Genomic DNA, 57,671 nt, shown 5'->3' with positions numbered 1-57,671 from the left:
GCGTCACCATCGATCGCGGCCTCGGCCTCGGCGCGCTGCCGCTGGTGGCAGCCGTCATCACTGCAATCGGCCTGTTGCTTGCGCTGTGGAGCCTGCGCCTCGATCGGCCGATCGCGCTCGCCGCGCAGTGCCCGGCGGAATGAATCGGATCAAGGGAGCATGACCATGGAATACCGCAATCTCGGTGCATCCGGCCTGAAAGTCCCGGTGCTCAGCTTCGGCACCGGCACGTTCGGTGGCCAGGGGCCTCTGTTTTCCGCCTGGGGCCGCAGCGACGCCAGCGAGGCGCGACGGTTGATCGACATCTGTCTCGAGGTCGGCGTCAATTTGTTCGACACCGCCGATGTCTATTCGAACGGCGCGTCGGAGGAGATCCTCAGCGCCGCGATCAAGGGCCGCCGCGACAAGGTGTTGATCTCGACCAAGACCGGCCTGCCGATGGGCGACGACCCGCTCGATGCCGGTACGTCGCGATATCGCCTGGTCGCCGCGGTCGACGCCGCGCTGCGCCGGCTCAGCACCGACTATATCGACCTGCTGCAGCTTCATGCTTTCGATGCCTTCACGCCGGTCGATGAAGTGCTGTCGACGCTCGACGCGCTGGTGCGCGCCGGCAAGCTGCGCTATGTCGGCGCCTCGAATTTCTCCGGCTGGCATCTGATGAAATCGCTCGGTGTCGCCGAGCGGCATGGCTGGCCGCGCTATGTGGCGCATCAGGTCTATTATTCGCTGGTCGGCCGCGACTATGAATCCGAGCTGATGCCGCTCGCGCTCGACCAGGGCGTCGGCGCGCTGGTCTGGAGCCCGCTCGGCTGGGGCCGCCTCACCGGCAGGATCAGGCGCGGCCAGCCATTGCCCGCCAACAGCCGCCTGCATGAGACCGCGCAGTTCGGGCCGGCGGTCGACGACGAGAAGCTCTACACGATCGTCGACGCGCTGGACGCCGTTGCCACAGAGACCGGCCGCAGCGTGCCGCAGATCGCGATTGCCTGGCTGCTCACGCGTCCCAGTGTGTCGTCGGTCATCATCGGCGCGCGTAATGAGGCGCAGCTGCGCGACAATCTCGGCGCGGTCGGGTGGTCGCTCTCGGCGGACCAGATCGCGCGTCTCGACCGCGCGAGCGCGGTGATGCCGGCCTATCCGTACTATCCCTACCGCATCCAGGAAGGCTTCGCGCGCCTCAATCCGCCGCCGGTGTGAGTCCGTCGCAGACCCGGTTTCACGCCTGGACGGTGTGCTCGCAGACCTGCCGGCGATATTCCGCCGGCGTGACGTTCATGTGCTGCCGGAACACGCGATTGAGGTGGCTTTGATCGGCGAAGCCGGCGAGCAGCGCGATCTCCTTCAGCGCGACGCGATCCTTGCGCAGATGCTGGCACGCATGCTCGACCTTGCGCCGCAGGACATAGGCGTGCGGCCGCATGCCGTAGTGCACGCGGAACTTGCGGGCGAACTGGACCGGCGTGCAATTGCAGATGTTCGCCAATTCCTCCAGCGTGATGTTCCGGAAGATGTTCTGCTCGATATAGTCCTCGATCAGCCGGGCATGCGCCGGGCGAAAGCGTCCTTGCGCGCAGGGCATCTTGAACTCGATCGCCGCATATTTCCGCAGGATGTGCACGCTCGCCTGCAGCGCCAGCGCATCATAGCAGAGGCGTCCGCCCGGACCTCCTGAGGCAACCTCCTGAACCATCTGGTCGTTGATCCACGTCAGCATCGGATCTTCGGCCTTGAGCAGATCGTGCAGCTCGATCGCCTCGGCGTCGCGGTCGAAGGCATCGCTCGCCGTCTTCATCATGAGGGCGGGAGCGATATAGAAATGCGTGACCTCGATGTCATTCTTCCAGTGCCAGCTCGACGGCTCTGCGCGGGTCAGGAGTGACGTGACGCCGCGACCGACGTGATCCTGCTTCCATGCGCCGGTGACACGGCGGTTCATCGACGTCGTGCCGTCGCGATAGAGCACGAGGAGGAAGTTCTCCGACGGCGGGACCCAGATGTCGGACGGCGCATAGCGGAAGATGCGCAGCCGGAAATCGTTCCTCCCGACCGAGGCGCTATCCAGCTTCAGCTCACCGGGAGCGTAGCGCGGCAGCTCCTCGACCGTGATCAACTGGCCCATCGCGCGAGCCTCCTCCCTGGGATTGGTGGCGCGGTTGACCGCTTGTTCTTGGCCGGACGGCTGAGCGCAGAATAGGCCGCTTTCGCCGTTTGCCAAGGAGACCAATGGCCGGTCGGGCAATTGAACGGCGGCGTTCCAGAGATTGTCGGTTTCGTCCAAGCCGCGCGGCCGAACGGCCCGTAGCCTGCTCTGCGTTTCGGCGACAGCGCGAGCGGCCGAGACCAAATTGACGCAACGCACCATCATCCGGCGACACCGCGGGTGGGAAGGTGCGTGCGAGAAGCCAGACACAGGAGGAAATCATGACCGAGACCGTCACAAGGTCGAATGGAAGCAATGGTGCGCATGCAACGACCAAGCTCGACGCCGTGGTCGTCGGCGCCGGCGTCGCCGGTCTCTATCAATTGTTCCGCCTGCGTGAGCAGGGACTGAGTGTGAAGGCGATCGACGCCGGGTCTGGTGTCGGCGGCACCTGGTACTGGAACCGCTATCCCGGGGCGCGCTTCGATTCCGAAGGCCACACCTATCAGTACTTGTTCTCCGAGGAGCTCTACAAAGGCTGGAGCTGGAGCGAGCGATTCCCGGGCCAGCCGGAAATCGAGCGCTGGCTGAACTACGTCGCCGACCGCCTCGACCTCGGGAAAGACATCCAGTTCGGCACCACGGTGAAGAGCGCGCATTTCAACGAGGCGACGCAACGCTGGCTGGTCGCGACCGACCAGGGCGACGTGATCGATACCCAGTTCCTCGTCACCTGCTGCGGCATGCTCTCGGCCCCGCACGTGTCCTTCCCGGGACAGGAGACGTTCAAGGGCAAGCTGTTCCACACCGCGCGCTGGCCCAAGGGACCGATCGAGCTCGCCGGCAAGCGCGTCGGCGTGGTCGGCAACGGCGCGACCGGAATCCAGGTGATCCAGTCGATCGCCGGTGAGGTCGGCCATCTCAAGGTGTTCATCCGCACCCCGCAATACATCATCCCGATGAAGAACCCGAAATGGGACGCGGCGGACGCCGAGGCCTACAAGTCGAAGTTCAAATTCCTCACCGAACGGCTGCCGAAAACGTTCACCGGATTCGAATTCGACTTCGAGCACGCCTGGGCCGACCTGACGCCGCAGCAGCGCCGCCAGGTGATCGAGGACTGCTGGAACGACGGATCCCTGAAGCTGTGGGTCTCGTCCTTTGCCGAACTGTTCTTCGACGAAGCCGTCAACGCCGAGATCACCGAATTCGTGCGCGAGAAGATGCGCGAGCGGATCAAGGACCCCAAGCTGTGTGAGCTGCTGATTCCCGCCGATTACGGTTTTGGCACGCACCGGGTGCCGCTGGAAAGCAATTTCCTCGAGGCTTTCCACCGGCCCAATGTCGAGATCGTCAGCGTCAAGAACAATCCGATCGCCCGCATCACGCCTGAGGGCATCCAGACCGCCGACGGCACGGTGCATGAGTTCGACGTCATCATCCTGGCGACCGGCTTCGACGCCGGAACGGGGGCGTTGACGCGGATCGACATCCGCGGCCGCGACGGGCGATCGCTGAAGGACGATTGGGGCAGGGATATCCGCACCACGATGGGCCTGCAGGTCCATGGCTACCCGAACCTGTTCACCACAGCGGTGCCGCTCGCGCCCTCGGCCGCACTCTGCAACATGACCACATGCTTGCAGCAGCAGGTGGAGTGGATTGCCGATTGCATCAGATATCTGCGCGGCAAGAACCTGAACGTCATCGAGCCGACCAGGGATACCGAGGATCAATGGGTGGCGCATCACGACGAGACCGCCAACGCAACGCTGATCGCGAAGACCAACTCCTGGTACCTGGGCTCCAATGTCGAGGGCAAGCCGCGCCGGGTGCTGTCCTATTGCGGCGGCGTCGGCACCTACCGCCAGAAATGCGACGAGGTCGCCGCCAGCGGCTATCGCGGCTTCGCCACGCAGTAGGGCTAATTTCGTAGCCCGGATGGAGCGAAGCGCAATCCGGGACATATGTCGCAACGGTGACACTGGTCCCGGATTTCGCTTCGCTCCATCCGGGCTACGCGGGTCAACATCAAAAAACACAGGAGGAAGACAATGAGCACGAATTTCAGTGCAGCCGCGGATGCAATCCTCGACGGCGTCGTGACTTCAAACCCGCGCGTTCCCGGCGTCGTCGCGATGGTGACCGACCGGCATCGCAACATCTATGAAGGTGCCGCCGGCAAGCGCCGCCTCGACCAGCCGGCCGACATGACGACCGACAGCGTGTTCGCCATCTTCTCGACCACCAAGGCGATCACCGGGACGGCCGTCCTTCAGCTCGTCGAGGAAGGCAAGCTCGATCTCGACGCGCCCGCCAGGACCTACGCACCCGACATCGGCAAGCTCCAGGTGATCGAGGGTTTTGACGACAACGGCGAGCCGCGGCTGCGTCCGCCGAAGCGCGACATCACCACCCGCATGCTGATGGTCCATTCCGCGGGTCTGAGCTACGACTTCATCAATCACACCTATAACCGGCTGGCGCAGGAGAAGGGGCAGCCCAGCGTCATCACGGCGTCCAAGGCGTCGCTGATGACGCCGCTGCTGTTCGATCCGGGCGAGCGCTGGGAATACGGCACCAACATGGATTGGTGCGGCCAGATCGTCGAGGCCATCACCGGCAGGCGGCTCGGCGAAGTCTTCAAGGCACGAATCTTCGAGCCGCTCGGAATCATGGACACGACGTTCGAGCTCACCGACGCGATGCGCCGCAAGCTTGCCGGCATTCACGCCCGCAACGCCGACGGCTCGCTCACGCCGATGGATTTCGAATTGCCGGCCAAGCCCGAGATCCACATGGGCGGCCACGGGCTTTACGGGACCATCGGCGACTACATGCGCTTCATCCGGATGTGGCTGAATGACGGCGCCGGCGAGCACGGGCGGGTCCTCAAGGCGGAGACCGTGCGGATGGCGGAGAAGAACCATCTCGGCAACAACAAGGTCACCGCGATCACCGGCGTGATCACCTCGCTCGCCAACGATGCCGAGTTCTTCCCCGGTCAGTCGAAGTCCTGGGCGCTGAGCTTCATGATCAATGACGAGCAGGCTCCGACCGGCCGCCCCGCCGGCGCGCTCGGCTGGGCCGGTCTCGCCAATTTGTTCTACTGGATCGATCGGCAGAACGGTTTTGGCGGATATTGGGCGACGCAGATCCTGCCGTTTGGCGATCCGACGTCCTTTATCGGCTACATCAATTTCGAAACGGCGTTCTACGAATCCCTGAGGCTGCGCAAGGCGGGATAGAGCGTGCCAATCGGAGCGCGCTAAAGCTAGCTCGCTCCGAGCAGCTCCGTGATCAGTCCCGCCGCCTTGATCCCGGTGCCGCTGATGATGACGACGGTGCGCTCCGCCGGCCGGATCGCGCCGCGTGCCTTGAGGACGTCGAGCGCGGCGGCGGCCGAAGCCGAGGTCGGCTCGACGAACAGGCCGGTCTGCGCCAATCGCTTCAGCGCGGCGACGATGCCGTCTTCGGGAATTGCCACCGTGCGGCCGCCGCTCTCGTTCAGCGCCGCGATCATCTGCTTCAGCCGCAGCGGATGCTTGATCGCGGTGCCCTCGGCGATGGTCTTGCGGACCGCGCGCTCGACCGGCGTGTCGACGCCGGCGGCGAAGCTGGCATCGACCGGCGAGCAGTTGAGCGGCTGCGCTGCGAACAGGCGCGGCAGCCGCGTGATCTGCCCGGCCGCGAAGAGCTCCTTGAAGCCGATATAGCAGCCGAGCAGGCTGCTGCCGGCGCCGACCGGCATGATGACGTTGTCCGGCGCGGTGAAGCCGAAATCTTCCCAGATCTCATAGGCCAGCGACTTGGTGCCCTGCAGGAAGAACGGTTGCCAGTTGTGGCTGGAGTAGAAGATCTGCTTCGACTGGCGGATCGCCTCTACCTCGGATTCCTCGCGCGGGCCTTCGACCAGCTGCACCTCGGCGCCGAAGGCGTGCATCTGCGCCACCTTCATCGGCGACGTCGTCGCCGGCGCGAGGATCCTGACCCGCATCCCGCCCGCCGCGCCATAGGCTGAAACCGATGCGCCGCCATTGCCGGAAGAGTCCTCCAGCACCGCATCGACGCCGAGCTGGCGCAGGAAAGACAGCATCACCGTGGTGCCGCGATCCTTGAAGCTTGCGGTCGGATTGAACCATTCGAGCTTGAAATGCGGCCGCAGGTCATCCCACGCCTTCTCGACGGCAGGCGTGCAGCCTTCACCCATCGTGATCGGCTGCCTGATTTCGACCGGCAGCGCCGCGCGATAGCGCCACAGCGATCGCGTCGCGCGATCGATCTCGTCGCGGGAGATGCCCGGCAGCGGCGTTATCAGGAGCGGCTTGCCTTCGTCGGAGCACCAGCGCGGGATATCCAGCGGATACAGTTTTCCGTTGAGCGGGTCGATGTAACTGGGTGAAGGCATCGCTATTCAGTCCTCAAGGCACGGTCCGGCCGGACACATCGCGACCGAGCACGAAAGCCGGCAAGGTCGCAAGGTTGTCACGAACCATGATCGGGGCGGGCACCCCTTCCGGCAGGTTCATTGCGGCCCGATTATGCCACCAAGTTGGCAGATGCACACGTGCCGTGCCGAACAGATCATAGGCCGATCCTGCAACGAACAGGCATCGATTGGCCGGGACCGGCAGTTCGTCGAGCGCGAGCCGATAGGGTTGCGGCTGCGGCTTGTAATAGCCGGCGCGCTCGGCCGTCACGAACACGGTGAGGGGGACGCCGAGGCGATCGGCGGCGATGCGGCCGAGCCGCTCCGAGCAGTTCGTCACGGCGCCGAGCGCGACGCCGGCACCGTGCAGCGTTTGCAGGACATCGCGAACCTCGAGCCAGGGATCGAGCTCCGCATAGCGTGCGCCGAGCTCTGCGGCGCGTTCGAACGGCAGCCCAACGTTGCGCGCGGCCTCGCCCACCAGGTCTTCATAGGGCCGGTAGCGCCCGGTGGCATAGGTGTTCTTGAGATACTCGGCCCGCCAACGCAGCCCGGCTTCGTCGGAGCCCGCGACCTTGTTCCAGAGTGTCCAGCTGTCGAGCAGCGCCGTCAGCAGATCGAACAGAACGGCGTCATAGGCTCGGGTCATGGGCTGCGCTCCGCCTCCTACCATCCGCGAAACCGCTCCCATTGCCGGACCGCGCCGGAGCCGGCGGCGACGACATGATAGCGATCGTGCTGGGCCCCGGTCGCGCAGGCGTGGTTCGGCAGGATCCGCACCTTGGTGCCGACCGGCAGCGTCACCTGCGGCGCCGTGCTGCCAGAGCGGAGAGCGATGATGCCGTGCTCCTGATTGGTTTCGGTCACGATCAGGTCGCGATAAGGCCGTCCATCGATGTCGCAGACGATGCCATAGCCCTGGTCGACCGGCTGCTTCGCGGTGCCGCGATCGCGCGACAGCGCCATCCAGCCGGCGTCGATGAAGGTCCAGCCGCGGTCGGCGCGATGGCCGATCACCGTCGCGAGCACCGACAGCGCGATGTCCTCGACCGCGCAGACCTCGATCCCGGCCATCACAAGGTCGAACATCACGAAGACGCCGGCGCGCACCTCGGTGACACCATCGAGCCGGCGCGCGAAATGCGCTGTCGGCGTCGAGCCGACGCTGACCACGGGGCAGGGCAGTCCGGCCGCGCGCAGCGATTCGGCGCAGGCGACCGCCGCGGCGCGCTCCTGCTCGGCGGCCTGCTCGAGCCCCGCCACGCTGCGGCAGGAATAGGATTCGCCGGCATGCGCCATGACGCCGCGCAACTCGGCGCCGCCTTGATGCAGCGCGCGGCCGATCTCGACCAGCAGCGGGTCGTGTGCGCCGACGCCGGCCCGATGGCCGTCGCAGTCGATCTCGATCAGCACGGGAATGCGGTCGTTCGACATGCGGGCCATCGCGGTGACGGCGGCGGCCTGCTCGAGACTGTCGAGCACCACGGACAGGTCCACGCTCCGCCGCCGCAGCGCCGCGATGCGATCGAGCTTCTGCGGCGCGATGCCGACGGCATAGAGGATGTCTTTCACGCCTGCCGCGGCAAACATTTCGGCTTCTTGCAGCGTGGAGACCGCGGCCGGACCAGCCGGACTGTCCATCACGGCGCGCGCCGCCGGAATGGATTTCGCGGTCTTCAGATGCGGGCGGAGCGGCACGCCGAGTCGCGACAGCCGCGTCTTCAGGCGGGCGATGTTGTGCAGCATCCGGTCTTCGTCGAGCACGAGGCAGGGCGTCTCGATCCCGGCGAGCGGATGCGGTGCGTTCGAGGCAAGGGGTGATGACATGCGGCAAGACTAGCCGTTTCCATGCTAAGCACAATTTACCGAATGTCATTCTTATATTAAGCCTGAACTTAATGCTCTCGACCGACGATATCCGCTTTTTCCTGGCGATCGCTGCGGCACGGTCGCTCGCGGCCGCGGCGCGGGCGCTCGACGTCACGCCATCGGCGGTGTCGCAGCGGCTGCAGAGCCTCGAGCAGCGTTTGGGTGTTCAACTGGTCAGCCGCTCGGCCCGGCGGTTGACGCTGACGGACGAAGGCGAACTCCTGATGCGGCGCGGGGGCGCGCTGCTCGACGAGGCCATGGAGTTGACGGAGGCGCTGCGGGCGCGTCGCGGAACCATCGCCGGGCATCTGAAGATTCTCGCGCCGCTCGGCTTTGGGCGCCGCTACATCGCGCCGGTCGTTGCCAGCTTCCGATCCCGCCATCCAGACGTGTCGGTCGAGCTCGAGCTGTCCGATCGGCCGGGGCGTGCGGCTGCCGGCGCGTGGGACGTCATGATCCATATCGGTGCGCTGCAGGATTCCACGCTTCGCTTGCTGCGCCTTGCGCCCAATGAACGCCTGCTCTGCGCCTCGCCGGCCTATCTGAAGCGCCGCGGAACGCCGGCGAGCCCGCAGCAGCTGCGCGGACATGATTGCATCGCACTGCGCGAGAACGAGGAGGACGTGACGCTGTGGCGGTTCTCCCGCAGGCGTGGTGCGGCGGAGCCTGATGTCGTCAGGATCGAGCCGATGCTGTCGAGCAATGACGGCGAGGTCGTGAAGGCCTGGGCGCTCATGGATCACGGCCTGATCGTCAGGTCGGAGTGGGATGTCGCCGAGGACCTCGCCTCTGGCCGGCTGGTACGGGTTCTGCCGAACTTCCGCCTGCCGCCGGCCGACATCGTCGCGCTCCTCAATCCGGGCCGCGGCGGGCGGGCCCGGCGCACGCAGGCTTTCGTGGAGCATTTGCGCGCCGTCCTCGCGCCGCCGCCATGGCGCAGCAGGCCACGCTGACAGACGGCGATCGCTTACGCCGCGCCGGCCTGCCGGCTCAGATAGCCCTTGGCAAAATCGAGATACCAGTCGAGGCAGCCGGGATTGGCCATCGCATCGCGGTTGATGATCTTCTCGACGGGATGGCCGAGCAACAGCTTCTTGACCGGCAGCTCCTGCTTCTTGCCGGACAGCGTGCGCGGAATCTCCGCCACGACGAAGATGTCGTTGGGCAGGAAGCGGCGCGACAGGCCGGCCTCGACCGCCTTGTTGATCTTGCCTCTCATCGCGGCATCGAGCGCAATGCCCTCGCGCAGCACCACGAACAGCGGCATGTAGCTGTCGCGGCCGAGATATTCGAGGTCGACCACCATCGAATCCAGCACCTCCGGCAGCGCCTCGATCGCGGAATAGAGCTCGCTGGTGCCCATCCGCAAGCCATGGCGGTTGATGGTGGCGTCGCTGCGGCCATAGATCACGCAGGAGCCGTCGGGATTGATCTTGAGCCAGTCGCCATGTCGCCACACCGGGCCGCGGCCGGAGCCGTCGAAATTGTCGGGATAGGTCTCGAAATAGCTGGAAAGGTAGCGCGCGTTGCCGGGATCGTTCCAGAACCGCAGCGGCATCGAGGGCAGCGGCTCGGTGCAGACGAGCTCGCCGACCTCGTCGATCACCGCGCGGCCCTGCTCGTCGAACGCTTCCACCGCGCAGCCGAGCAGGCGGCATTGCATGATGCCCGGCGTCTGCGGCAATTCGCGATTGCCGCCGATGAAGGCGCCGGCGAAGTCGGTACCGCCCGAAATATTGGCCCACCACATATCGGCCTGCGCGGCGTTGCCGTTCTGCTTCGCAAGCGCGGCGAAGCGCTCGTTGAACCAGGCCTGGGTGTCGGCGCTGAGCGGCGAGCCGGTCGAGCCGAGCGTGCGCAGGCTCGAGAGGTCGCCGACGGCTGCGAGATCGATCTCCGCCTTGGTGCAATTGGCGAAGAACGCCGCGCCGGCGCCGAAGAAGGTGGCCTTGGCCTCGGCGACGAAGCGCCACAGCGTGGTCCAGTCCGGCTTGTCCTTGGTGCCGCCGGGGCTGCCGTCGAAAATGCAGCAGGTCGTGCCGTTGAGCAGGCCGTTGGCCTGGCAATTCCACATGATCCAGCCGGTCGAAGAGTACCAGTGAAAGCGTTCGCCGAACGAGTTTTGCTGATAGCTGCAGCCGATGTCGTTGTGCAGCGTCGAGAGCGGCAGCGCCACCACGATGATGCCGCCATGGCTGTGCAGGATCGGCTTCGGCAATCCGGTGGTGCCCGAGGAATAGACGATCCAGAGCGGATGATCGAACGGCAGCCATTCCGGCTCGAAGGTGTCGATCTCCGCGCTCTGACTCGCGAGAATTGATGACAATCGCGTCTCGGACGGTGCGGCGTCGCTGTGCAGAATGACATGCTGCACGGTCGGCAGCGCGCGCCGCAATTCCTCGATCACACCTTGCCGGTCGTGGCGTCGGCCGGCATAGGTCACGGCGTCGCAGGCGATCAGGACCTTCGGCTCGATCTGCTTGAAGCGATCGATCACCGCGGGCGCCGCCATGTCGGGCGCACAGACGCTCCAGACCGCGCCGAGGCTCGCGGTCGCGAGGAACGCGATGATCGTCTCGGGAATGTTCGGCAAGTAGGCGGCGACCCGGTCGCCGGCGCCGACGCCGTTGGCCTTCAGATGCAGCGCCAGCGCCGCCGATTTGCGCTGCAGTTCGGGCCAGCTCGTCTCCGAGAGCTTGCCGTCCTCGCCGCTCGAGATCAGGGCCGGCAATCCTGCGGCATGCGCCGGTGCGACATGGCGGAAGACCTGGCGCGCGTAGTTCACCGAAGCGCCGGGAAACCACACCGCGCCCGGCATCTTGCGCTCGGCCAGCACCGCCGAATGCGGCGTCGGCGAGCGCAGGTCGAAATAATCCCACACGCTCTGCCAGAAGCCGTCGATATCGGTGACCGACCAGCGCCGCAGCGCCTCGAAATCCGCAAATTCAAGGCCGCGCGTCTGCTTCAGCCATTGGCGGTAAAGGGCCATTTGCGGGACGTAAGCTGCTGTCATGGGCGTTTCCGAAAGTCCTTGTGTCGTGGCAGGCGATCGAGGCCCGCCGCGTGTCTTAACATAGTGATGCAAGCGCGGGGAACGCAGTCGAACCGCTGCCTGCGTCATATTCTTACCGCCGCCGCAGCGTGCTATTCCATCGGGCGCGGCTGATTCCATGCGGCAACCGAATCGAGCGGCCATGTCCATCGGCGAACTCTTCACCCTCGGCTTCTACGGCAAGGTCATTCCGCCCTGGCTGAAGGAATTTGCCGCGCAATTCGGGCTCGGCGGGGTGATCCTGTTCGACTATTCCTGCCAGACCCGGCAGTATGACAACAACATCGCCTCGCCCGCGCAGGTGCAGTCGCTCTGCGCCGAGATCGCGGCGCTGCCGTCACAGCCGCTGGTCTTCATCGACCAGGAGGGCGGCCTGGTGCGCCGGCTCAAGGACACCTGCGGTTTTCGGCCGCTGCCGAGCGCGAAGGAGTTCAATCTGCTCGCGCGTGTGGAAAAGCAGACGGTCCTGGCCGCAAGCTACGGCGAGCTGCGCCGGCTCGGCATCCGCTACAATTTCGCGCCTGTCATCGACGTCGACTACAATTCCGACAATCCCAACATCGGCAGGATCAAGCGGTCCTATTCGCCCGATATCGGTGAGGTCGAGGCCAATGCCCGGCTGGTCGACGCTGCGGCGCGGCAGGCGGGAGTAGGCCTTTGCCTGAAGCATTTTCCGGGCATCGGCGGGGCGAGCGTCGATTCGCACCTGGAGTTCATGGACATTTCCGATGCGCTGCGTCCAGAGCAGGAGGAACTGTTCTACGCGTTGGCGCCGCGCACCTATGGCGATGCGGTGCTGGTCAGCCACGCCATTGTCCGGCAGTGGGACGCGCAGCATCCGATGACACTGTCACCGACCGGGCTCGGCCGGCTTCGCCGCCGCCTGCCCGAGACGCTGCTGATCACCGACGACATGCAGATGCAGGGGCTGCAGAAGGCGCTCGGCACAAGCGCGGCCAGCCTGCAGTCGATCGCCGCCGGCATGGACATGATCTGCATCGGCAACAATTTGTTCGACCAGGAGCAGGAGATGGCCGGCATCGCCGCGGCGGTCGCGGGTGCGGTGCAAGACGGGGCGCTGGATCGCGCCGCGGTTCAGCGCTCCATTGCGCGGGTGCGAAAGCGCAAGGCGCTGCTCGCCTGACGGCATTGAACGAAATTCCGCGCCGGGTGACAACAAGAGGTGGAACCAAATTTCATTGCCGCGATTTAACAATGACGCTCATCGGGGCTGACAACCATGAAGATGCTCAAGCGTCTCTTCCGATTGACCTGGCTACGTCGGGCCGCACGCAAACCAGCCGATTTTCCGCCTGCCTCCATCGATCCTGACGAATTCAGCCGCCTGCTTTGCAGCGGGCGCGCCGAAGATTTGCGGACACTGGCAAAGAGATTGAGCCAGCGCTCGCGGGCCCACGCATAGGCGGTGGATCGGATCCGATCACGCGGCCGGTTCTCGGCTAAACCGGCAAGTCCGACGCGCGGCCGTGACTCCGGCGTCGGTCTCGATGCGATCAGCTACTGCTTTGCTTTTTCATGATTGCCGATCCCGACCGCCTTGTAGTCGTAGGTCGGGTAGAACTCGGTATGGTAGGCGCCCCAGGCACTGTTCTCGATGACGCGGTTGACCTCGCGCAGCCGCGATGCCGGCAGCCGCAGCGTCACCACCTGGCCGATTCCCATCATCACGTACCAGCTGACGACCTCGACCCCCTCGGGCGGAAACGCCTTGTAGAAGCCCTGTCGCTCAAGCTGGGCATTGAGCTCACCGAGCGGTCGTGACTGATCATGCTTGAAGAAGATGGTGAGCATGACCGCGTTGTCGGGCGTCGGCGTTGCATCGCCGGTCGGCGCGGTCTGGGCCCGCGCGCCTGCGCCAAGCAGCAGTGCCGCGGCGAGCGCCGCAATCGTCATCCAGGATATCCAGGATCCGTTCCGCCCTCGCTTCATGGCCGCGCCCTTATTGCTGATCGAGAGGCGGCGATCATCGCGACGCCTGTCGGGGCTGTAAATTGACATTCGCCTGATCCGATGCCTGCCCAATGCGCACCCGATGCTCGGTTGATGTGAACCGTCTCATAGGTGCGCGCGCCCGCGTGCGGTATGCCGAGGCCATCCCGATGCCGAGAGGGATGATCGATGACGACCCGGCGAATGGCGTATTGGTGGTTCAGGTTCGTTCTTTCGGGCCGGTTCCTGCAGAAATTCCTTCGGCTCCGGCGCCCCTGAGGCGATGCCAGGCCGCGAAGTCCGGCCTTTTCATCCGGAAGCAGGGGACGGCTGGCCGAACTGTTCAAGGTCGATGCCAGGCGGAGAATCCCGCCGGTGGCAGCCTCGGCCACCCGTCCCGTAAGAATACTGTAATTCGACTCAAATATGCGAGATTCGTTGCCAAATCAGCGGTAATCTGCGCCAGCTTGGCAGGTCGGGGCCCGAGGTCACAGTTGCGTCACCCGTAGTTTTACGGAGTCCCGTGTTAACGCGGCCACAAGTTCACCTTTGGTAAACCATACCTATGACGCAACATGACAATCGGGCCGAGGCGCGCCTTCCGGCATGGACGGGTGGAACCGCGACGCTCGAGCCGCAGCCGCTTGAGACTCAGGGAGCCGCTGCGCCGCGGCCGCAGGCGGACGCCGGTGCCGCGATCGTCCGGCAGTTCAATGGGCCGGTGACGGCGCTGCTGCTCTATATGAACGAGCTCAAACAGCACAGTCAGCAATTCGCACACGCGCCCGGCAATGGCGTCTATCTGCGGCAGGTGATCGAGAACGCGCTCGAGCAGACCGAGCGGGTGTCCGCGATGCTGAAGCAGATTTCCGACCTCTATCCCAATGCCGTCCCGGCCGCCGATCTCAAGCCGCCGGACGACGACAAGCCGGCAGGCTCCCGGTCGCTGGATGTCATGTTCGCGCCGGAAGCCGGCCGCAAACCGTTGACCAAGCGCGAGCGTGAAGTGCTCAGCCTGATCAGCGACGGCTATTCCAACAAGCAGGGCGCGCTGCGGATGAACATCAGCCCGCGCACGTTCGAGAGCCATCGCGCCGAGGCCATGCGCAAGCTCGGGGCGCGCAACACCGCCGATCTCGTCCGCAAGGCCTTGTTGCATTCCGCTTAGAGCGTTTTCAAGCGAAGTGGTTCGCGTCAAGAAGACGCGTCGAAACTGAAATCCGGAGCGCCGTTCCGATTCCATCGGAGCGGGGCTCTGAGCGTGTTCGGTTCGTTAGAGCCCTGTTCTCAGAAATCGTCTTCCGCAGCGAAGCACAGGCGCGGCGCGAGCCGCGCGGCCGGCGCGGCGGCCTTCGGTTCATCCGGAACGATCGTGACCACCCATGCCGCCGTCGCGCCAGACTTGCTTTCGACGATCGCGCGCACGCGTCCGGTGACGGTCGCGCCGGCCGACCGTACGGTGGCGGGCCGGCCGTTGAACTGGGCCATGCGGAAGCGCCGGGCTTCCTTCCGGTCGGTCGTCTGGTACGTGAACATCGGCTCCCCCGTGCGTCCACGCAACTGTGGGGATGCAGCGTTATCCGACGGTGAAAATCGCACGCCGTAGAAGTACGGCTTGCACGGCGGTCGGAGCGCTTTTGAGCGAAGCGGGTGCCGGCTCGCGCGAAGACAACGCGGCAAGATAACGAACTCTAGCGGCCGACTTCCTGACAATTCAGCAGTCCCGCATATTGCGCCTTGACCGCAGCGTAGCATTCGCACGCGGTCCTGATCAGCCCATCCGCGTTGGTGATCTCGATGTGCCCGCGGCTGTAGTGGATGAAATTGGCCTGTTGCAAGGTATGCGCGACCAGCGACACGCTGTTGCGGCGCGCACCGATCATCTGCGCCATCGCCTCTTGCGTCAGGACGATCTTGTTGCTGCCGGAGAGATCGCGGGTGTGCAGCAGGCATCGCGCCAGCCGTGACTCCACGGTGTGCGCGGCGTTGCATCCGGCCGTCTGCTGGATCTGGGCGTAGACGGCGAGCCCGTGCCGGATCAATCTCGCGCGAAGCGTCGGGCTCTGGCCGGCAGCCGCGCGCAACGGCTCGAGTTCCACGGTCGAGGCGACGCCGGGCACCAGCACCGTGGCGTTGTTCAGGACAGGCCCTTCGACGAGCGGGGCGAATGCGCCATAGATGCTGTCGCGGCCGACCATCGCGACCTGCACGCGCTCGCCTTTTGCGAGCCTGACCACCAGCGAGATCACGCCCTTGTGCGGCATGTATGTCCGCTTGAGCATCTCGTCGGTCTCGACCAGGACCGAATTGGCCGCGAGGTCGACCGTCCGCAGATGCGGCCGAATCAACTCGAAATCGCTTGCCGAGAGCGACGCCAGAAATCCGTTGGGTGATCGAGGAACCGTTTCCAAAGCAACCTCCAGCCTTCCGGCAAAGCTTGTCTCTGGGCCCCAGGGCTGACGTGCGGCTGGACGTCCTTGCAACCTATTCTGGCACGTCAGGGTTCCGATGGAAACATGTCTTGGTTCCGATAGGAATAGACCTATCGCCGCACGTCCGCGTCGTCTGGCCGGTCACAGTTGGGGCGGGGTGGCGCGCCGGTCAGTCTTCCGGCCCGATCAATTGTTCGGCGTGCGCCTTGACCGTCGTGTAGCATTCACACGCCGCCTTCCGCAGGCCGTCGATATCGGTGATCTCGATGTGACCGCGGCTGTAACGCAGGATGCCGGCCTGCTGAAACCCATGTGCGACAATCGAAACCGCATTGCGCCGGACGCCGATCATCTGCGCCAGCATCTCCTGGGTTAGCGGCAACGCCTCGCTCCCGCACAAATCGCGTGCGCGCAGCAGCCATCGCGACAGCCGTGCCTCCACCGGATGGGAAACATTGCAGGCGACGGATTGTTGCGTCTGCGCCATCAGCGCCTGCTCATAGAGCGCAACGAGGGTCCGGAAATCCGCGCTGCGATCTGCTGCCTCGCGGAAATCTTCCGCCCGCACCATCGAGGCCGAGCCCGGCACCACGACAATCGCGTCGGCAAGCAGCGGCCGCTCGTGCAGGGCGGCAGACGCGCCCACGACCCCATCGCGACCGATGGTTGCAATCTCGACAGATTGCCCGTCGGACAGATTGATCATCATCGAGACCACGCCGCTATGCGGAAAATAAACCCGCTGCACCGGCGCGCCGGCATCGGCGAGCGCCGTTTCCCTGGTCAGGTCGACGGTTTCCAGAAGGGGATGAAGTTGCGCGTACTCCGTGGAGGGAAGGGCTTGCAACAGACGATTGGGCGGACGCGATACCGCGGACATTGGTGCTCCTGCCGAGGGCGGGAGCACTGCGGTCTCGCATCACCTACTCTTGGCGTGTGGAATGATTGCGAACATAGCTTGCCTGTCCAATTGCACAAGGGTTGTGGTGTTGAAACTATACCCTCTAGAGGGCAGACGGCGTGGCCGCCGCCGGCACCGGTGATCGACGTCGATCCGCGCGGCGCGCGATACGAGCGCGACTTTGTCTCTCATTTATTGATTTCCATTAACTCTGTTCCTCGCCGGCCTTTGCATCGTCGCGACTTGCAACGCCGGCTATCGACGCGCCGGGGCGGCAGCGCCGGGATGCCGCAAGTCCTGCACATGCGCAGGAAATTCGCGGCCATGAAGTCGGTCCGGCGCCGAACGCGCGCTGCCGCGGTCAGCCATCGCGCTGGGCGCCCGTCGAATCACCGGCAAGGCCGTTCTGGGTATTTGTACGGATCAGCCCTTTAACGAACGGGTAGCGCGGACGGACCAGTGTGGCGTGGGTCGCCGTGCGAAATTTACGGCGTCGCGTCAATCGTGTTCATCCAGAAGGGTATCCAGTATGTCCGGCATCGTTCTTTCGGCATCGGTCCGTCAAAACCTGCTTTCGCTGCAGTCGACCGCTGACCTGCTCGCCACCACGCAGAACCGCTTGTCCACCGGCAAGAAGGTCAACACTGCTCTCGACAATCCGACCAACTTCTTCACGGCGCAGTCGCTCGACAACCGCGCCAGCGACATCAACAACCTGCTGGACGGCATCGGCAACGGCGTGCAGGTGCTGCAGGCCGCCAACACCGGCATCACCTCGCTGCAGAAGCTCGTCGACAGCGCCAAGTCGGTCGCCAACCAGGCCCTGCAGGCCGCCGTCGGCTATTCCGCGAAGTCGCAGGTGACGACCGCTGCGATCCCCGGCGCCACCGCTGACAACCTGCTCGGCACCGCGACCCCGACCAACGCAACCCTCACCAGCACCGCCGCCTATACCGGCATCGACCTCACCGCGGCCGGCGCGAACCTGACGTTCCAGATCAACAGCCAGACTGTGACCTTGAATTCGGGCACGAACTACTCCGCCACCCAGGTGCGCGACGCCATCAACACGCAGGTCGGCGCCAGCGCCAAGGTCGCCGCCTCGATCGACGGCACCGGCAAGCTGGTCCTGACCAGCACCAACACCGCCGGCGCCGCGGACTCGCTCACGGTCGGTACGTTCAGCTCGGGCGACGCGACGCAGCTCGGCCTCCCGGCCGGTGCGACGGCGACCGCAAACGGCACGGCCGGCGCGAGCCCGCTGGACACGCTCACGCTGACCATCGGCGCGACCGGCAACGGCACTGCGACCAACATCACCTTCGGCACCGGTGCCGGCAAGGTGAAGTCCCTCAACGACCTGAACGCGGCACTCGCGGCCAACAACCTGCAGGCCTCGCTCAGCGCGGCCGGTGCGCTCACCATCAGCACCACCAACGATGCCGCTTCGGCGACCATCGGCACGATTGGCGGCACGGCGGCCGGCGCCGGCAAGCTGTTCAACGGCCTCACGGGCAGCGCTCCGGTGCAGGACCCGACTGCGCTGGCGAACCGCGCCAACCTGGTCAACCAGTACAACAACATCCTGGACCAGATCACCACGACCGCCCAGGACGCGTCGTACAACGGCATCAACCTGCTCAACGGCGATCAGCTCAAGCTGACCTTCAACGAGACGGGCTCCTCGACGCTGAAGATTCAGGGCGTGACCTTCGACGCCACCGGCCTCAACCTCACCAAGCTGACCGCCGGCACGGACTTCGTGGACAACGCTTCGGCCAACGCCACCCTGAAGACGCTGAACAGCGCGAGCGGCCTGCTGCGCACCCAGGCTTCGACCCTCGGTTCGAACCTGTCGATCGTGCAGATCCGCCAGGACTTCTCGAAGAACCTGATCAACGTGCTGCAGACCGGCTCGTCCAACCTGACGCTGGCCGACACCAACGAGGAAGCGGCCAACAGCCAGGCGCTGTCGACCCGTCAGTCGATCGCGGTGTCCGCGCTGGCGCTGGCCAACCAGTCGCAGCAGAGCGTGCTGCAGCTGCTCCGCTAAGCGTAGCCGCGACAGACATCGACTATCGAGGCGGCGGAGGAGACTCCGCCGCCTTTTGCTTTGGTTGCGCTTGACCATCCCGCCGGCTTCAACCAATGGGCGATCGCGTTCCGATGCAGGCGGTCGGCATGTCGCGAACGTTTCGCACGACTTAGCGGTCCTCAATTCCAATTAGTTCAAATTGCGATGAGCGATGGAACGGCCTCTTTCCCGTTCGGGTGGTAAGGGCCTGTCCTTGTGAGACTGGCCGTGATGTCGTGATGCGTCGTCGAACTGCTGAAGGGCTTCATCGTCCGTATTTGCACGGACGGCAAAATTAACGTCGCCGTGAAACCGGCCAAGTTATCGATGCAAGGCGAGCGTTCCGTAGCACCTTGAGGGGACCTATCCATGGACGATCTGTTGCGCGAGTTCCTGACGGAGAGCAGCGAGAGCCTGGATACGGTCGACAACCAGCTGGTGCAGTTCGAGCAGGATCCGAACAACGCGAAGATCCTGGATAACATTTTCCGCCTGGTGCACACCATCAAGGGCACCTGCGGCTTCCTCGGGCTGCCGCGGCTCGAGGCGCTGGCGCATGCCGGCGAGACCTTGATGGGCAAATTCCGCGACGGCATGCCGGTGAAGGCGGAAGCCGTGACGCTGATCCTGTCCTCGATCGACCGCATCAAGGAGATCCTCGGCGGCCTCGAGGCGACCGAGGCCGAGCCTGAAGGCAACGACCGCGACCTGATCGATCAGCTCGAGGCCATGGTCGAGCACGGCATGGCGGCAATGGCTGCTGCCGAAGAAGATGTGCCGGTCGTTGAAGCCCCGTCGGTGCAGGCTGACATGACCGAGGGCACCCTGGTGGTGCAGACGCTGGAGCGTCCGCTGCGTCCCGGCGAGGTCTCGCTCGACGAGCTCGAGCGCGCCTTCCGCGAGACCGAGATTGAAGTCACAGCACCGGCGCCGGCCGCTAAGCCCGCTGTTGCTGCGGCTCCCGCCGCCGAGCCGGCTGAAGCCGCCAGGAAGCCGGCCCGCAAGGCGGCTGCCGAGGATGTCCAGGAAGGCGACAAGATCGCCAACCAGTCGATCCGGGTCAATGTCGACACCCTCGAACACCTGATGACCATGGTCTCCGAGCTGGTGCTGACCCGCAACCAGCTGCTCGAGATTAGCAGGCGCAACGAGGACACCGAGTTCAAGGTGCCGCTGCAGCGGCTCTCCAACGTCACCGCCGAGCTGCAGGAAGGCGTCATGAAGACGCGCATGCAGCCGATCGGCAATGCCTGGCAGAAGCTGCCGCGCATCGTCCGCGATCTCTCCGGCGAACTCGGCAAGCAGATCGAGCTCGAGATGCACGGCGCCGACACCGAGCTCGACCGCCAGGTGCTCGACCTGATCAAGGATCCGCTGACGCACATGGTGCGCAACTCCGCCGATCATGGGCTCGAGACCACCGCCGAGCGGGTCGCGGCCGGCAAGCCGGAGCAGGGCACCATCCGTCTTTCCGCCTATCACGAGGGCGGCCACATCATCATCTGCATCGCCGACAATGGCCGCGGGCTCAACACCGAGCGGATCAAGGCCAAGGCGCTCCAGAACGGTCTCGTCACCGAGGCCGAGCTCGAGAAGATGACCGAGGCCCAGATCCACAAGTTCATCTTCGCGCCGGGCTTCTCGACCGCCGCGCAGGTGACCTCGGTGTCCGGCCGCGGCGTCGGCATGGACGTGGTGCGCACCAATATCGACCAGATCGGCGGCACCATCGACATCAAGAGCGTGGCCGGCGAGGGCGCCTCGGTCACCATCAAGATCCCGCTGACCCTGGCGATCGTCTCCGCCCTGATCGTGGAAGCCGGCGGCGACCGTTTTGCGATTCCCCAATTGTCTGTGGTCGAATTGGTGCGGGCCCGCGCCAACTCCGAGCACCGCATCGAGCGGATCAAGGACACCGCGGTCTTGCGGCTGCGCAACAAGCTGTTGCCGCTGATCCACCTCAAGAAGCTCTTGAAGATCGACGACGGCGCGACCTCCACGGATGCCGAGAACGGCTTCATCGTGGTCACGCAAGTCGGCAGCCAGACCTTTGGCATCGTGGTCGACGGCGTGTTCCATACCGAGGAGATCGTGGTCAAGCCGATGTCGACCAAGCTGCGGCACATCGACATGTTCTCCGGCAACACCATTTTGGGCGATGGCGCCGTGATCATGATCATCGACCCCAACGGCATTGCGAAAGCCCTCGGCGCGTCCGGCTCCTCGGCCCATGACCTCGCCGACGACAATGCCGCGGCGCATGCCGCGAGCGGCGAGCAGCTGACCTCGCTGCTGGTGTTCCGCGCCGGCTCCTCGCAGCCCAAGGCGGTGCCGCTCGGCCTCGTCACCCGGCTGGAGGAGATCGCAACCGACAAGATCGAGCTCTCGAACGGCCGCTACATGGTGCAGTACCGCGAGCAGCTGATGCCGCTGGTGCAGATGGCCGGCGTCGAGGTGCAGAACCAGGGCTCGCAGCCGATCCTGGTGTTCGCCGACGACGGCCGCTCGATGGGGCTCGTGGTCGACGAGATCATCGACATCGTCGAGGAGCGGCTCAACATCGAGGTCGCGGGTTCGCAGGACGGCATCCTCGGCTCGGCGGTGATCAAGGGCCAGGCCACCGAGGTGATCGACGTCGGCCACTTCCTGCCGATGGCGTTCGCCGACTGGTTCTCGCGCAAGGAGATGCGCCCGTCGGCCTCGGCGCAGTCGGTGCTGCTGGTCGATGACTCGGCGTTCTTCCGCAACATGCTGGCGCCGGTCTTGAAGGCCGCCGGCTACAAGGTCAGGACCGCGGGCGGCGCGCAGGAAGGGCTCGCCGCGCTGCGTTCGGGACAAAGCTTCGACGTCGTGCTGACCGACATCGAGATGCCCGAGATGAACGGCTTCGAGTTCGCCGAGAACATCCGAAGCGACCACAACTTCAACCAGCTGCCGATCATCGCGCTGTCGGCGATGGTGTCGCCGGCGGCAATCGAGCGCGGCCGGCAGGCCGGCTTCCACGACTATGTCGCCAAGTTTGACCGTCCCGGGCTGATCGCCGCGCTGAAAGAGCAGACCGCCGAACTGCGCCGGGCGGCATGACCGGGCTTGAAGGGACAAAACGATGACCAGCAAGACCGAAACCAGCGAAGGCGCCATGGCCGAATACGTCACCGCCGTGATCGGCGGGCAGCTGTTCGGCCTGCCGATCTCGCGGGTGCAGGACGTGTTCATGCCGGAGCGGCTGACGCGGGTGCCGCTGGCCTCCAGCGAGATCGCCGGCGTGCTCAATCTGCGCGGCCGCATCGTCACCGTGGTCGACATGCGCGCCCGGCTCGGGCTGCCGAAGTCCGACGATGGCCAGCTGCCAATGGCGGTCGGCGTCGACCAGCGCGGCGAATCCTATGGCCTGCTGATCGACCAGATCGGCGAGGTGCTGCGGCTGCCCGACGACAGCCGCGAGGACAACCCCGTCAATCTCGATCCCCGCATGGCCAAGCTCGCCGGCGGCGTCCACCGCCTCGACGGCCAGCTCATGGTCGTCCTCGATGTCGATCGCGTGCTCGAACTGGTGCCCAAGACCGATCCAAGGACAGCTGCTGCAGCGTAACACTCCACCGCGGAGACGGTGGATTCCACAAGGAGGCCAACACATGAAGACATGTCTCGTCGTCGACGATTCCGGCGTGGTGCGAAAGATCGCGCGCCGCATCCTCGAAGGAATGGAGTTCACCGTCATCGAGGCCGAGGACGGCGCGGTCGCGCTCGAAGCCTGCAAGCGCGCGCTGCCGGATGCCGTGCTGCTCGACTGGAACATGCCGGTCATGGACGGATTCGAATTCCTCGTGCAGCTCCGCCGCATGCCCGGCGGCGATCAGCCCAAGGTCGTGTTCTGCACCACCGAGAACGGCATCGACCACATCTCGCGGGCGCTGCATGCCGGTGCCAACGAGTACATCATGAAGCCGTTCGACAAGGACATCGTGATCGCGAAATTCCAGGAAGTCGGCCTGCTGGCGCTCGACGCGTCGGCCGAAGCCTGACACCCAGTTTCACCATTCAGTCCCTTGTGAGGCTCCCGTGACGCCCCCCGACTACGAGTATCTGCGTAAGCTCCTGAAGGACCAGTCCGGTCTCGATCTGTCCGCGGACAAGCAATATCTGATCGAGAGCCGCCTGCTGCCACTGGCGCGCAAAAGCGGCCTGTCCGGCATCCCCGACCTGGTCGCCAAGATCAAGGCGGGCTCGTCCGCGCACACCGTCCAGGTGGTCGAGGCCATGACCACCAACGAGACGTTCTTCTTCCGCGACAAGGTGCCGTTCGAGCACTTCCGCGACACCATCATGCCGGAGGTGCTGAAGGCACGCGCCGCGCGCCGCAGCGTCCGGATCTGGTGCGCCGCCGGCTCGACCGGCCAGGAGCCCTATTCGCTGGCGATGTGCCTGAAGGAAATGGGCGCGGCGCTTGCCGGATGGCGCGTCGAGATCATCGCGACCGATCTGTCGCAGGAGGTGCTGGAGAAGTCGAAGGCCGGCATCTACAGCCAGTTCGAGGTGCAGCGCGGGCTGCCGATCCAGATGCTGGTCAAGTACTTCAAGCAGTCGGGTGAATTCTGGCAGGTCAATCCCGAATTGCGCGCGATGGTGCAGCACCGCCAGCTCAATTTGCTGCACGATTTCTCCCAGCTCGGCACGTTCGACGTGATCTTCTGCCGCAACGTGCTGATCTATTTCGATCAGGACACCAAGATCAACATCTTCAACCGTCTCGCCCGCTTGATGGAGGCCGACGGCTTCCTGGTGCTGGGTGCCGCCGAAACCGTGGTCGGCCTGACCGACACGTTCAAGCCGCTTCCCGAGCGGCGTGGCCTGTATCGGCCGAGCGGAGTGCGGGGCGGGCTCGCCATGCCTAGGCCTGCCATGGCGGTCGGATATTGAGCGATGACCGAGGACGGCAAATCCATTGAGCGGGTCACCTTCAGCCGGGGCGTCGATGTCTGCATCATGGCCATCGACGGCACCTGGCGGCGCGACTGCCAGCTCAATGCCATCTCCGACACCGATGCGTCGCTGACGGTCGAAGGTTCCATTCAGGGGCTCAACCTGAAGGAGTTTTTCCTCCTGCTGTCCTCGACCGGACTTGCCTATCGCCGTTGCGAATTGGTCCGCGTCAACGGCACCGAAATGGACATCAGCTTCCTCAAGGGCAAGCCGAGCAAGCGGCGGTCGTCCGCCGACGAAGAGCGGGCCAGGGCCTGACGTCAAGAAGACCTGATCCGGCCGGGCGGGCAAGGCCCGCGGCCAATCCGGACGATGCGTGGAACAGATTGCCGCCTGATGGGTTGGGCGTCGTCGGGACAATCGAGGTGATGGGCCGAACCCGTCGGTGGCGGCGGGTCAGTTCAGCAGACGCGCCGGTGCCCCGGAATCGCGCAGGCGGTCGAGCGCCGCGCCGAGGCCGGCATCGCATGCCTTCAGGGCGGTAGATGCTGTGAGATAGCGCGGGGTAACGTCGTCGCGAACGACGGTGTCGGCGTCGGCCTGCCGCGCGGCCAGCACGGCTTCGCGCGCAATCGCTGCTTCGATCAGCCGCAGGCTCGCCTGGACATGGCCAATCAGCGCGACCAGGTCCGTCACGATCAGACCGGTGGGATCACTGCCCTCGTCCAAGCGCGCTGCAACGCGGTCCGCCGCTGCATTTTCCATGCATGTTTCTCCACTGCCCCACTTTTAGGGAACGCGGTGCTACTTGTGCGTTAAGCGGACGTCCCGTACAAATACGGGTCCATTGATCGAGATGGTCTAGTTAGTTCTTGTGCGGTCAGGGCAGCACGCTTCACCACTGATGGACGATGCATATGGTTGAGAATGGCGCTCCGCGCGGGGAAATCTTTGTAGTCGACGACGATCCTGCCGTTCGCGAGACGCTTTCAGTGGTCCTGTCGACCGCTGGTTACAAGGTGATCTGCTTCGCGGACGGCGCGGCGTTGCTCGCGGTGGCGCGCAGCAGGACGCCGGCCTGCATCCTGCTCGACGTGCATATTCCGGGCAAATCCGGCCTCGATATCCTCAGAGAGCTGCATGGCGAGGATTATCCGGCGCCGATCTTCATGATCTCCGGTCAGGGCGACATCGCAATGGCGGTCAGCGCCATCAAGAACGGCGCGCTCGACTTCATCGAGAAGCCGTTCCGCGGCAACGAGATCGTGAGCCGTCTGAACGAGGCGATCGACGCCTACACCAGGCGCCAGGCCGAGACCTCGGCGTCGCGGATCGCCGCGCTGCACTTCCCGGGCCGCGAGCCGCTGACCCGCCGCGAGCGCGAGGTGCTCGAGCAGTTCACCGCGGGCGCCTCCAACAAGGAAGCCGGCCGCCACCTCGGCATCAGTCCGCGCACGATCGAGGATCACCGCGCCAACATCATGAAGAAGCTCGGCGCGCGCAACGCCGCCGATCTGGTCCGCATCGTGATGACGGCGCAGCAAAAATAAGCCAAGGCCGGTTTACGTTCCGATTGCCACATTGCGGAGCCCGTGCGGCGCACGTTCAGCGAACGGCACGTCTGCGCCGGGGGCGGGACGACATGTCTGAAAATCGAGTGTATGCCTGACGCAGGGCAAGCGTGCCGGGACCGCGCGCGCACGAGCAATGTCGAGACACATGGCGATGACGAAAAAGAACAAGACCCCGGATCAATTGCGCAGCGCGCGCTGGTTCGCACCCGATGATCTGCGCGCCTTCGGCCACAGGTCGCGGGCGATGCAGATGGGTTACGCGCCCGAGGAGTGGCGCGACCGGCCGGTGATCGCGATCATCAACACCTGGTCGGATGCGCAGCCCTGCCACATGCATTTCAAGAGCCGGGTCGACGACGTCAAGCGCGGCGTGCTGATGGCCGGCGGCTTTCCGCTCGAGCTGCCGGCGCTGTCGCTGTCGGAATCGCTGTTGAAGCCGACCACGATGCTCTACCGCAACATGCTGGCGATGGACGCCGAGGAGCTGCTGCGCGGTCATCCGGTCGACGGCGTGGTGCTGATGGGTGGCTGCGACAAGACCACGCCCGGCCTGCTGCTCGGGGCCACCAGCATGAACCTGCCGGCGATCTACCTGCCCGCCGGACCGATGCTGCGCGGCAACTGGAAGGGTCGCACGCTCGGCTCCGGCTCGGACGCCTGGAAATACTGGGACGAGCGCCGCGCCGGCAAGATCTCCGACAAGGACTGGGTCGACATGGAGGCCGGCATCGCCCGCAGCTATGGCACCTGCATGACCATGGGCACGGCCTCGACGATGACCGCGATCGCGGAAGCCATCGGCATGACGCTGCCGGGCGCCTCGTCGATCCCCGCGGCCGACGCCAACCACATCCGCATGAGCTCGGAGGCCGGCCGCCGCATCGTCGAGATGGTGTGGGAGGATCTCACGCCGCAGAAGATCCAGACCCGCAAGGCCTTCGAGAACGCGATCACGGTCGCGATGGCGATGGGCTGCTCGACCAACGCCATTATTCACCTCATCGCGCAGGCGCGCCGCGCCGGCCAGGACATTTCCCTGGATGATTTCGAGAAAGCGAGCCGCAAGGTGCCGGTGATTGCCAATGTGCGGCCGAGTGGCGACCTCTATCTGATGGAGGATTTCTTCTATGCTGGCGGGCTGCCCGGCCTGATGAACCGGATCAGGCAGCATTTGCATCTCGACTGCATCACCGTCACCGGCCAGACACTCGGCGAGAACATCGCAGGCGCCGAAGTGCACAATGACGACGTGATCCGCACCGTCGACAACCCGATCTACAAGGAGGGCGCGCTCGCGGTCCTCAAGGGTAATCTCGCGCCCGATGGCTGCGTCATCAAGCCAAGCGCCTGTGATCCGCGTTTCCTCAAGCATACCGGGCCAGCGCTGGTGTTCGACGACTATCCGTCGATGAAGAAGGCGGTCGATGATCCCGACCTCGACGTCACGGCCGATCACGTGCTGATCCTGCGCAATGCCGGTCCGCAGGGCGGGCCGGGCATGCCTGAATGGGGTATGCTGCCGATCCCGACCAAGCTGGTGAAGCAGGGCGTGCGCGACATGGTGCGGCTGTCGGACGCGCGGATGAGCGGCACCAGCTACGGCGCCTGCATCCTGCACGTATCGCCGGAATCCTATATCGGCGGGCCGCTGGCGCTGGTGCGGAACGGCGACCGCATCACGCTCGACGTCGCCGCGCGCACCATCAATCTCGATGTGTCCGAGGCCGAGCTCGCCAGGCGCCGCGCCGAATGGACGCCGCCCGAGCCGCGCTTCGAGCGCGGCTACGGCTGGATGTTTTCGAAGCACATCAAGCAGGCCAATGAGGGTTGCGACTTCGATTTCCTCGAGACCGGTTTTGGCAAGCCGGTCGGCGAGCCGTCGATTTACTGACTCACAACGTCGTTCCGGGGCACGCGAAGCGTGAACCCGGAACCTCGAGATTCCGGGTTCGATGCTGACGCATCGCCCCGGAATGACAACCGGAAAATCCCATGTCAAAACTCAGCGACACCACCCGCAACAAGCTGAAATCCGTCTCCACCGCGACCGTCGCGACCGCGCTGTTCAAGCGCGGCTTCCGCATCCAGATGATCCAGGACGTTCATCCGCTCGGCCCGGATCAGCCGACCATGGTCGGCGAGGCCTTCACGCTGCGCTACATGCCGGCGCGAGAGGACCTCAACACCATCGAGGTGTTCCGCGATCGTGCGCATCCGCAGCGCAAGGCGATCGAGGATTGCCCCGTGGGCGCGGTGCTGGTGATGGACAGCCGCAAGGATGCGCGCGCGGCGTCGGCCGGCGCGATCCTGGTGACGCGGCTGATGAAGCGCGGCTGCGCCGGAATCGTCACCGACGGCGGCTTCCGGGATTCGGCCGAGATCGCGCGGCTCGGCTTCCCGGCCTTTCATCATCGCCCGAGCGCGCCGACCAACCTGACGCTGCATCAGGCGATCGAGATCAACGTCCCGATCGGCTGCGGCGATGCGCCGGTGTTTCCCGGCGACGTCATTCTCGGCGACAGCGACGGCGTGATCGTGATCCCGGCGCATCTCGCCGACGAGATCGCCGACGAGACGTTCGAGATGACCGCGTTCGAGGATTTCGTCACCGAGCAGGTCCAGAACGGCCGCGGCATCTTCGGGCTCTATCCCGCGACCGACGAGCAGACGCTGAAGGATTTTGCTGCGTGGCGGAAGGCGAAGGGGCGGTAGCTTTTTTCGCCCCGCCCTGCGCTGTCGTCCCTGCGAAAGCAGGGACCCATAACCACAGGGAGGAGTTTGGCGAAGACAGCCAGTTGCGTTGCGTGCCGTGGTACTGCGACTTCCTTGCTCGATGGATCACGCGGTATGGGTCCTGGCTTTCGCCAGGACGACGATGGGGAGATATCCCGCTACGAGGTCTACACCTCCGCCTTGTCCGCCATCCCGACCGCCCACAGCGCAAACGCATAGACGATCGCGACCTCGTCGAGGCGGTTGAAGCGGCCGGAGGCGCCGCCGTGGCCGGCGCCCATGTTGGTGCGCAGCAGCACCGGGCCGCCGCAGCGCATGGTGGCGCGCAGCCGCGCGATCCATTTCGCCGGCTCCCAATAGGTGACGCGCGGGTCGGTGAGCCCGCCCATCGCCAGGATCGCCGGATAGTCCTTGGCCGCGACATTGTCGTAGGGCGAATAGGACAGGATGGTGCGGAAATCCTTCTCGCTCTCGATCGGATTGCCCCATTCCGGCCATTCCGGCGGCGTCAGCGGCAGCGTGTCGTCGAGCATGGTGTTGAGCACGTCGACGAACGGCACTTCGGCGACGATGCCGGCGAACAGCTCGCCGGCGCGGTTGGCGACCGCGCCCATCAGCATGCCGCCCGCCGAGCCGCCGTGGCCGACGATGCGCTTGGCGCTCGTGTATTTCGTCTCGATCAACGCCCGCCCGGCGGCGGCGAAATCGTCGAACGTGTTGGTCTTCTTCTCGCGCTTGCCGTCGAGATACCAGCCCCAGCCCTTGTCGGCGCCGCCGCGGATATGCGCGATCGCATAGACAAAGCCGCGGTCGACCAGCGACAGCCGGTTGGCGGCAAACGATGCCGGCATCGCCATGCCGTAGGAGCCGTAGCCGTAGAGCAAGAGCGGCGCCTTGCCGTCGCGGACAAAGTCCTTGCGATGCAGGATCGAGACCGGCACTTGCGCGCCGTCATGCGACGTCGCCATGATGCGCGTGGTGACGTAGTCCGCCGGGTTGTGGCCGGACGGGATCTCCTGGCGCTTGCGCAGCACCCGCACCCGCGTCGCCATGTCGTAGTCATAGACTTCCGACGGCGTCGTCATCGACGAATAGGCAAAACGCAAGTTGGTGGTGTCGAACTCGTAGCCGCCCATGGTGTCGAGCGAATAGGCCGCCTCGTCGAAGGCGATCGCGTGCTCCTCGCCGCTCCTGAGATCGCGGATGACGATCGCCGGCAGCGCATTGGCGCGCTCCAGCCGCACCATGTGGCCGGCATAGAGCTCGACGTCGAGCACATAGACGCCCTCGCGATACGGGATCAGGTCGCGCCAGTTGCTGCGTTCGGGCGCTGTGAGCGGCGCGGCGACGACCTTGAAGTCGATGGCATCGTCGGCATTGGTCAGGATGAACAACTCGTCGCCGCGGTCGGCGATCGAATATTGCACGCCTTCCTCGCGCGCCGCGACGAGGCGCGGCGGCGCGTCGGGATTGGAAAGATCGATCAGCCGCTGCTCCGAGGTCTCATGGTCGCCGCCCGCGATCACGCAGAAGCGGCCGCTCGCGCTCTCGTGCAGATGGGTGAACCAGCCGGGATCCTGCTCCTCATAGATCAGGGTGTCGTCGGCCTGTTGGGTGCCGAGCTTGTGCCGCCACACCTGCATCGGCCGGTGATTGTCGTCGAGCTTGACGTAGAAGAAGCTCCTGGAATCCGCAGCCCAGACCACGCCGCCGTCGGTTTCCTCGACGAGGTCGTCGAGATCGCCGCCGGTGGCCCAGTCGCGCACCCGGATCGAGAAATATTCGGAGCCCTTGGTGTCGGCGCTCCAGGCGTGCAGGCGGTGATCGTTGGAATGCCGGCTGCCGCCGAACTTGAAATACTTGTGGTCCTTCGCCAGCGCGTCGCCGTCGAGCACGACATGCGCCTCACCGCCGTCGCGCGCCGTGCGGCAGTACAGCTCGTGCTGGCCGCCCTCGCGGAACTTGCGGAAATAGGCGAACGGGCCGTCCGGCGACGGCACGCTGGAATCGTCCTCCTTGATCCGCCCGCGCATCTCCTTGACCAGCCGCTTCTGCAAGCCGTCGGTGTGGCCGAGCAGGCTCTCGGTGTAGCCGTTCTCGGCTTCGAGATAGCTCCGGATATCGGAATCGAGGATCGAGGGATCGCGCAGCACCTCCTGCCATTTCGGATCCTTGATCCACGCATAATCGTCGGTCACCGTGATGCCGTGGGTGGTGAAAGAATGCGGCCGGCGCGGCGCGACAGGGGGCGATGTTGTGGTGGCGGGTTTGGTCACACGATCCTCATGGTGCGGGGTTCCGCTCTATATCGGGATGAATGTGGCGATTGCCAGATGGGGCGCGCATCCTTGGTTGCCTCGTCATTGCGAGCGAAGCGAAGCAATCCATCGTTCCGCGAAGGGATAGAATGGATTGCTTCGTCGCTTCGCTCCTCGCAATGACGACGTGGTTAGGGGGAGCTACCCGTTCCGTAGTCTCGCCCCCGCATTGCCGCCGGACATCGGGATCCGGTTCACCGCCAGCACCACGGCGAAGGTGATCACCAGCATCGCGATGCCGAGCACCGCGATCGCGGCGAGGTCGCCGCCTTCGTTGAGGTCGTAGATCAGGACCGACAGCACCTTGGTCTGCGAGGTGAACAGCACGATCGCCGCCGACAGTTCCCGCATCACGCCGATGAAGATGAAGCACCAGGTCGCGATCACGCCGGTGCGCAGCAGCGGCGCGGTGATCTGGCGCAGTGCCTGCAGCCGCGTCGCGCCGAGGATGCGGCTCGCCTCCTCGAGCTCGGGATGGATGGTCGAAAACGCCGCCTGCAATTGCTGATAGGCCGAGGGCAGATTGATGGTGAGGAACGCGAGCAGCAGGATCCACAGCGTGCCGTAGAGCACGAAGGGCGGCCGCGTGTAGCTCAGGAACAGGCCGACGCCGAGCACGATGCCGGGGACTGCGACCGGCGCGGTGGCGAGGAAGCCGAGCACGCGGTGGCCCGCGATCACCTTGCGCGTCGTGACATAGGCGATGACGAGCGCGAGGATGGTGCCGATCGTCGCGGTCGCGGTGCCGAGGATCACCGTGTTCTTGAGCGCGAGCTGGGTCGACGACAGCTCGGTGAACACGAAGACGATGTTGTGCAGCGTGGCCGTCGACGGCGTCACCAGCGTGGTCGCGTTCGGCGAGAACGCGGCGTTGAGCAGCGCGAGGTAAGGCAGGAAGACGGGATTGAGTAAGACCAAAAGGCAGAAGCCGAGCGCGGCCCAGCGCCAGCCGCGCAATTCGACCCGGCGCGGCGCGCCATACTTGCCGCCGATCACCGAATAGCCGCGGCGGCCGAGCAGCGCCTTCTGGCCCTGCAGCAGCAGGACGGTCAGCACCAGCAGCGGCACCGCGGCGGCGGCCGCGAGCTCGAGCTTCGGCGGATACTGGAACAGGCTCCAGATCTTGGTCGTCATGGTGTGGAAGCCGGCCGGCAGCGCCAGGATCGCGGGTGAGCCGAACAGCGTCATCGCCTGCAGGAACGCGATCAGGGCGCCTGCGACCAGCGCGGGCAGCGCGAGCGGGATCGTCACCCTTCGCGCCGTGGTCCAGGCATTGCCGCCGAGGATCGCGGAGGCATCTTCCAGCTCGCCCGGCATGGTGTCGAGCGCATTGGCCACCAGCACGAACACGAACGGGAACGTGTAGCAGGAGATCACGAAGATGATCCCGGTCATCGAATAGATGTTGAACAGCGCGTCGGCATCCTCGCCGGCGAACAGCCGGTAGAGCTGATTGAGCAGCCCGGAGTTCGGCGCCGCCAGCAGTTCCCAGGCGACCGCGCCGAGAAATGGCGGCGTCACGAACGAGGCCGTCACCAGCGCGCGGATGGTCTGCCGCCCCGGCATGTCGGTGCGCGACACCAGCCAGCTGATCGGCGCCGCGACGACGCAGCAGATCAGCGCCGACGTGGTCGCGATGATCGCAGTCGTCAGCAGCGGATCGAGGAAATCGGGATTGCTGAACAGCGTGACGAAGTTTTGCAGCGTCGGATGCCGGCTCTTGTCGGTGAAGGCAAACACCGCGAGCCACGACAGCGGCAGCAGGATCAAGAGGATGAGCACTGCCGCGAACAGCCACAGCACCGGGCGTGTCCAGTCGATGCGGGAGCTTGGGGCCGGGGAGGTGGTGATGGTTGTGGTCATCTTATCCGCGCATCCATTCTATCCCCTCATCCTGAGGAGCGCGGAACGCGCGTCTCGAAGGACGAGGCCACCAGTGGGGCCGCATGGTTCGAGACGGCGCTTCGCGCCTCCTCACCATGAGGGTCCTAGACTTTGAACAGCCGCGCATAGCGCGTCTTAATCTCTTCGGTCATCGCTTCCACCCCTGCCGGGTCCTCCTTCATCAGCTTGATGTCGGAAAGCTTGCGCCGGCCGGCCTTCGGCTGCACGTGGGCGTGCAGCGAATATTGGCCGGTGAAGTCGACGAAGAATTGCTGGGTCTCGCGGGTATGCAGCCAGGCCTGGAACAGCTTTGCGGCGTTCGGATGCGGCGCACCGGCGAAGATGCCTGTGGGACCCGAGATCGTCGGCGTGCCCTCGGTCGGATAGACCGGCTCGACCGGTTGCCCAGCTTCCTTCAGGAGCACGATGCCATATTCATTGCCGTCGGCCATTACGGCGCGCTCGCCGAGCGAGAGTTTTTTCGGCGGATCGGTCGACGACTGCACCTGCATCACGCGCTGTTTCGCAAGCTTCTCCAGATACGGCCAGCCGAGCTCGCGCACGATCTGGAACGTGGTGGTCATGATGGTGCCGCTATAGGCCGGATGGCCCTTCACCATCTTGCCCGCCCATTTCGGGTCGAGCAGATCGGCAAAGCTCTTCGGCGCGTCCTCCGCCTTCACCAGGTTGGTGTTGTAGGCGATCGACGACAGCCACAGCCGCGTGGTTACGGCCATGCCGTCGGGGTCGCGATAACTGTCGGGAAAATGCTTCGCGACGTCTTCGGGCACGAACGGCATCAGCCAGCCGCTCTTCTTCCACGGGATGAAATGCGAGGCATCGGCGCTGTTGACGACGTCGGCGGCGTGGATGTTGGAATCGAATTCCTGCGCCACGCGCTGGAACAGCCGCTCCGAGCCTGAGCGCTCGATCTGCACGGTGATGCCTGGATAGGCGGCCTCGAACGCCTTGCCGAGCTTTTCGCCGACCGGCAGGTCCATCGACGAATAGAACACGAGCTTGCCTTCCTTGGTCGCGGCGGCGACGAGATCGGGCGTGATCGCGACCGGCGCGGGTGCGGCGGCGCGTGCCGGTGACGCGAACACCGTGCCGACCGCAAGCGCCGCAGAGCCTTTCAGGACATCGCGTCTGGAAATCGGCTTTTGCATCGCGTCGCTCCGTTTCTTGTTGTTATCGGCCGAGCGCCCGGCAGCGCGCGGGCGGCAAGGTCAGCCACACCTCGCTGCCTTTCTCGACCGCGGTTTCGGTCGGCGTGGTCACCCGCAGCGATGTGCCGTCAGCGGTTTCCACCATGTAGTCGCGATTCATGCCGAGATAGACCTGCCGCGTCACGATGGCTTTGAGTGTGTTCTGCTGCGCGATGGGTGCTTGCGTCGCGAGCTGGATCTCATGCTGGCGGATCGCGACCGGCGCGCTCTGGCCGGCCGTCAGCGTGGCGCCGACCACCTCGAGCGTTGCACCGGCGAACTCCACGTGGTTCGCATCGCGCGCGGTGCCCTTGATCACATTGGCGGCGCCGATGAAGCGCGCGACGAATTCGGATTCCGGCCGCGCGTAGATGTCCTCAGGCGCGCCGAGCTGGTCGATCTTGCCGGCATTCATCACCGCGATCAGGTCGGCTGTGGTCATCGCCTCGGACTGGTCGTGGGTGACGTAGACCGTGGTGTAGCGATATTCGTCGTGCAGGCGGCGGATCTCGAACCGCATCTCCTCGCGCAGATTGGCGTCGAGATTGGACAAGGGTTCGTCGAGCAGCAGCGTCTCAGGGCCGACGATCAGCGCGCGCGCCAGCGCAACACGCTGCTGCTGGCCGCCGGAGAGCTCGCCCGGATAACGCTGTGCCAGCGGTTCCAGCTTGGTTGTGGCCAGGATCGCGGCGAGCTTTTTGGCGATGGTGTCGCGATCCATTTTGCGCAAGCGCAGGCCGTAGACGATGTTCTCCGCCACCGTCATATGCGGCCACAGCGCGTAGCTCTGGAAGATCATCGACATGTTGCGCTGCTCGGGCGGCAGCGTGCGCGCCTTCGACGACACCGCGCGGTCGCCGACGCGGATCTCGCCGTCGGATGGTTCGAGGAACCCGGCGATCAGCCGCAGCGTCGTGGTCTTGCCGCAGCCGGACGGCCCGAGCAGACAGACCAGCTGGCCATGATCGATCGTGAGCGAAACATCATCAACCGCGACAAACGATCCAAACCGCTTGACCAGGCCGCGCAATTCCACCGATGCCAAGCGGTCCCTCCATTTTGTTGTGTCGCAGGGATCCGTGCCCGGCTGTTGCCGGCAGTAAAGCGGAAAATGATGACGACGGAAAGTGTTCGTGCCTTAGCAATGCGTTGCATGCACTGCATCCCGTCATCCTTGTGAGCGTATCAGTCACAAGCGACGCCAGACATTCAGTGTCGTCCCGGCCTAGTGCGCAATTGCGCACGGGGGGCCGGGACCCATAACCACCGATGGTCATTATTGTGCGCCGGCGGAACGACGAGTCTGCCCACAACACCCGCCGCGGATTATGGGTCCCGGCCTTCGCCGGGACGACAGCGGAGCGTGTGGCCTCGATCGTACCCAGGATGACCGAGCACTGCCTTGCTCAGCCTACGCCTTCACGTTCTCGCCGAGCCATTGGATGGCGGCGTCGGCGCCGGCCTTGCCGTGCGGGATGTTCAGCGCTGTCAGCGCGACCTCGACGACGCCGAGGGTGCCGAGGATCATCGGGGCGTTGACGTGGCCCATATGCGCGATGCGGAAGGCCTGGCCCTGCAAATCGCCGATGCCGGTGCCGAGCACCACGCCGCATTTCTCCTTGGCGTAGCGCTGGATCGCGGCGGGGTCGGCGCCCTTCACGGTCACCGTCGTCACCGTGTTGGAACGCTCGGCGGGTTCGGTGATGTTGAAGCCGAGCACCTGTCCCTCGGCCCAGACGGCGACCGCGCGGCGCACGGCTTCGCCGAGCAGCCGATGCCGCAGATGCGCATTCTCCAGGCCTTCGGCGTGCAGCATGTTGATCGCCTCGCGCAGCGCAAACAGCAGATGCACCGGCGCGGTGCCGGCATATTTGCGGTAGTGCTCCGAGCCCTCGCGCTCGGTCCAGTCCCAATAGGGCGTGCGCAGATCGGCCTTCTTGTGAGCGTCCCAAGCGCGGTCGTTGGCGGCGACGAAGCCGAGGCCGGGCGGCGTCATCAGGCCCTTCTGCGAGCCGCTCATTGCGACGTCGACATACCATTTGTCCATCTCGAACGGCATGCAGCCGAGCGAGGCCACGGTGTCGACCATGTACAATGCAGGATGGCCGGCGGCCTTGATCGCCTTGCCGATCGCCTCGATGTCGTTATAGGCGCCCGACGCGGTGTCGACCTGCACCACCAGGATCGCCTTGATCGTGTGCTCCTTGTCACGCCGCAGCCGCTGCTCAACCTCGGCCGGGCGGATCGCGCGGCGCCAGTCGCCCTTCAGCACCTCGACCTCGGCGCCCATCGCGGCCGCGGCCTGGCCCCAGCCGATCGCGAAGCGCCCGCTCTCCAGCACCAGCACCTTGTCGCCGCGCGACAGCACGTTGGAGAGCGTCGCCTCCCAGGCGCCGTGGCCGTTGGAGATGTAGATGTAGGACTTGCCCTGGGTGGCGAACAGCCTTGAGAGGTCGCGCAGCAGGCTCTCTGTCAGTTCGACCATCTCGTTGGAGTAGATGTCGAGCGCCGGCCGGTGCATCGCCTGCAGCACCTGATCCGGCATCGTGGTGGGCCCGGGGATGGCCAGAAATTCCCGGCCCGCGCGAACGGTCATCGTCCTGTTCCTTTTGGGTAAAGCAACGCAAATCATGCGTGTGAGGGGTCAAGTCCGGAAGATATTCTATTGCGGCTTCGATTGCGAGCCGGGCGAAGCAATCCAGCGTTTCCAAAACCGCGGGACACAACGGCCTTATTTGCCGATCGCCTCGACAACCGTGCGCCAGACTTGGTCCTTGAATTCGGTCGCGGCTGGGCTCGGGATCTGCTCGACGGCGCCATCGTTCTTGCGGCATGCTTCGACCAGCCGCAGCACCCAGATTTCGCCGTCGGTGTAGTAGAGATCGCCGCCGCCATTGCGGCCGTTGAAGGTCGGGCCGATGCCTGTCACCTGATATTTTGCGGTGACCATGCCGGCGGATTCGAGGTCCGTGGCGAGCAGCGCGCGTTCGGCGTCGAGGTCGGCCGCGATGTGATGCGTCACCGCGCCGGTGTAGTGGCTGATGCCGACGCTGCGGTCGAGCGTCGCAGCGCCCAGCCACACCGGACGCTTCTCCTCGCCCTGATCGAGCACCCTCCAGAACCGGACATGGTTGCGGCGATCCGCGCTCGATCCGACCGGCCGCTCGAAGGCAAGATCCTCGCGGCGGTCGAGATAGAACAGGTTGCTCACCGGCGCATCCTTGTAGGGACGATCGAGCAGCACGCTGCCCACGATCTCGATCGAGGATTTCAGCGTCACCGGATCGGCCGGAAACCAGCCGGCCTCGTGCATCGCGCAGACCACGTCCCTCTTGTCGCCGATCAGCCCGACATTCATCGGATCGCCGGGAATGCCCTGCGCGGTGCGCGTCACCATCGGCAGATTGGCGAGACCCTTCTGATGCTCGTAATGCGTCCACAACGCCGGCAGCAACAGATAGGCCGCGATCAGGTAGATCACCAGGACGAACAACAATGACATCTGCGCTTGCCGGAGGCGGCTGCGCCGGCGCACGGAAGGAGGATCGATCTTGACATCGCTCATGCCGCGGTCCTTCACCTCTCCTGCTTGCGGGGGAGGTCGGATTGCATCGAAGATGCAATCCGGGTGGAGGCTTTCTCCTCATAAGGAGCGTCGCAAGCGGTGACACCCCCACCCCAAACCCTCCCCCGCAAGCAAGCGGGAGAGGGAGCGCGGTGCCGATGAGGCTACAATTCAATCAGACTTCCGACTAGCGCCGCGTCTCGCGGCAGCCGGCGGCCTCGGCCTCCTCGACCGAGCAGAACCAGCGCGTGCCCTTGCTGATCTTCATTTCGATTTTGGCGTACCAGCGGCTGGTCTGCTGGTGAAAGATGCATTCGCCGGAGCGGTTGACGTTGCCCTTGATGGTGCAGTCGGGCGAGGGCGCCACCGGGCCGGAGGCCGAGGCGAGCAGGATCGCGTTGGCGCCGTCCGGCGGCTTCACCGCGCCGAGCACGGTGGTCTTCTTGTTGCGCACCCGCCAGTCCCACGGCGCGATGAAGGCACCTTGCCACATCCCGGCTTTTGCCTCACGCGCGGCCTTCTCGTCGGCTTCGTAGTCATGCGAGGCGCGGGTGTAGGCCAGCGCCCAGCCGCTCGCGACCAGCCATTTCTGGATGTCCTCGCCGTCGACCTCGCAGCGCGCGATGGTGCGGCCGCGGCGATCGACCGAGCGGGCGTGGCAGGTCCAGTTCTTGTTGCCGGCATGCTTGATCAACTCGTCGCGCGCGGCGACGCCGCAGGTCCAGCGCTCGCCCTTGGTGTTGAGGCAGAGCTGGTCGGTCGACGGCGCGTCGATGCCTGCGAGCCGGATGCGGACGCTGCCGATCATGAGCTGGTCGCCGTCGCGGATCTTCGGCACGCCGGTGATGTCGGCGGCGGCAGCCAGCGTCGGCAGCGAGAGCAGCAGGCCCGCGGTGAGCAGCGTCTTGAACATCGGCGTTCCCGGCCAGGTTCTTATCGTTCAAATGGCTTTTGGCGTGCAGTGGTCAGTGCCCAACGATTGTGCGGGCAATTGGGCAACCGTGCCAGTGCTGTTGCGTTTCCGCCAGTTTCAACTTCGCGTCATCCGGCTATCAATGCGCCGTTCGTCTTCGTCGGTTCGTAGGACGGGTAGAGCGTAGCGAAATCCATCATCTCACGACGCGGACAATATTGATGGGTTTCGCTGAGTTTATCATCGGGCCGCGCGTTGCGCGGACCCGTTGGCTCTACCCATCCTACACCTACACCGCGGCCATTCGTCGCTTCGCCAGCGCAAGCGCCATCAGCACGAAGGCCGAGGTTACCTCCGGGCCGCCGACCAGGATGCGGGTCGGCGTCTTCATCTTATTCCACTCATAGGCCCGGTAGGGCCCCTTGCGGCCGCCCTCGCCGAGGCCCTGCACGATGCAGTGCAGCGCCGGCGTGAAGGTCGAGACCTCGGCGCCGAGATGCGCCAGCGCCATCAGCGCCAGCGCGGCGTCGAACGGGTTCATCTCGTGGGCGATCAGCTCGTGCGTGACATAGCCGAGCACGCGGGCGCGGATCAGCGCGAACACGTTGCCGGGGTCGATGATGCGCTGCGCCGCCAGCGGCAGCGCGACGAAGGCGGCATAGCAGCGGCCGAAATAGGCCGAATAGAGCTCGGGCAGATAATAGATGTGCGAGCGCGGATTTTTGAACGCGCCGCTTTCGACCAGCTGTTTCTGGAAGGCGATGATGCGATGCACCGTCTCCAGCCGCTGCGGCGTCTCGATGATCTGCCAGCGGGCGAGGTTGCGGAACGAGACCTCGAGGATGTCGAGGTTCAGCGTCGGATCGAGGTCGTTGCCATAGGGCCGCTCGCCGGCGAGATTGTCGATCCAGGTGACGACGCCGCCATCGTAGTCAATGTTATCGTTGAGCGGCACGGTGACGCGCGGCTCGTTGGCGCCCGATCGCACCTGGTAGCCGCGGTAGAAGTCGAGCAGCGGCTGCTGCAGGATCGGATCGTCGGAGCCGGCCTGGGTCGCGGCCGAGAACGAGCACGCCGTGGTGTCGCAGTCCGGCACATAGATGCCGAAGCCGAGATCCTGCTTGATCTGGGCGAAGAAGCGCGAGAAGCGCGGATGCCGGCCCGGTGCCAGCGCGGTGATGACCTTCACCGTCGAGCCGTCATGCGACGGCACCTCCTCGGCGCTGGTCTTCAGGCAAAAGTCCACCATGTCGGCGATCGCGCGCCGCGCAGCGCTCGCTTCATCCGGCGCGGCGAGCCCGGTCTCGACGAAGCCGAGCAGCGCCTCGGTGAAGAAGGCGTCGTAATAGGCCGAGCGGTGGCGGATCTGCACCGGCTCCCACATCGGCTCGGCGATGCCGCGCCAGGGCGGGTTGATCAGCGCGCGCGCCGGCGAATGCGCGATGAAGATCCGCGCCAGATTGAACAGCAAGGTCGAGTTCTTGTAGCCGCGCGCGTTCAGCCCGGTCAGCGCCATCAGCAGCTCGCGCCCGCCGACGTCGGGGTCGCCGATCAAATTGAAGGCGGCATAGGTCGGGATGAAGCCGTTCCTGCCGAACGAACGCAGGAGATGCGCGCCGGTCAGGCGGATCACGCGGTCGATCTCGGCGATCTCCGGCGGGCGGCTAGGTGCGGTCGAGGGCGGCGGGGCCGGGTGGCGCACACCGATACCGTCCATCAGTGCTGCGACGGGCGTGCCGATCGCGGCCCAGTCCGGCGCCGCGACGTCGCGCGCCGCGGTGAGCGCCGCGCGCAGGCCGGCGAGGCGGTCGGGATCGTTGAGCGCGGGCAGGCCGGTGCGGCGGAGCAGCGCGCGCAGCGGCGGATTGCCGAGCGCGGTCCGGTAGAATTTTCCGAGATGGGCATCGCCGCCGCGATAGGCCTGCAGCACGGGGTCGCAGACCTCGTACAGCGACGGGCCGTCCTTCTTGACGGTCAGCGACCGGCACATCGCGCCTGCGATCTCGTGAAGGCCCAAGAAGCTCAAAGAATCCCCTTTCCCGAGGAACCGGTTAACGCCGCCGCCCGACGGTGTTTCCAGTCGCTCTGCCCCAAACTCGCAAGCCTTTGGAAAGCTACATGAATCGCCACAAAACACAAATGTGACTAAGATCACGTAACGGGATTTTAACGTCGTCAATGGCCTCTGCCGGGCGGCAGCATGCGGCAATTCGGGTTGCCCCGGGCGGCCGTCCGGGTTAAAGGAGCGTTTGTTGCGGCGCCGCAAATTGAGTTCAATTCAACGGCACACACACCTCAACCCCATTAAACCTGAACGTCTTTGACGCGACTAACTGGCGCGATCTTCGCTTGAGCGCCATCGGGATAAGAATTGGGACTTAGGAACGCTATGGACCTTAGGCAGCTTCGCATTTCCCGCCGCACCATCGCCGTCTGCGTGGCGGTGGCCGGCACGGTGTCGCTGGCGATTGGCGCCCATGCCGCGCTCAACAAGCGGACGCTCGATGTCGCCAAGGGGACGGTCGGAGCCGTCACCTCAGAGCAGATCGGCAGCATTCCGGCCGGCACCTCCCGCCTCGCACTGATCATCGGCAACGGCCATTACCCGGACGCCGCGGCGCCGCTGGCCCAGCCGATCAACGATGCCCGCACCCTGTCGTCGGCGCTGCGCCGCGAGGGCTTTGACGTCGACGTGGTCGAGGATGCGACCAAGGACGACATGTTCCGCGCGGTCGAGCGCATGAAGGCCAAGATTCGGCCCGACACCGTCGTGATGCTGTTCTTCGGCGGCTACGGCGTGCAGGTGGGGCGTGAGAGCTACATGATCCCGGTCGACGCCACGATCTGGAAGGAAGCCGACGTCAAGCGCACCGGCGTCAGCGTCGAGTCCGTGCTCGATGCGATGAAGGAGCGCGGCGCCAAGGCCAAGCTCGTCGTGCTCGACGCCTCGCGCCGCAATCCCTATGAGCGCCGCTTCCGCGCGTTCTCGCACGGCCTCGCGCCGATCAGCCCGCCGGAGAACACCATCGTGCTGAGCTCGGCGACGCCGGGCAAGGTCGCCGACGACGGCAAGGCGCCGAACAGCGTGCTGGTCTCCGAGCTGCTCAACAACCTCAACGCCCAGGCCGGCGCCGAAACCGCCTTCAACAAGACCCGCGTCGCGATCTCGCGCGCCAGCGAAGGCGAGCAGGTGCCGAGCGTGTCGTCCTCGCTGCTGGAAGACATCAAGCTCGGCGGCTGAGCCTAGCTCTTTCCCTACGTCGTCCCGGCGAAAGCCGGGACCCATACCGCGTGATCTATCGTTGAAGCCTGCTGCGTGTACCGCGGCGCGCGTTCACTGCAAGTCTTCGCAAAACTTCTGTCGGTGGTTATGGGTCCTGGCTTTCGCCAGGACGACACTGTGGATGTAGCGACGCCTCACTTCGCATCCGCGCTGGCGCCGACCGGCCGCACCGGATCGCCCTCGCGCAGCAGCGCGCCGGCGCGGGCGACGACGATGTCGCCTTCCTGGATGCCGTCGCGGATCTCGACCTGGCCGGCCGACATCAATCCGGTCTCGACCCGCCGCGTCTCGACGCGGCCGCCGCGCACCACCTGCACCACGGTGCCCGCGGTGGAATAGAGGATCGCGGTCAGCGGCACCGCGACGCCGCAGCTCTGCCCGGTCTTGATCTGGGCACGGCCGGACGAATTCACCAGCAGCCGCTTGTTCGCGCCGATGCCAATGAACACCTGGCCGAGCTGGCTGTTCGGCTCGACGGTCGGCGCGATCCGCCGCACCTTGCCGTCGAGATCGCCGGCGCCGAGGATCTTGAGCTGCGCCGTCTGCTCGGTCTTCAGCTTGGCGATGTCGCGGGTCGGCACCATGCCGACCAGGTCGTACTCGCTCTTGGCGATGATCGAGAACAGCGCGTCCTTGCCCGAGGCCGGCGCGCCGACGATCGCCGACGACGCCGAGATCGTGCCCGCCACCGGCGCCGTGACGTTGACCGAGTTGGCGCCATCGGTCAGCTTCGCCAGCACCTGGCCGGCGGCGACGGTGTCGCCGGGATCGACCAGCACCTCCGCCACCTTCAAGCCGAACCGCTCGGGCCGGATCTGCTGCTCATCGCGCGGCAGCACGATGCCGGAGACCTCGACGATATTGCCGAAGCAGAACTTTGCGGCCTTCAGCACCGTCACCGCCGCGCCCTTCGGCACGGCGTCGGCTTCGCCCGCGGCAAGCGCGTGAGAGGCCGCGAGCACGAGCAGCGCGGAGGCGGCGAGGGCTGAGGCGCGCGTGCGAGGCAAAATCATCGGCAAACTATTCCCAAAATGAGGGCCTCCTGAATACCAGATGCCGTCTGGCCGAGCCAGCCGGCTGCGCCACGTCGGCCGGCCCCGCATCCGCCGCCAGCTCCAGCTTCGCCAGCTCCAAATTCGCCAGCTCCAAATTCGTCAGCTCCTCGGCGCGCCAGATATGCCGCAGGATCTCCGGGTTGACCCGATCGGCATGCGTCACCGGCAGCATGTGGCCGGCGGCCGGCAGATGCCGCAACTCGGCGCCATCGATCAGCGCGGCGAGCTTGGCGACAATGCGCTGGGTCACATAGGGCGACAGCCCGCCCGAGATCAGCAGCGTCGGCGCCTTCAAGGTGCGCGCGGCTTCCGCCACCCCGTCAAGGTCAAGCGCGGCGTTGAAATCGAAAGGCAGCTTGTCGGCCTGCTCGATCATCCGCAGCCGGCCGCTCGGCGAGAACTGCTCGCGCGGGCCGGAGCCGGCCCAGAACGCGGTGAACGCCTCGACCGCCTCCAGCACGGCGCCATCGAAAATATCCTTTGAGACGACCTGCGCGATCCGCGCGAAGCGATCATAGAGCCGCGCGTCGGCGGGCGTATCGCGAAGCAACGTGGGAAGCACCGGCTCGATCAGCGTCAGACTGCGAACGTGCCGCGCATAAGGCGACGTGGTCGCCAGCCGAAACGCGATCGCCCCGCCATAGGAATGCCCGATCAGATGGATCGGCCCGTCGGCCTTGGCGAGCCAGGGCTCGAGCCGCGCGATCTCGCCATCCAGCGTCCGCGGCCAGTCGCGCCCGCAGGCGGCGACGCCATAGCCGGAAATATCCGGTGCCACGAACCTGTCACCGCCGAGCGCGGCCGCAAGCTTGGTCCATTGCCGTCCCGACCCCAGCGAGCAATGCAGCGCCACCACCGACGCCACCGCGTGCGTCCCATCCAAACCCGTCATCAAACCCATCCTGTTTGTTCTTGTTATCGCCGGACGCGCGTTCGCACGCGCCCGTCATGACGCGAGCGAGGTGGGGGATGGGTTATTCCTGGGAGGGGCGGGTGGGGGCGTGATCGTGATTGGGGAGGCAACCCGATTCACTGGATGGTGATTTAAGGTTCGCGAGATTTCGCGAACATGAAAGCAAGGGCAGCTGTTGCCCCCAAATCACCTGGCGGCGCGTGCGACGGCGTGCGCTGATCGCATGACTCGGGCGCGTTGGCGCTGCGAGGATGCGGGCGTGTGTTTCTCCGCTCGGCTGTCTGATAATCGAATCAGGACGGCGCCTCATCTCCGGTGTCGTCCCTGCGGAAGCAGGGACCCATAACCACCGCTTTGCGTGTGGGGTTCGCTCGGGCCACAGCGTCGCGCAACGACTTCACCCTGTGGTTATGGGTCCCGGCTTTCGCCGGGACGACGTGGGGAGAGAGCCGGGCTTACTCCGCCGCCACTTCCGCTGATGGCTCGCCCTTCCAGCTGAGGATCTCCGCGGCCAGGATCGGATGATTGAATCCCTTCAGCACGAGGTCGTCGATGGCGCGGCCCTCGACGAAGGGTTCGACCATGCCGTAGACGCGGCGGCTCACCACGATCTGGCCGGCCTTGGCCTCGCCGCACAGGCGGGAGGCGAGGTTGGTGACGCTGCCGATCGCGGCATATTCCAGCCGCTGCTCGAAGCCGACCTGGCCGAGCGTGGCATAGCCGAGCGCAATGCCGATGCCGAAGCCGAGACTATGCCCGCGGTTGCGCCACTTCTCGGTCAGCGGGCCGACCGTGTCGCGCATCTCCACCGCCATCTTCACGGCGCGCGCGGTGTGGTCGGCGAGCTGGATCGGCGCGTTGAACAGGATCATCACGCCGTCGCCGGCATATTTGTCGAGCGTGCCTTCGTATTTGAAGATCAGCTTGCCGAGCGCGGCGTGATATTCGCGCAGAACGTTCATCGCCTCTTCCGGCTCGGTCGCCTCGGTGAAGGCGGTGAAGCCGCGCAGGTCGCAGAACACCACGGTGACCTCGCGGCGGTGGCTGTCGAGCAGGCCCTCGGGATTGTCTGACGAGGCGATCAGCTGCGCCACCTGCGGCGCCAGGAAGCGCTCGAGCCTTCGCACGCGCTCGAGCTCGCCGAGCTGGGTCTCGACCCGCTGCTCCAACGACTTGTTCCAGTCCTTCAGCGCTTCGGTCTGCTCGCGCAGCTTGTCGGCCTGCTCGCGCACGGTGGCGTTGGCCTGTTCCAGCGCGTGGCTCTTCTGGTCCACCTCGGTGAACAGCCGCGCGTTGCGCATCGCCAGCACCGCCTGGTGCGCGAACGTCTTCATCAGGCCGATCAGGCTCGACGGGAAATCGCCGGCCGCCTTGCGCAGCACCACCAGCGCGCCGAGCACGCCCTGTTGGTCGACCAGCGGCACCACAAGCACCGAGTGGAAGCCGGCGCCGACCACGACATCGCGCAAGGGATGATCGGCCGGATAATAGGGACTTGCCGCGAGATCGGGAAACGCCAGCGGCTCGCCCTTCGCGGCGGCGTCGCCGAGCGGGCTGTTCGCCGCATCGATCGCGCGATGACGGCCTTCGGCCTCCGCGGCGATGCCGATCGATTGTGTTAGGTTGAAGCTCCGCTGCGCGGCGTCATAGCCATAGATCAGCACGGCGTCGGCATGGGTGATCTCGAGCGCGCGGGCGCCGACCGTCGGCAGCACGGCGGCAAGATCGAGCGAGGACGCCACCGCGCGGCCGACCTCCTCCAGCACCTTCAGCTCGTTGATCGATTGCGCGAGGTCGCGGGTGCGCTCCTTCACCTTGGCCTCGAGGTCGGAATAGGTCTCGGCAAGCTGGCTGGCCATGCTGTTGAACTGGCCGGCGAGCTCCTCCAGCTCATCCGAAGTCTTCACCTCGATGCGATGGCCGAAGTCGCCGGCCCCTAACCGCCGCGCGCCGGTGCGCAGCGCGGTGATCGGCTCCAGCATGCGCCGCGCCAGGATCGTGCCGGCGATGATCGCGACCACGAGGCCGAGCGCGATCAGGAGCGCAATGCGCACCAGCTGGTCGCGGATCGGCGACAGCGCCTGCGCGGTCGGCTGCTCGACAAACACGTGCCAGCCGAGGTTCGGCGCGGCCGTTGCTGTCGTCAGCACCGCGTTGCCTTCGACATCCTTGCCGGAGGCGATCGGCCTGCCGCCGGGCGACAGCACCGCGGCGACCTGCGGCAGCGCGGCGAGATCCTTGCCGACCTCGGGGCCCTTCGACGAGCTCGCCAGCACGCGGCCCTTGCCGTCGACGACATAGGCATGAGCGAGGCGGCCGACCTGGGAATCGCCGAAATAGTCATTGAGGAAGCGCAGGTCGATCTCGGCCATGGTGACGCCGGCATTGAAGCCGGAATGCTGCTCGCCGATCGACATGAACGGCCGCCCGTCGCGAAAATACGCCGGCGCGTAGGCGGTGCCGCGGGCGATGGTCTCGGTGAACCTGCCATCGCGGGAGAAGTCGGCGTTGGAGTTGACGGTGGTGGTCTGGCGCGACAGCCGCAGCAGCTCGCGGCCCTGGCCGCTGATCAGGGTGAGCTGGCTCACCGCCGGCACCTGGCCGAGCAGCTGGGCATAGTCGGCGCGGCGCAGCTCGATCGTGTTGGAGGAGGCGCGGGTCACCCAGGAGATCTGGCGCTCGAGGTCGGAGATCGCCTGCTCGATGCGCTTGGCGGTGGCGTCCGCCTTCTCGCTCATCGCGTCCGTCAGCGTGCCCTTGATGCCGCGATAGCTGATCCAGGTCTCAAGCGCGCCGTTGACCGCGAGCACGAACACGACGAGGCCGACCAGCGCGAGGACATATTTGGCGAACAGGCCGCCGCGCAGGAACCAGTTCTTGCCCTTGTCCGTAGCCGCGTTCATCCAGCCTCGTCCGCCCCCTCGCATCAATCGGGTGCGCCGCATGATCCGCCGCTGTTTAGCACGGATCGGCGAGACGGGGCGGCCGCTCGGGCCGCATGGTTATCCCTTCATATCGGCGGGGGATGTCCGGGAATATCAGCGATTGAACAGCTGACGCAGCACGTCCTTCATCGCCGGACTGTCGTGCTGCTCGGCGGTCTCGCCGGGCGGAGGGGGCGGCGGCGGAGCCGGATCGGCGGCCGGCGGCGCGTCCGCCTCGGGCTTGGCCAGGCTGCGGCTCGGCCGTGATGCGTTGCCTTGATTGAGGGTGGAGAGGCCCTGCTGCAGCAAATTGCCGATGGTGTCGCCAAGCTGCCCGCCGAGCGGGTTGCTCTGGCCGGCGCCGCCGCCCGGTGGCTGGCCGGTGCCGGGCTGCGCGCCGCCCTGCACGCCGTTGAGCAGATTGGTCAGCCCGTTGAGGCCTTCACTCAGCCCCTGGCCGTTCGCCCCGAACAGGCCCTTGCCCATCTCCTTGAGCTTGGCATAGGCCGCCTGCGGATTGTCGAGGATGCCCTGCATCTCCGGATAGATCCGCGGCGATACCCAGGGTCCCTCGAGCATCACGGGGATGCCGAGGCCGACCGGATTGCCGGTGCGGCCCTGGCCTTCGGTGGTCAACACGAGCTGCGGCTCGACGCGGAACCCGATCTGGCGGGTATTGAGGTCGATGGTGCCGACCCCGGTCATCTTCACCAGCGGGCCGATCAGATTGAGATCGGTGGTGACGGCCTGGCCCTTGTCGACCTTGAAGGATGCCGAGAGCTGGCTGAGATCGGTCGACAATTCCTGGCTCTCCTGCCAGCCCGACAAGGTGCTGGTGGTGAGGTTGCGGATCATCTGCGCCAGGTTGAGGCCGAGGATCTTGCCGTCCTGGAACACGACGAAGGCGGTGCCGGCGAGATTGCCGACGATGGCGCGCTCGCTGCTGCCTTGCGACGTCAGCGCGATCTTGGCCTGCATCTTGCCGTCGAGCTTGTCGAACTCGGCGAGGCTCCTCAGCACCGGCAGCGCGCGCACCCCGGCGAGGTCGAGCCGCAGCGCGTAGGTTGGATTCGTAGCTCGCGCGTCGATGGTGACGTCGCCATTGGCGGTGCCCTCATAGGCGCCGAGATTGGCGAGCCGGCCCTTCAGCACGCCGCTGTCGATGGACGCATCGATCGCCGCCTGCGCAAAGCGGCCGTCGCCGATCACGAGCTCCGCCGCCGAGATGCGCGCCTGCGCGTCGACATAGTTGAGCCCGGCAAGGTTGATCGACGCGTTGCTCCAGGTATGGGTGCCGAGCGGCTGCGTGGAGCCTGACTGGCCCGGCGGCATCGCGATCGCAATGCGCTGGAAGTCGAGGTCGAGTTTCACCAGCGGCTTGTTGCTGGCGAAATCGACCGAGGCCCAGCCGGTGAAGCCGCCATCGCCGAGCGTGCCGGACACGCCGTTGAACATCACCACCGTGCCGTTCAACCGCGCTTCCGCATTCGCCTTGATTGGCGCGGGCAGCAGGCCGGGCGCATCGATGCTGAATTCGGCCGGCACGCTCTGACGCTCCAGCGCTTGCGGCGCGGTCGCGCGAATCTCGAACCTCAGCGGCTTGTCGCCGGCGTGTGCGTCACCCGTCACGACGATCTTGCGGTCGTCGCCGATTGTCGCGTCCGCGTTGAGCGTCTCGATCCGGTTCTCGACCCGGTCGCGCACATTGGAGAGCACGATGGTTCCGCCGGTGATGCTGACATGCCGGATCGTGATGCCGCCGCCATCGGAGGTGGAGGATTTCGCCGGCGGATTGTGGTCGCGGGTGCGCTCGCGCTGCAGCGGCAGGTTGATCACCGGCTTGACGATCGAAAGGTCGGTGATGTCGGGCTGGCCCGACCACAGGCTCGACAGCGTCATCTCGGCCTCGACGCTGTTTGCTGCGAACCGGTTGTTGACGTCGCGCCCCCGCGGGTCCTGCAACACGACATCGCTCAGCGTCAGATTGACCCTCGGCCAGAGGCCTATCTTGGCGCCGCCATTGATGGTGAGCTTGTAGCCGGTCTCGCGCTCGACCCGATCGGTGATCGCAGATGTGAGGAACGAGGACGGGATCCCGACCGCTGCGACCAGCGCGATGATCACGATCACGGCAGCGATGGCGGCCCCGGCGAATTTCAGTGCTCTCATGTCGTTGTTCCAGGCCGGGCAAGCGGAATTCCGCCGCAGAAGGACACGGCCGATCACACGAGTTTATCCCGCAAGCGGGATCTCGCTCCATTGACCGGAAAAATAATCCGTTACCGCATGAACTTATGTGACCTCTCACACACTCTTATGAGGGTGATTTTTGCTAACCGGGCGTCAGGGGATCGGCTCGGATGGATTTGGAAGGCAGCAGTACAATGAGCAAACAGGCCGAATTTGCGGTCATTCTGAAGATGAATCCGATGTTCGCCGATCTCGGTGCGGACGAATTGCAGCGGCTTTCCGGCCTCTGCCACACCCAGCAACTCGCGACCGGCGAGGTGCTGTTCCAGAAAGGCGATCCCGGCGATGCCCTGTTTGGGGTCCGCCGTGGTCAGATCCGGATCGAGACCGGTGCCTCCGACGGCAGCCGGCTCACACTGAACTTCATGGGATCCGGCGACCTGTTCGGCGAGGTCGCCGTGCTCGACGGTCAGGACCGCACCGCGGATGCGACCGCGGGCGAGCCCAGCGAATTATTCGTGTTGCGGCGGCAGGATTTCCTCGGCTTCCTCGAGCGCGAGCCGAAGGTTGCGGTCAGGCTGATCGAATTGCTGTGCCAGCGCATCCGCTGGCAGAGCGAGCGGATGGAAGAATCCGTGCTGCAGCCATTGCCGGTCCGCCTCGCACGGCGGCTGTGCGCGCTGGCCGAGGATTTCGGTTCCGAGGTGCACATCTCGCAGGAACAGCTCGGCATCTTCGTCGGCGCCGCGCGCGAAAGCGTCAACCGGCAGCTGCAGACCTGGCGCAGGGACGGCATCGTCGACCTGCAGCGCGGCCGGATCATGCTGCACAACATGACCAAGCTGACTGCGGTTGCGCGCAACGACTGAAGCGGACCGCATGCAACGCGCGCGGGAAGATCCGATTCATTCGCGCGCTTTGCTCGCGAATGTTGACGCACTCCTGCCTAAAAGACGTGCTTGCATGATGAGGCCGGTACCGCTTTCGTCCGGCCGCCGGTCCTTGGGGTGACACCCAGCCTTTGCTGGCCTCACGCCATCCACCTGCAAACCCCTGCGGTCTCTCCCGTTGACCGCAGGGGTTTTGCGTTCCGGCAGATGCGTGACGCGAATCAGCCTACCTCAACACCACTTCGGGATCGGCCCAGCGCAGATACTGGCGCGGCGCGGCGCCGAGCTCGCGCTTGAACATCGCGGCGAAAGCGCTCGGGCTTTCATAGCCGACGTCGAGCGCAACGCAGGTGACGGCCTCGCCGGCGCCGAGCCGCGCCAGCGCTTCGAGCAGCCGCACCCGCTGGCGCCAGGCCGCAAAGCTCTGGCCTGTCTCGCGCCGGAACAGACGTGTCAGCGTCCGCCGGCTGAGCTGGCAGCGATCGGCCCATTCGTCGAGCGTAAGATCGGAACTCGGATCGACCAGCACGGCTTCGCAGATCGCGGCGAGCCGCGGATCGGGCGGCACCTGCACATGCAGCGACACTTCCGGCATCCTGCCGATCTCGTCGAGCAGGAAATCGACCAGCCTGCCGTCGCGCCCTTCCGGATCGTAACGGGTCGGCATGTGCACCGCTTCTTCCATCAACGCCTCGACCAGCGCGGAGACCCTGATCAGGCGGCATGTCGCCGGAGCATTCCTGATGCGGTCAGGCGTGACATAGATGGTCTGGATCTCGACCTCGCCCCAGGCCCGCGACTGGTGCGCGACGCCGGCCGGAATCCACAGGCCGTGGCCGGGCGGCACGACGAAATGGCCGCGCTCGGTCATCATCGAGGTCACGCCCGCGGTCTGCAGGATGAACTGATCGCGTCGGTGCGCGTGTCGTGCGCTGGTGCTTTCGTTCGGATAGGAGGCCGCCATCGCCGCGAGCGGCCGTTCGACCTGTTGCAGCTGTCCGGCATAGTGCGCGGCGGCTGCGGGACCCGATTGCTTGCGGCAGACGCGCAAGCCGGTGGTGTCATTTCGTCGCGCTGCGACTTTCAAGTGTCGTGAGCTCCTGATCGATCGTCGTTTTCGCAGGGTGCTCATGCATCTTCCGGGCCACTTGGCCCGATCGCGATGGTTGTTGTCCCCCTTCAGGTAGCGCGGGCTATGGCGTTTGGCAACAATGCCTCACCCCGCGGCATTCGCCGAAATCGAATGTGAGAGCGCGGAGACGGAGAGGTCCGATGAACAGACGCGAATTCACCAAGGCAATGCTGGCCTGCGGTGCAGCCATCCCGTTCGGCATCACGCGGGCGGCGGGCCAGACCCGCGGTGGAACGCTCAACACCATCATCCAGCCCGAGCCGCCGGTTCTGGTGACCGCGCTGAACCAGCAGCAGCCGACCTTGACGCTCGGCGGCAAGATTTACGAAGGCCTGCTGAAATACGGCGCCGATCTCAAGCCGATGCCCGGCATGGCGCAGTCCTGGGAGATCTCGCCCGACGGCCTGACCTATACGTTCAAGCTGTTTCCGGGCATCACCTTCCACGACGGCAAGCCAATGACCTCGGAGGACGTGGTCTTCAGCTGCATGAAGTTGCTGGTGGAGACGCATCCGCGCGCACGGCAAAACTTCGCCCGCGTGGCGTCGGCGGAGGCGCCCGATCCGCTCACCGTGGTGTTCAAATTGAAGCAGCCGTTCGCGCCCTTCATCGGCTGCTTCGATTGCACGTCCGCCCCGATCGTGCCCAAGCACATCTATGACGGCACCGACTACCGCAAGAACCCGGAGAACGACAAGGCGATCGGCACCGGCCCCTTCAAGCTGAAGGAGTGGGTGCGCGGCTCGCATGTTCATCTCGTCCGCCACGACGGCTACTATCAGAAGGACCAGCCCTATCTCGACGAGATCGTCTACCGCGTGATTCCGGATGCGGCCTCGCGCGCGCTGGCGCTCGAGAACGGCACGGTGCAGCTCGTGCAATGGTCCGACGTCGAATTCTACGATGTGCAGCGTTTCAAGGCGCAGAAGAACCTCGAATTCACCACCAGGGGCTACGAGTATTTCGCGCCGCATCAGTGGCTCGAAATGAACAATCGCATCGCGCCGATGAACGACAAGCGGTTCCGGCAGGCGGTGATGCACCTGATCGATCGCGAGGCGTTCAGCAAGCGGGTCTATTTCGGCAATGCCAAGGTGGCGACCGGACCGATCTCGTCGAAGACGCGGTTCTACGATCCGAACGTGAAGCGCTACGAGTTTTCGGTCGACAAGGCCAAGGCCCTGCTCGACGACATGGGATTGAAGCCTGGCGCCAACGGCAAGCGCGCCGAGATCAAGTATATCGTGCCGCCCTATGGCGAGTCCTATCAGCGGGCCGGCGAATTCTTCCGCCAGAGCTTCGCGCGGGTCGGCATCGACCTCGTCCTTGTCGGCACCGACATGGCCGGATGGGCCGAGAAGGTCGGCAACTGGGATTATGAGATGACCCAGAATCTGCTCTACCAGCTCGGCGATCCCGCGCTGGGCGTCGCCCGCACCTATATTTCGTCGAACATCAAGAAGGGCATCCTGTTCTCCAACACGCAAGGCTATTCGAATCCCGAGGTCGACAAACTGTTCGACGAGGCCGCGGTGACGCTCGATGAAGCCAAGCGCCAGGAGCTCTACACCAAGGTGCAGCAGGTCCTGGTCGAGGACGTGCCGGTGGCCTGGACGCTCGAGATCGAATATCCCATCATCTACGACAGGGCGTTCAAGAACATCGTGACGACGGGCATCGGCTCGCACGAAACCTTCGGGTCGGTCTACAAATCGTGACCCGGCTCGGCAGCGCCGCGGCGATCGGACTTCAGGCGGTCAGCCGCATCGCCCAGCTCGTCGCCGTGATCCTCGTCATCGCGACGTTCAATTTCGTGCTGGTGCGGGCCGCGCCCGGCGATCCGGCCCAGGTCATGGCCGGGCAATCCGGCGCGTCCGATCCGAAACTGCTCGACGACCTGCGCAAGGAGTATGGCCTCGACAAGCCGTATTTCGTGCAGCTTGCGAGCCACCTCAGCCGCGTCGTCAGGCTCGACCTCGGCTATTCCTACCGCCAGCGCCGTCCGGTCGTCGATCTGATCCTCGAGCGGCTTCCGGCGACGCTTCTCTTGACCGTGACGGCCTTTTGCCTCGCGCTCGTGATCGGCACCGCGCTCGGCGCGCTGGCCGGGCTCGCGGCGGGCAGCGTGCTCGACACGGTGTTCACCGTGCTCTCGCTCGTGCTCTACGCGACGCCGGTGTTCTGGCTCGGCCTGATGCTCGTGCTGGTGTTCTCGGTGACGCTCGGCTGGCTGCCGCCGTTCGGTTACGAGACCATCAACGTCCAGCTCTCGCCGGTCGAGCATGCGCTCGACATCATGAAACACATGATCATGCCGGTCACGTCGCTGGCGGCGATCTATCTGGCGATCTATGCCCGCCTGATGCGCTCCTCGATCATCGAGGTCGCGCAGCAGGATTTCATCAAGACCGCGCGCGCCAAGGGCTTGTCCGGAGCGCGCATCGTGGTCGGCCACATGCTGCGCAATGCGCTGGTGCCGGTCGTCACTGTCGCCGGCATGCAGGCCGGCGCGCTGGTCGGCGGCGCCGTGGTGATCGAGACGGTGTTTGCCTGGCCGGGCCTCGGCCGCCTGACCTTCGAGGCACTGCTGCAGCGCGACTATCCGGTCCTGCTCGGCATCTTCCTGATCCTCTCGATCGTCGTGATCGCGCTCAACCTGCTCACCGACCTGGTCTACCGGCTGATCGATCCCCGCATGACCACGGGGGCGGTGTGATGGACACGGTGCGCGCCTTCCTGCGTCATCCGAGCGGAATGATCGGCCTTGTCCTGCTGCTCGTCGTTGTTGTCGTCGCGATCATCGCGCCGATCGCATTTCCGGTCTCGCCCTGGGAGATGGTCGGCGCGCCGTTCACGCCGCCCGGCGAGGACGGGTTATGGCTCGGCGGCGATACGCTCGGCCGCGACGTCGCCGCCGGGGTCGCCTACGGCGCGCGCGTCTCGCTCCTGATCGGCATCGCCTCGGCGCTCGCGGCGATGGCGATCGGCGTCGTGATCGGCGCGATGTCAGGCTATTTCGGCGGCAAGATCGATCTGGTGCTGATGCGGATGACGGAATTGTTCCAGACCATTCCGGCCTTCGTGCTGGCCATCCTGCTGGTCGCGACCTTCAATCCGTCGCTGCTGACGATCATCCTGACCATCGGCGCGGTGAGCTGGCCGCCGCTGGCGCGGCTCACGCGCGCCGAATTCCTCCGTCTGCGGCACCGCGAATTCGTCGAGGCCGCGTTGTGCCAGGGTGAACGCACCTGGCGCATCGTGCTCGGCCATATCCTGCCGAACGCGATCTCGCCGATCCTGGTGGTGACGTCGCTGACGGTCGCGACCGCGATCCTGCTGGAAAGCGCGTTGTCCTTCATGGGGCTCGGCGATCCCAATCTGATGTCGTGGGGCTTCATGATCGGCGCTGGCCGCACCGTGATCCGGAATGCGTGGTGGATGAGCGTGTTTCCCGGCCTTGCCATCCTCGTCACCGTGCTGGCGATCAACCTGTTCGGCGAGGGACTGTCCGATGTCCTCAACCCGCGCGTATCGAGGCGCCGGTCATGAGCGGAGCCATGCAGTCCGGCGCGCCTGTTCTTGCCGTCGAGGGCCTCTCGATCGCGCTCCCCAAGGGAGGCGACCGGCCCTTCGCGGTCGAGAATGTGTCGTTTGAAATCAGGCCAAACGAGGTGGTTTGCCTGGTCGGCGAATCCGGCTCCGGCAAGTCGATGATCGCGCATGCGGTGCTGTCGCTGTTGCCGCGGGGCGTCGACATCGCGTCCGGCGCCGTGACGGTCGCAGGGCAGGATCCGTCGAAGCTCGACGGCCGCGCCCTCCGCAAGTTGCGCGGCGGCAACGCCGCGATGATCTTTCAGGAGCCGTTGTCCTCGCTCAATCCGCTGAAGCGCGTCGGCAGGCAGATCGAGGAGATGATCCTGGCGCACCAGCGGCCAGCGCCGTCGGTGGCCGAAGTCCGCGAGCGGGTGCTGACGCTGCTGACCCAGGTCGGGCTGCCAAATCCGCAGCTGCTGGAAAAGAGCTACCCGTTCGAGCTTTCCGGCGGCCAGCGCCAGCGTGTGATGATCGCGATGGCGATGGCCAACCGCCCCGCGCTCCTGATCGCGGACGAGCCGACCACCGCGCTCGATGTCACGACCCAGCGCCAGATCCTGCGCCTGATCGACGATCTCCGGCGCGAGTGCGGTATGGGCGTGCTGCTGATCACCCATGATTTCGGCGTTGTCGCCGACGTTGCCGATCGCGTCGTGGTGCTGCGCCATGGCAGGGTGGTCGAGCAGGGCACGGCCAGCGAGGTGCTTCGCAATCCTCAGGCCGCCTACACGCGCGAATTGATCGACGCGGTTCCGAAGGCGCGCCTTGCCGACATCCACGAGGCCATCCTGCGTCCCGAGCCGCTGCTTGAGGTCATCGGCCTGCAAAAGACCTTTCGGGTCAAGCGTGGCTGGTTGCAGCCGCCGCGCGAGGTGATCGCCGCTAATGGCGTCTCGCTGACGCTGCACGAGGGCGAGACGCTTGCGGTGGTCGGTGAATCCGGCTCCGGCAAGTCGACGCTCGGGCGCATGATCATGCGGCTCACCGAACCTGATGCCGGGGCCATCCGCTTTGGCGGCGCGGATCTCCGGCAGCTGCGCGGCGAGGCGTTGCGCCAGGCGCGGCGCCAGCTCCAGATCGTGTTCCAGGATCCGTTTGCCAGTCTCGATCCGCGCCAGAAGGTCGGCGATGCCATCGCGCGCGGTCCGATGGCCTATGGCACGTCGCGGGCCGAGGCGATGGCGCAGGCGAACAAGCTCCTGGTGCGGGTCGGCCTGTCGGCGACCGCCGCCGATCGCTACCCGCACGAATTCTCGGGCGGCCAGCGCCAGCGCATCTGCATCGCGCGGGCGCTGGCGCTGAAGCCGCGGGTTCTGATCGCCGACGAGGCGGTGTCGGCGCTGGACGTCTCGGTGCAGGCCCAGGTGCTGGCGCTGCTCGCCGAGTTGCGCCAGGAGATGCGGCTTGCGATGATCTTCATCACCCACGATTTGCGGATCGCCGCCGAGATCGCCGACCGCGTCATCGTCCTGCAGAAGGGACGTATCGTCGAGGAAGGCACCACCGCCGACGTGTTCACCGCGCCGCGCCAGGCCTACACTCGCGATCTGCTCGACGCGATTCCCGGGCGCGATTTCTTCGACCAGCCGGGCTTTGCGGCCGCGGCCGATGCACGCCCCACAGCAAGGATCAATTCATGACCGACAGCCGTTCAGTCCCCCTTCCGGCCGGCGCGCGCGAGCGCATCGAGGCGGCTGTCGACGCCGCCTTCGAGCAGCAGCTCGCGACCACGATCGCCTTCTCGTCGATCCCCAGCACGCGCGGCCAGGAAGGTCCGTGCCAGGACATGTTCGCGAAGCTGCTGCGCGAGCGCGGCTACGAGGTCTACGACTGGGTCATCAATCAGGATGAACTGAAGACGCTGCCCGGCTACGGGCCGGTCGAGACCGATTTCTCCCGCGCGCGGACCGTCGTCGGCACCTATCGGCCGGCGCGCGAGGAGGGACGTTCGCTGATCCTTCAGGGTCATTGCGACGTGGTGCCGGTCGGGCCGCTCGACATGTGGGAGCGGCCGCCGTTCCAGCCGGTGGTCGAGGACGGCTGGCTCTATGGCCGCGGCACCGGCGACATGAAGTCGGGCACCATTGCCGCGCTCTACGCGCTCGATGCGGTGAAGGCCGCGGGCTTTGTGCCGAAAGGCCGCATCCATCTGCAATCCGTGATCGAGGAGGAGAGCACCGGTCTCGGCGCGCTCTCGACCTTGCAGCGCGGTTACCGTGCCGATGCCTGCCTGCTGCCGGAGCCGACCGAGGAACGGTTGATGCGCGCCCAGGTCGGCGTGATCTGGTTTCGCCTCAGGGTTCGCGGAATCCCGGTCCATGTCGCGCGCGCCGGCACCGGCTCCAACGCGATCCGCGCCGCCTATCATCTGATCGGCCATCTCGACGCGCTGGAGGCGGAGTGGAACGAGCGTGCCAAGTCGCATCGCTACTTCGGCGCGGTGCATCACCCGCTCAACTTCAATCCCGGCATCATCAAGGGCGGCGATTGGGCCTCCAGCGTGCCGGCCTGGTGCGACGTCGATTGCCGAATCGGCATCCTGCCGGGATGGAAAATCGCCGACTGCCAGGCCGAGATCGTCGACTGCGTGACCAAGGCCGCCCGGGCCCATCCGTTCCTCGCCAACAATCCGCCCGAGATCGTCTGGTCCGGCTTCCTGTCGCCGGGCTATGAAGCGACCGAAGTGCAGGATAGCGAGGCCGTCCTCGGCTCGGTCTACGAGCACGTGTTCGGGCGCGAGCTGACGGATTTTCCCTCCACCGCGCTGACGGATGCGCGCTTCTATGGCCTGGACTATGGTGTTCCCGCATTCTGCTTCGGCGCCAGGATGGAGAACGCGCACGGCTTCAATGAACGGGTCCAGCTCGATTCGCTGAAGAAGGTCACCAAGGCTTACGCCCTCTTCGTCGCGAGCTGGTGCGGTGTCGATAGAGCATGATCCGGAAAAGTGCGAAGCGGTTTTCCGACAAGATCATGCTCAACGAATTGAGACAAACCAAACGGGAGGTTCGCTATGGGTGACCAGAATGCAGGCGGCAAGCCGCCGGTCAAATCGCAGGAGGATCTTCGTGCGCATTTCGGGCAATTGAGCCCGCTCGCCGAGAAAAAGGTGCTCTACCATCTCGACAAGTTCTGCCGCGACTTCATCGCGCTGTCGCCGTTCCTCGTCATCGCCTCCAGCGACGGCAAAGGGCATGCCGATGCCAGCCCGCGCGGCGATGCGCCGGGCTTCGTCTCCGTGCTCGACGACAAGACGCTGCTGATCCCGGATCGGCGCGGCAACAACCGGGTCGATACGTTCGGCAATATCATCGCGTCGCCCGGGATCGGGCTGATCTTCATGGTGCCCGGCATCAACGAGACGCTGCGCGTCAACGGGCGCGCCGAGATCTCGCAGGAGCCGGACCTGTTGACGCCGCTGACGGTGCAGAACGTCACGCCGGTCATCGGCCTCAAGGTGCATGTCGATGAGACCTACTTCCACTGCGGCAAGGCGCTGATGCGCTCGAAGCTCTGGAATCCCGCCGCGCAAGTCGAGCGCCACAGCTTTCCGACGCTCGGCCGGATCATCGCCGAACAGACCGCCGCGATCGAGGTCGAGGTCGCCGAGAAGGCGATGGAAGAGGCCTATCGCACGAGACTCTACTAAAGCGGGATGGGTTTAGGTTGAATCGATTTGGGATTCCCAAATCAGTGTGTTTCTGATTCACCATGCTGGCTGG

The 57,671-nt window shown here is 65.5% G+C and carries 48 protein-coding genes (1 of these 48 running past the window's edge); 25 read left to right on the top strand and 23 right to left on the bottom strand.

Annotated features, from left to right (window positions below; genetic code table 11):
• On the top strand, positions 1–143 hold the end of the coding sequence (locus IF803_RS12200) for an MFS transporter (protein WP_461192299.1). The gene continues 1,039 nt to the left of window position 1, outside the view; 143 of the gene's 1,182 nt are visible here — the last part of the coding sequence; the start codon falls outside the window, past its left edge; it ends in the stop codon at positions 141–143.
• Between the two features lie 22 nt (positions 144–165).
• Positions 166–1,200, top strand: a complete 1,035-nt coding sequence (locus tag IF803_RS12195) for an aldo/keto reductase (RefSeq protein WP_461192298.1) — start codon at positions 166–168, stop codon at positions 1,198–1,200.
• Between the two features lie 19 nt (positions 1,201–1,219).
• Here the strand turns inward: IF803_RS12195 and IF803_RS12190 are convergent, their stop codons facing one another.
• Entirely contained in the window at positions 1,220–2,122 is a 903-nt protein-coding gene (locus IF803_RS12190; protein WP_304498159.1) for a helix-turn-helix transcriptional regulator, read from the bottom strand.
• Positions 2,123–2,424: 302 nt separating this feature from the next.
• Between IF803_RS12190 and IF803_RS12185 the strand changes: the two genes are divergently transcribed.
• Entirely contained in the window at positions 2,425–4,065 is a 1,641-nt protein-coding gene (locus IF803_RS12185) for a flavin-containing monooxygenase (protein WP_304498160.1), read from the top strand.
• A gap of 132 nt (positions 4,066–4,197) precedes the next feature.
• On the top strand, positions 4,198–5,391 hold the full coding sequence (gene acmB / locus IF803_RS12180; RefSeq protein ID WP_461192297.1) for a methyl acetate hydrolase AcmB: 1,194 nt from the start codon (positions 4,198–4,200) through the stop codon (positions 5,389–5,391).
• Between the two features lie 26 nt (positions 5,392–5,417).
• On the opposite strand, the gene IF803_RS12175 is transcribed toward acmB, so the two are convergent.
• From IF803_RS12175 to IF803_RS12165, 3 genes are read right to left on the bottom strand one after another with little or no spacing between them, the layout of a single operon-like run.
• Complete coding sequence (locus IF803_RS12175) at positions 5,418–6,551, bottom strand: threonine synthase (RefSeq protein ID WP_461192296.1); 1,134 nt, start codon at positions 6,549–6,551, stop codon at positions 5,418–5,420.
• Between the two features lie 13 nt (positions 6,552–6,564).
• Positions 6,565–7,221 (bottom strand): HAD-IA family hydrolase, encoded by a 657-nt coding sequence (locus IF803_RS12170; RefSeq protein WP_461192295.1) that lies wholly within the window; start codon positions 7,219–7,221, stop codon positions 6,565–6,567.
• 17 nt (positions 7,222–7,238) lie between these two features.
• Positions 7,239–8,399, bottom strand: coding sequence for a DSD1 family PLP-dependent enzyme (locus IF803_RS12165; protein ID WP_461192294.1), 1,161 nt, complete (start codon positions 8,397–8,399; stop codon positions 7,239–7,241).
• 71 nt (positions 8,400–8,470) lie between these two features.
• Here IF803_RS12165 and IF803_RS12160 point away from each other — a divergent pair, with 71 nt between their 5' ends.
• Positions 8,471–9,394: a LysR substrate-binding domain-containing protein gene (locus IF803_RS12160; protein WP_461192293.1), complete on the top strand. Its 924-nt coding sequence runs from the start codon at positions 8,471–8,473 to the stop codon at positions 9,392–9,394.
• 14 nt (positions 9,395–9,408) lie between these two features.
• Here the strand turns inward: IF803_RS12160 and IF803_RS12155 are convergent, their stop codons facing one another.
• Positions 9,409–11,454 carry an acetoacetate--CoA ligase gene (locus tag IF803_RS12155; protein ID WP_461192292.1) on the bottom strand — a complete coding sequence of 682 codons (2,046 nt, stop codon included), beginning with the start codon at positions 11,452–11,454 and terminating at the stop codon, positions 9,409–9,411.
• 181 nt (positions 11,455–11,635) lie between these two features.
• On the opposite strand from IF803_RS12155, the gene IF803_RS12150 reads away from it, so the two are divergent.
• A complete protein-coding gene (locus IF803_RS12150) occupies positions 11,636–12,637 on the top strand; it encodes a glycoside hydrolase family 3 N-terminal domain-containing protein (protein ID WP_461192291.1) in 1,002 nt (333 codons plus the stop codon).
• A gap of 96 nt (positions 12,638–12,733) precedes the next feature.
• Positions 12,734–12,916, top strand: coding sequence for a hypothetical protein (locus IF803_RS12145; RefSeq protein ID WP_225163741.1), 183 nt, complete (start codon positions 12,734–12,736; stop codon positions 12,914–12,916).
• Positions 12,917–13,011: 95 nt separating this feature from the next.
• Here the strand turns inward: IF803_RS12145 and IF803_RS12140 are convergent, their stop codons facing one another.
• Complete coding sequence (locus IF803_RS12140; protein ID WP_461192290.1) at positions 13,012–13,407, bottom strand: hypothetical protein; 396 nt, start codon at positions 13,405–13,407, stop codon at positions 13,012–13,014.
• A gap of 601 nt (positions 13,408–14,008) precedes the next feature.
• Between IF803_RS12140 and IF803_RS12135 the strand changes: the two genes are divergently transcribed.
• Complete coding sequence (locus IF803_RS12135; RefSeq protein WP_461192289.1) at positions 14,009–14,611, top strand: helix-turn-helix domain-containing protein; 603 nt, start codon at positions 14,009–14,011, stop codon at positions 14,609–14,611.
• Between the two features lie 119 nt (positions 14,612–14,730).
• Here IF803_RS12135 and IF803_RS12130 read toward each other — a convergent pair whose 3' ends face one another.
• The 3 genes from IF803_RS12130 to IF803_RS12120 form a co-directional block, all read right to left on the bottom strand.
• Positions 14,731–14,979 (bottom strand): hypothetical protein, encoded by a 249-nt coding sequence (locus tag IF803_RS12130; RefSeq protein ID WP_028343817.1) that lies wholly within the window; start codon positions 14,977–14,979, stop codon positions 14,731–14,733.
• Between the two features lie 155 nt (positions 14,980–15,134).
• A complete protein-coding gene (locus IF803_RS12125; RefSeq protein ID WP_028343818.1) occupies positions 15,135–15,854 on the bottom strand; it encodes a Crp/Fnr family transcriptional regulator in 720 nt (239 codons plus the stop codon).
• Positions 15,855–16,044: 190 nt separating this feature from the next.
• Positions 16,045–16,755 (bottom strand): Crp/Fnr family transcriptional regulator, encoded by a 711-nt coding sequence (locus tag IF803_RS12120; protein ID WP_069277314.1) that lies wholly within the window; start codon positions 16,753–16,755, stop codon positions 16,045–16,047.
• 550 nt (positions 16,756–17,305) lie between these two features.
• Here IF803_RS12120 and IF803_RS12115 point away from each other — a divergent pair.
• The 6 genes from IF803_RS12115 (at position 17,306) to IF803_RS12090 (ending at position 24,091) form a co-directional block, all read left to right on the top strand.
• Positions 17,306–18,829, top strand: a complete 1,524-nt coding sequence (locus IF803_RS12115) for a flagellin N-terminal helical domain-containing protein (RefSeq protein ID WP_028343820.1) — start codon at positions 17,306–17,308, stop codon at positions 18,827–18,829.
• Positions 18,830–19,219: 390 nt separating this feature from the next.
• Positions 19,220–21,934 carry a hybrid sensor histidine kinase/response regulator gene (locus IF803_RS12110; protein WP_461192288.1) on the top strand — a complete coding sequence of 905 codons (2,715 nt, stop codon included), beginning with the start codon at positions 19,220–19,222 and terminating at the stop codon, positions 21,932–21,934.
• Positions 21,935–21,956: 22 nt separating this feature from the next.
• Positions 21,957–22,442, top strand: coding sequence for a chemotaxis protein CheW (locus tag IF803_RS12105; RefSeq protein ID WP_461192287.1), 486 nt, complete (start codon positions 21,957–21,959; stop codon positions 22,440–22,442).
• 43 nt (positions 22,443–22,485) lie between these two features.
• Positions 22,486–22,875: a response regulator gene (locus IF803_RS12100; protein WP_018269419.1), complete on the top strand. Its 390-nt coding sequence runs from the start codon at positions 22,486–22,488 to the stop codon at positions 22,873–22,875.
• Between the two features lie 37 nt (positions 22,876–22,912).
• Positions 22,913–23,770, top strand: coding sequence for a CheR family methyltransferase (locus tag IF803_RS12095; protein WP_028343630.1), 858 nt, complete (start codon positions 22,913–22,915; stop codon positions 23,768–23,770).
• Positions 23,771–23,773: 3 nt separating this feature from the next.
• Positions 23,774–24,091 carry a hypothetical protein gene (locus tag IF803_RS12090; RefSeq protein ID WP_028343631.1) on the top strand — a complete coding sequence of 106 codons (318 nt, stop codon included), beginning with the start codon at positions 23,774–23,776 and terminating at the stop codon, positions 24,089–24,091.
• A 138-nt stretch (positions 24,092–24,229) separates the two neighbouring features.
• Here IF803_RS12090 and IF803_RS12085 read toward each other — a convergent pair whose 3' ends face one another.
• A complete protein-coding gene (locus tag IF803_RS12085) occupies positions 24,230–24,538 on the bottom strand; it encodes a hypothetical protein (RefSeq protein ID WP_461192286.1) in 309 nt (102 codons plus the stop codon).
• A gap of 152 nt (positions 24,539–24,690) precedes the next feature.
• On the opposite strand from IF803_RS12085, the gene IF803_RS12080 reads away from it, so the two are divergent.
• From IF803_RS12080 to IF803_RS12070, 3 genes are all read left to right on the top strand, one after another.
• Positions 24,691–25,323, top strand: a complete 633-nt coding sequence (locus IF803_RS12080) for a response regulator transcription factor (RefSeq protein WP_018269422.1) — start codon at positions 24,691–24,693, stop codon at positions 25,321–25,323.
• A 175-nt stretch (positions 25,324–25,498) separates the two neighbouring features.
• Positions 25,499–27,238: an L-arabinonate dehydratase gene (araD, locus tag IF803_RS12075; RefSeq protein ID WP_461192359.1), complete on the top strand. Its 1,740-nt coding sequence runs from the start codon at positions 25,499–25,501 to the stop codon at positions 27,236–27,238.
• Between the two features lie 101 nt (positions 27,239–27,339).
• Positions 27,340–28,059, top strand: a complete 720-nt coding sequence (locus IF803_RS12070) for a ribonuclease activity regulator RraA (RefSeq protein ID WP_304498177.1) — start codon at positions 27,340–27,342, stop codon at positions 28,057–28,059.
• 188 nt (positions 28,060–28,247) lie between these two features.
• Here IF803_RS12070 and IF803_RS12065 read toward each other — a convergent pair whose 3' ends face one another.
• From IF803_RS12065 to IF803_RS12030, 8 genes are all read right to left on the bottom strand, one after another.
• On the bottom strand, positions 28,248–30,356 hold the full coding sequence (locus IF803_RS12065) for a S9 family peptidase (RefSeq protein WP_461192285.1): 2,109 nt from the start codon (positions 30,354–30,356) through the stop codon (positions 28,248–28,250).
• Positions 30,357–30,539: 183 nt separating this feature from the next.
• Positions 30,540–32,261 carry an ABC transporter permease gene (locus tag IF803_RS12060; protein ID WP_461192284.1) on the bottom strand — a complete coding sequence of 574 codons (1,722 nt, stop codon included), beginning with the start codon at positions 32,259–32,261 and terminating at the stop codon, positions 30,540–30,542.
• A 125-nt stretch (positions 32,262–32,386) separates the two neighbouring features.
• The gene (locus tag IF803_RS12055; protein ID WP_461192283.1) at positions 32,387–33,451 is read right to left on the bottom strand and encodes an extracellular solute-binding protein; all 1,065 of its coding nucleotides are present in this window, start codon (positions 33,449–33,451) and stop codon (positions 32,387–32,389) included.
• 22 nt (positions 33,452–33,473) lie between these two features.
• Positions 33,474–34,526 carry an ABC transporter ATP-binding protein gene (locus IF803_RS12050; protein WP_411783860.1) on the bottom strand — a complete coding sequence of 351 codons (1,053 nt, stop codon included), beginning with the start codon at positions 34,524–34,526 and terminating at the stop codon, positions 33,474–33,476.
• 375 nt (positions 34,527–34,901) lie between these two features.
• Positions 34,902–36,086, bottom strand: coding sequence for a pyridoxal-phosphate-dependent aminotransferase family protein (locus IF803_RS12045; protein WP_461192282.1), 1,185 nt, complete (start codon positions 36,084–36,086; stop codon positions 34,902–34,904).
• A 135-nt stretch (positions 36,087–36,221) separates the two neighbouring features.
• A complete protein-coding gene (locus tag IF803_RS12040; RefSeq protein WP_461192281.1) occupies positions 36,222–37,055 on the bottom strand; it encodes an LssY C-terminal domain-containing protein in 834 nt (277 codons plus the stop codon).
• Positions 37,056–37,242: 187 nt separating this feature from the next.
• Complete coding sequence (locus IF803_RS12035; RefSeq protein ID WP_461192280.1) at positions 37,243–37,968, bottom strand: thermonuclease family protein; 726 nt, start codon at positions 37,966–37,968, stop codon at positions 37,243–37,245.
• Positions 37,969–38,257: 289 nt separating this feature from the next.
• On the bottom strand, positions 38,258–39,958 hold the full coding sequence (locus IF803_RS12030) for a hypothetical protein (RefSeq protein WP_461192358.1): 1,701 nt from the start codon (positions 39,956–39,958) through the stop codon (positions 38,258–38,260).
• Positions 39,959–40,357: 399 nt separating this feature from the next.
• On the opposite strand from IF803_RS12030, the gene IF803_RS12025 reads away from it, so the two are divergent.
• Positions 40,358–41,209, top strand: a complete 852-nt coding sequence (locus IF803_RS12025; protein ID WP_461192279.1) for a caspase family protein — start codon at positions 40,358–40,360, stop codon at positions 41,207–41,209.
• A gap of 176 nt (positions 41,210–41,385) precedes the next feature.
• Here IF803_RS12025 and IF803_RS12020 read toward each other — a convergent pair whose 3' ends face one another.
• The 4 genes from IF803_RS12020 to IF803_RS12005 all read right to left on the bottom strand — a co-directional run bounded on the left by IF803_RS12020 (position 41,386) and on the right by IF803_RS12005 (position 48,312).
• A complete protein-coding gene (locus IF803_RS12020) occupies positions 41,386–42,264 on the bottom strand; it encodes an efflux RND transporter periplasmic adaptor subunit (RefSeq protein ID WP_035632869.1) in 879 nt (292 codons plus the stop codon).
• Positions 42,265–42,271: 7 nt separating this feature from the next.
• Positions 42,272–43,198: an alpha/beta fold hydrolase gene (locus IF803_RS12015; protein ID WP_461192278.1), complete on the bottom strand. Its 927-nt coding sequence runs from the start codon at positions 43,196–43,198 to the stop codon at positions 42,272–42,274.
• Positions 43,199–43,674: 476 nt separating this feature from the next.
• Positions 43,675–46,122: an adenylate/guanylate cyclase domain-containing protein gene (locus tag IF803_RS12010; RefSeq protein ID WP_461192277.1), complete on the bottom strand. Its 2,448-nt coding sequence runs from the start codon at positions 46,120–46,122 to the stop codon at positions 43,675–43,677.
• Between the two features lie 135 nt (positions 46,123–46,257).
• On the bottom strand, positions 46,258–48,312 hold the full coding sequence (locus IF803_RS12005) for an AsmA family protein (RefSeq protein WP_461192276.1): 2,055 nt from the start codon (positions 48,310–48,312) through the stop codon (positions 46,258–46,260).
• Positions 48,313–48,527: 215 nt separating this feature from the next.
• Here IF803_RS12005 and IF803_RS12000 point away from each other — a divergent pair, with 215 nt between their 5' ends.
• Positions 48,528–49,202, top strand: a complete 675-nt coding sequence (locus IF803_RS12000; protein ID WP_016845951.1) for a Crp/Fnr family transcriptional regulator — start codon at positions 48,528–48,530, stop codon at positions 49,200–49,202.
• Positions 49,203–49,449: 247 nt separating this feature from the next.
• Here IF803_RS12000 and IF803_RS11995 read toward each other — a convergent pair whose 3' ends face one another.
• A complete protein-coding gene (locus IF803_RS11995; RefSeq protein WP_028343648.1) occupies positions 49,450–50,310 on the bottom strand; it encodes an AraC family transcriptional regulator in 861 nt (286 codons plus the stop codon).
• Positions 50,311–50,495: 185 nt separating this feature from the next.
• Between IF803_RS11995 and IF803_RS11990 the strand changes: the two genes are divergently transcribed.
• From IF803_RS11990 to IF803_RS11965, 6 genes are all read left to right on the top strand, one after another.
• On the top strand, positions 50,496–52,073 hold the full coding sequence (locus tag IF803_RS11990) for an ABC transporter substrate-binding protein (protein WP_461192275.1): 1,578 nt from the start codon (positions 50,496–50,498) through the stop codon (positions 52,071–52,073).
• Positions 52,070–53,071, top strand: a complete 1,002-nt coding sequence (locus tag IF803_RS11985; protein WP_461192274.1) for an ABC transporter permease — start codon at positions 52,070–52,072, stop codon at positions 53,069–53,071. Before IF803_RS11990 ends, IF803_RS11985 begins: the two co-directional genes overlap by 4 nt.
• Positions 53,071–53,904, top strand: a complete 834-nt coding sequence (locus IF803_RS11980) for an ABC transporter permease (RefSeq protein ID WP_283066675.1) — start codon at positions 53,071–53,073, stop codon at positions 53,902–53,904. Before IF803_RS11985 ends, IF803_RS11980 begins: the two co-directional genes overlap by 1 nt.
• Positions 53,901–55,589: a dipeptide ABC transporter ATP-binding protein gene (locus IF803_RS11975; RefSeq protein WP_461192273.1), complete on the top strand. Its 1,689-nt coding sequence runs from the start codon at positions 53,901–53,903 to the stop codon at positions 55,587–55,589. The genes IF803_RS11980 and IF803_RS11975 overlap by 4 nt, the downstream gene beginning before the upstream one ends.
• Entirely contained in the window at positions 55,586–56,887 is a 1,302-nt protein-coding gene (locus IF803_RS11970; RefSeq protein WP_461192272.1) for an ArgE/DapE family deacylase, read from the top strand. Before IF803_RS11975 ends, IF803_RS11970 begins: the two co-directional genes overlap by 4 nt.
• A 75-nt stretch (positions 56,888–56,962) precedes the next feature.
• Complete coding sequence (locus tag IF803_RS11965; RefSeq protein ID WP_304498194.1) at positions 56,963–57,598, top strand: pyridoxamine 5'-phosphate oxidase family protein; 636 nt, start codon at positions 56,963–56,965, stop codon at positions 57,596–57,598.
• Positions 57,599–57,671 lie beyond the last annotated feature (73 nt).

It is taken from the genome of Bradyrhizobium sp. UFLA06-06, assembly GCF_054820065.1.
This window is presented reverse-complemented; position numbering and strand designations above follow the sequence as displayed.

Bases quoted from the DNA above. Each gene is read 5' to 3' on its own strand.
- IF803_RS12195 (WP_461192298.1), top strand. From the start codon at position 166: ATGGAATACCGCAATCTCGGTGCATCCGGCCTGAAAGTCCCGGTGCTC.
- IF803_RS12190 (WP_304498159.1), bottom strand. From the start codon at position 2,122: ATGGGCCAGTTGATCACGGTCGAGGAGCTGCCGCGCTACGCTCCCGGT.
- IF803_RS12185 (WP_304498160.1), top strand. From the start codon at position 2,425: ATGACCGAGACCGTCACAAGGTCGAATGGAAGCAATGGTGCGCATGCA.
- acmB (WP_461192297.1), top strand. From the start codon at position 4,198: ATGAGCACGAATTTCAGTGCAGCCGCGGATGCAATCCTCGACGGCGTC.
- IF803_RS12175 (WP_461192296.1), bottom strand. From the start codon at position 6,551: ATGCCTTCACCCAGTTACATCGACCCGCTCAACGGAAAACTGTATCCG.
- IF803_RS12170 (WP_461192295.1), bottom strand. From the start codon at position 7,221: ATGACCCGAGCCTATGACGCCGTTCTGTTCGATCTGCTGACGGCGCTG.
- IF803_RS12165 (WP_461192294.1), bottom strand. From the start codon at position 8,399: ATGTCATCACCCCTTGCCTCGAACGCACCGCATCCGCTCGCCGGGATC.
- IF803_RS12160 (WP_461192293.1), top strand. From the start codon at position 8,471: ATGCTCTCGACCGACGATATCCGCTTTTTCCTGGCGATCGCTGCGGCA.
- IF803_RS12155 (WP_461192292.1), bottom strand. From the start codon at position 11,454: ATGACAGCAGCTTACGTCCCGCAAATGGCCCTTTACCGCCAATGGCTG.
- IF803_RS12150 (WP_461192291.1), top strand. From the start codon at position 11,636: ATGTCCATCGGCGAACTCTTCACCCTCGGCTTCTACGGCAAGGTCATT.
- IF803_RS12145 (WP_225163741.1), top strand. From the start codon at position 12,734: ATGAAGATGCTCAAGCGTCTCTTCCGATTGACCTGGCTACGTCGGGCC.
- IF803_RS12140 (WP_461192290.1), bottom strand. From the start codon at position 13,407: ATGACGATTGCGGCGCTCGCCGCGGCACTGCTGCTTGGCGCAGGCGCG.
- IF803_RS12135 (WP_461192289.1), top strand. From the start codon at position 14,009: ATGACGCAACATGACAATCGGGCCGAGGCGCGCCTTCCGGCATGGACG.
- IF803_RS12130 (WP_028343817.1), bottom strand. From the start codon at position 14,979: ATGTTCACGTACCAGACGACCGACCGGAAGGAAGCCCGGCGCTTCCGC.
- IF803_RS12120 (WP_069277314.1), bottom strand. From the start codon at position 16,755: ATGTCCGCGGTATCGCGTCCGCCCAATCGTCTGTTGCAAGCCCTTCCC.
- IF803_RS12115 (WP_028343820.1), top strand. From the start codon at position 17,306: ATGTCCGGCATCGTTCTTTCGGCATCGGTCCGTCAAAACCTGCTTTCG.
- IF803_RS12110 (WP_461192288.1), top strand. From the start codon at position 19,220: ATGGACGATCTGTTGCGCGAGTTCCTGACGGAGAGCAGCGAGAGCCTG.
- IF803_RS12105 (WP_461192287.1), top strand. From the start codon at position 21,957: ATGACCAGCAAGACCGAAACCAGCGAAGGCGCCATGGCCGAATACGTC.
- IF803_RS12100 (WP_018269419.1), top strand. From the start codon at position 22,486: ATGAAGACATGTCTCGTCGTCGACGATTCCGGCGTGGTGCGAAAGATC.
- IF803_RS12090 (WP_028343631.1), top strand. From the start codon at position 23,774: ATGACCGAGGACGGCAAATCCATTGAGCGGGTCACCTTCAGCCGGGGC.
- IF803_RS12085 (WP_461192286.1), bottom strand. From the start codon at position 24,538: ATGGAAAATGCAGCGGCGGACCGCGTTGCAGCGCGCTTGGACGAGGGC.
- IF803_RS12080 (WP_018269422.1), top strand. From the start codon at position 24,691: ATGGTTGAGAATGGCGCTCCGCGCGGGGAAATCTTTGTAGTCGACGAC.
- araD (WP_461192359.1), top strand. From the start codon at position 25,499: ATGACGAAAAAGAACAAGACCCCGGATCAATTGCGCAGCGCGCGCTGG.
- IF803_RS12070 (WP_304498177.1), top strand. From the start codon at position 27,340: ATGTCAAAACTCAGCGACACCACCCGCAACAAGCTGAAATCCGTCTCC.
- IF803_RS12060 (WP_461192284.1), bottom strand. From the start codon at position 32,261: ATGACCACAACCATCACCACCTCCCCGGCCCCAAGCTCCCGCATCGAC.
- IF803_RS12055 (WP_461192283.1), bottom strand. From the start codon at position 33,451: ATGCAAAAGCCGATTTCCAGACGCGATGTCCTGAAAGGCTCTGCGGCG.
- IF803_RS12045 (WP_461192282.1), bottom strand. From the start codon at position 36,086: ATGACCGTTCGCGCGGGCCGGGAATTTCTGGCCATCCCCGGGCCCACC.
- IF803_RS12040 (WP_461192281.1), bottom strand. From the start codon at position 37,055: ATGAGCGATGTCAAGATCGATCCTCCTTCCGTGCGCCGGCGCAGCCGC.
- IF803_RS12035 (WP_461192280.1), bottom strand. From the start codon at position 37,968: ATGTTCAAGACGCTGCTCACCGCGGGCCTGCTGCTCTCGCTGCCGACG.
- IF803_RS12030 (WP_461192358.1), bottom strand. From the start codon at position 39,958: ATGTGCCGGTCGCTGACCGTCAAGAAGGACGGCCCGTCGCTGTACGAG.
- IF803_RS12025 (WP_461192279.1), top strand. From the start codon at position 40,358: ATGGACCTTAGGCAGCTTCGCATTTCCCGCCGCACCATCGCCGTCTGC.
- IF803_RS12020 (WP_035632869.1), bottom strand. From the start codon at position 42,264: ATGATTTTGCCTCGCACGCGCGCCTCAGCCCTCGCCGCCTCCGCGCTG.
- IF803_RS12015 (WP_461192278.1), bottom strand. From the start codon at position 43,198: ATGACGGGTTTGGATGGGACGCACGCGGTGGCGTCGGTGGTGGCGCTG.
- IF803_RS12010 (WP_461192277.1), bottom strand. From the start codon at position 46,122: ATGAACGCGGCTACGGACAAGGGCAAGAACTGGTTCCTGCGCGGCGGC.
- IF803_RS12005 (WP_461192276.1), bottom strand. From the start codon at position 48,312: ATGAGAGCACTGAAATTCGCCGGGGCCGCCATCGCTGCCGTGATCGTG.
- IF803_RS12000 (WP_016845951.1), top strand. From the start codon at position 48,528: ATGAGCAAACAGGCCGAATTTGCGGTCATTCTGAAGATGAATCCGATG.
- IF803_RS11990 (WP_461192275.1), top strand. From the start codon at position 50,496: ATGAACAGACGCGAATTCACCAAGGCAATGCTGGCCTGCGGTGCAGCC.
- IF803_RS11980 (WP_283066675.1), top strand. From the start codon at position 53,071: ATGGACACGGTGCGCGCCTTCCTGCGTCATCCGAGCGGAATGATCGGC.
- IF803_RS11975 (WP_461192273.1), top strand. From the start codon at position 53,901: ATGAGCGGAGCCATGCAGTCCGGCGCGCCTGTTCTTGCCGTCGAGGGC.
- IF803_RS11970 (WP_461192272.1), top strand. From the start codon at position 55,586: ATGACCGACAGCCGTTCAGTCCCCCTTCCGGCCGGCGCGCGCGAGCGC.
- IF803_RS11965 (WP_304498194.1), top strand. From the start codon at position 56,963: ATGGGTGACCAGAATGCAGGCGGCAAGCCGCCGGTCAAATCGCAGGAG.